This window comes from Polaromonas sp., assembly GCF_013817205.1.
Classification (GTDB): domain Bacteria; phylum Pseudomonadota; class Gammaproteobacteria; order Burkholderiales; family Burkholderiaceae_C; genus Polaromonas.
Map to the genome: position 1 here is coordinate 1 of NZ_JACDDD010000028.1, position 40,784 is coordinate 40,784.

Sequence of the window (40,784 nt, forward strand, 5' to 3'; positions counted from 1 at the left end):
CCATAAGGATTGTTGAAAACAATCAGGCGGGGCGGCGCAACAGGCATCAGCAGCCCAGCTGGTCGGCCAGCGTGAGAAAGTTCTTTGCATGCCAGGTGTTGTCCGGATCGGGCGCCACGTCCTTGGGTCGCGATGCACCAAATTCGGTCGGCCGCTCGATGTACGCCGTTTGCAGGCCGCAGGCGCGCGCAGCCGCCAGGTCGTCCTGGTGCGCCGCCACCAGCATCACTTGGTCCGGCGGCAGGTCGAACACCTTGGCCACACCCAGGTAGGTGGCCGGGTCGGGTTTGTAGGCGCGAAAGACCTCGGCCGACAACACGCAGTCCCAGGGCAGGCCGGCACGTTTGGCCATGTCGGTGAGCAGGCCGATGTTGCCGTTGGACAGCGTGCAGATCGTGTAGCGCGCTTCAGACGTGTCAGGCCCGCAACCACGTCGGGCCACGGGTCGAGTCGGTGCCAGGCACGGTTGAGGTGCTGGCGGTCGGCTTCATTCAAGTCCGCCAGACCGAATTGCGGCAGGATGCGGTCGAGCACCATGCGGTGCAACTCGTCAATGCGCGTCCAGCCGAGTTCACCTGACATCACCCGCGCCATCGCCGGGCGGTAGCCGGCGCGCCAGGCCAGCGCAAATTCACCGCCGTTCACGGCGGGGCGCAAAGCCTGCACTTCACGGTCGATGCTGCTGTGCCAGTCAACCACGGTACCGAAGACATCGAAAGCCAGCACTTTGGCATCGGCAGGTTTTGGAGCTTTATTCATCGTGGCATTATGCGCAGGCGCCCCAGTATCAACCCTGATGCGCGGGCCGCAGAAGCCGCGCCCGCAGGCGCTACACTGGTTTGGAATGTTCAAGGCTGGCGCCTGATACACGGCGACTCAGAAAGAGCCTCATGAAGCCTGTGGCCTGGAGACTGTTGTTGACTGGTTTGCGCACCCGGCTGGTTCTGGTGGCGCTGCTGGGCCTGCTGCCCTTGTTTGTGGCCGTGTTTTACCCCGCCTTGCTGCGATTCCATGGCAGGGAGGCCGGCACGGCGGTGCATGCCGGTCTGGTGTTTGCGCTGGCGGCCCTTGGCATGGTGCTGGCCGGCTGGGCCGCTGACAGGCTGGTGCTTGCGCCCTTGCGCCGCCTGCAGCAGCAGGCTGCCCGTTTGCATGGCCTGTCCTCGCCCGAGGGTGACGCGGACTGCGAGCTGACTGCGCTGTCTCTTACGCTGCAACATCTGTCCGATCTGGTGGTGGCCCGTGGCCAGGAACTGGCAAGCACCGAAGACGCGCTGCAACTGGCGCGCGGCCGGCTGCGCAACGCGCAGCGCATCGGCCGGATCGGTAACTGGGATTTCGACATCGCCAGCAACCGGGTCTGGTGGTCAGATGAAACCCACGACATTTACGGGGTGGCGCGCAACGAGGCGGCTGGCGGATTTGAAGGCGTGCTTGCGCATGTGTTTCCCGATGACCGCGAGGCCTACGAAGCCGCGCAGAAGCATTTTTTTGCCGGAGACGGCCCGTTGGATATAGAGCACCGCATCATCAGGGCGGATGGCGAGGTGCGCTGGGTGCGTGGGCTGGGCGAAGCGGTGCTCGATGCGCAGGGCAGGCCGGCCACGCTGTCAGGCACGGTGGAAGACATCACCGAGCGCAAGCTCGCCGAAGACGCCTTGCGCGCCAGCGAGGCCCAGTTTCGCATGTTGACTGACGCCGTGCCGCAGATTGTGTGCACCATGCGTGCCGACGGATGGCTCACCTATTTCAACCAGAAGTGGCTGAGCTACACCGGACTGCACATGGAAGAGAGCATGGGTCGGGGCTGGACGCAGTTGATTCACCCCGATGACAGGGCGCGTGTGGCACGTTGCTGGGAGGAAGTGCCGGCCGCCGGCGGAAGCTGGGAAACCGAATACCGGCTGCGCCGCGCCGACGGCAGCTACCGCTGGATGCTGGGCCGCGCACACCCGCTGCCCGAGGTTCCCGGCCAGGCCACGAAATGGCTGGGCACCTTCACCGACATCCACGCGCTGAAGGATGCGACCGATCTGCTCGAAAAGAACATGTTCATGAACCGCATTGCCGGCCGCATGGCGCGGCTGGGCAGCTGGACCATTGACTTGCCGGAACGCAAGCTCACCTGGTCGGACGAAAACTGCGCCATTCATGAGGTGCCGCCCGGCTACCTGCCGGCGCTGGACGAAGGCATAGGCTACTTTCTGCCGGAAGACCGGCCCACGGTGATCCGGCTGGTTGAGGCCTGTGCCCTACACGGTACGCCGTATGAATTCATTCTGCCCAAGATGACCGCAAAGGGGCGGCGCATCTGGGTGCGCTCATTGGGCGAGGCGGTGCGCGATGCCGACGGCAAGATCATCCGTCTGCAGGGCGCTTTCCAGGACATCACCGAGCAAAAGGCCGCCGAGGCGCGCACGCTGGCGCTGGAGGCACGCATGACCTCCACGCTGGAGAGCATCACCGATGGCTTCAGCCTGATGGACGCCGATTGGCGCTTCACCTTTCTCAACCGGCAGGCCGAGCACATGTTGCAGCGCCCGGCCGGCCAACTGCTGGGCAAGAACCTGTGGGAAGAGTTTCCTGATATCGTTGGCACGCCGGTCGAACGCGGCTACCGCGCGGCCGTGGCCGAGCAGCGCACCGCACGCTTCGAGGCTTTTTACCGGCCGCTGCGGACATGGTTTGTGTTTCACGTCTATCCCACGCAAGCAGGCACGGCGGTGTACTTCCAGGACGTTACCGCGCGGCGCGAAGAGCAGGCTCAGTTGCACCTGCTGGAGACCGCTGTTTCGCGCCTGAACGACATGGTGGTCATCACCGAAGTGCGCAGCGGCGACTCGGGTAACACCCACGTGGTGTTTGTCAACGACGCCTTCGAGCGCCTGACGGGTTACAGCCGCGCCGAAGCCATGGGCCAGAGCGTGATGCTGCTGTGGGGAACAACGCACCAGCAGGCCGAGCTGAAGCGCATACGCGACGCCATGGACCGCAAACACCCCGTGCGCACCGAGATTTCGGTCCGAAGCAAGGGCGGCGCCCCGCTCTGGCTGGAGCTCGATATTGCTCCGATCGCCGGTGAAACTGGCAAGTTCAACCACTGGGTGGCGGTGGGGCGTGACATCAGCGAGCGCAGGCAGCAGCAGCAGGAGATCCTCACGCTCAACAGCGAGCTGGAAGAGCGCGTGCTGCTGCGCACCGGCCAGCTTGCCGATGTCAACCGCGAGCTGGAGTCCTTTGCCTATTCGGTATCGCACGATCTGCGCTCGCCGCTGAACACGGTGGACGGTTTCAGCCAGCTGCTGCTCAAGAGCGATGGCGCCAACGTCAGCGACAAGGGCAAACATTATCTGGACCGTATCCGAGCCGGCGTGAAGCAGATGGGTGATTTGATTGAGGGCTTGCTGACCCTGGCGCACCTGTCACGTGACGAAATGCGCTCCGAGCAGGTGGATTTGTCGGTGCTGGCACGTACCATCGAGCAGGCGCAACGCGAGCGCGAGCCGCAGCGCTTGGTTCAACTCCATATCGACGACGGGCTGAGCGTCCATGGCGATCCACGCTTGCTGGCAGCCGTGTTGCAGAACCTGATTGGCAATGCCTGGAAGTTCAGCGCGCGCCAGCCGGTGGCGCACATCACGCTGGGGCGGCAGTCGGGAGGCGGCGGCGAAGAGGTGTTTTTTGTGCGCGACAACGGCGCCGGCTTCGACATGGCCTTCGCGCACAAGCTGTTTGGCATCTTCGAGCGCCTGCACTCACCCGGGGACTTTCCGGGCACCGGCATTGGCCTGGCCACCGTCAAGCGCGTGATCGAGCGCCACGGCGGCCGTATTTGGGCCGAAGGCAAGACCGGCGAGGGCGCGACCTTTTATTTCACTTTGGGGCGGCCGTTCAGGGGGTCGGCCTGAGGGTTTCATGCGTGGGATACAAATTCATGCAATAAAATGGTTGCATGATGCGTCCGGATGCTGCATCATTCATGCAACAAGGAGATTGCATATGACTTCGTCTACCGACCGTATTGAAAAAAGCATCACGATCCAGGCGCCGCGCTCGCGTGTCTGGCGTGCGCTGGCCGACGCCGGAGAGTTCGGCAAATGGTTTGGCGCCAACCTGCAGGGCCAGGTTTTGTGCCGGGGCAGACCACCCGCGGAAACATCACCATCGCCGGTTTTGAACATGTGATGTTCGAGGCGCAGGTCGAACGCGTGGAGCCCGAATCGCTGTTCTCGTTTCGCTGGCATCCCTACGCCGTGGACCCCGGCACGGATTATTCGAAGGAACCGGCCACCCTGGTGGTGTTTGAGCTGAAAGACGCCGGCAGCGCGACCCTGCTCAGCGTGGTCGAGTCCGGCTTTGACAACTTGCCGGTCTCGCGCCGCGACCTGGCTTTCCGCATGAACAGCGGCGGCTGGGAGGGGCAGATGCGCAACGTCGACAAACATGTCACAACGAACTGAGACGCCGCCACCCACCGGCATGGCCGCGGTGTTTGCTGCGCTGGGCGACGAGACGCGGCTGCGCCTGGTGGCGGTGCTGTGTGTGGGCGGGGCGGTGTCGATTGCGCAGCTCACGGCCACCGCCGACGTCACCCGCCAGGCCGTGACACGGCATCTGCAGGTGCTGGCCGACGCCGGCTTGGTGCGCGATGTGAAAGTCGGGCGCGAGCGCCTGTGGCAGTTCGAGCCGGGGCAACTCGACGAGGCACGGCGTTCGCTGGCGCTGATCGCCCAGCAGTGGGACGACGCCCTGGCCCGGCTCAAGCTGGCGGTCGAGAAAGGCTAGAGAAGGGCTTGAGGAAGGGGCTGGTCCGGTGAGGCGGCCGCTGTTAACGGCCGCCTCACCTTTCGGGATGCTATCGATTTAATAGCTGCTGACCCATGCACGCAAAGGGCTGGCGCCACTTTTGACTTTGAAAAAGGCGGTTCAGGTGGATCAGGCGGCTTTGGCGCGGCGCTGGCTGAAGGCCGAGGCACGCTTGGCGCTGACCGTGGTGACGTCGTCACCGGCGATCTTGCCGGCCAGGTCGGCGGTTTTCTGCTCGATTTGCGCGGCCAGCTTGCTCAGCGCCAGCGCGCCGGGTGCGGTGACCTGGGCAATGGTGGACAGGGTGTTGACGCCGGTTTTTTCTTCAAACAAGGCGGCATTGGCAGAAGCGCGTTCGACGCCGGCTTCTGCGACCTTGACGAGCTGGTTCACCACTTGCTGGGCACCGCTGCTGGTCAGGGTGAGGCCCTTGGTGTAATAAACGCTGAAAGCCAGTTGGGCGGCACGGGCGTTTTTGGCAGTTTCGGCCGTCAGTTCCGAGCGCGACTCACGCAGTGCCTTGTTCCAGCGCTGCTCCAGCAGGCTGACCACACGCTCGCCGCCGGCGCGGTAGGCGTCGATCACGTTTTTGGCGGTGTTGCCGTAGGCTTCGATCAGGTCATTGGCGACGGTGGAGAGGTTTTTTGCAGTCATGGGGTTTCCTTGGTTGATGGGGAAGAATTACGAAGATGAGCCATCATCAGGGTTTGTACTAGTGGCTGCAACCTAAGCGCTAGAGGTGCCTGCCCAGAACAAGGCATGTGGTGACAGACGCCAAAAAAAGGCGCAATGAGGTCGCTTCTTTTGCTATTGTTTTAATAGCTGCATGCGCTTTATGGACGGGGGCTGAGGCCCGATTTGACTTGTAACTCAGGCCAGAAACAGCGCCGGGTCCACCATGGTGCGGTTGAGCATCACGCCCCAGTGCAGGTGCGGGCCGGTGACGCGGCCGCTTGCGCCCACTGCGCCCAGCCGTGCGCCGGTGGCCAGCAGTTCGCCTGGCTGCGCGTCCATGGCGCTGAGGTGGCAGTACATGCTGAGCAGGCCGCCGCCGTGGTCCAGCCAGACCGTGCCGCCGTTGAAAAAGTAGTCGCCGGTGTCAATGACGCGCCCCGGCAACGGCGCCACCACTGGCGTGCCGGTAACGGCCGCGATGTCCATGCCGCTGTGGGGGGTGCGCGCCTGCCCGTTGAAGACGCGCCGCAGCCCGAAAGAGCTGGACTTGCGTCCCGGCACTGGCACGCTCATGCGCAGGGACGCGGGCAGCGGCTGGCTGAAGGTCGCCATCACGCCTTGCTGGTGCGCGCGCTCGCGCTCATAACGCGCCAGATCTTCGGGCGACAGGTCCACCGTGCGCGGTGAGACCTTGAGGTGTTGTTCACCGTAACGCTTGGGGACGATGCTGTAGCTGATCTGGCGCAGGCCGTCTTCAGGCGTTCGCACATCGATGCTGGCTTCGCCCGCCGCCGCTGCCAGCGGGATGCCGACCAGCGCCGTCCAGGCGATCATGTCGCCCACTACCAGCAGCGGCACGTCGCCCTGGTGCACCACCGGCCGCTGCGCCGAAGCGCTCAGGGGCAGCCGCGCCACGCCGCCCGGCACATGCAAGGCGCGTGGCCAGACGGTTGAATCGGACGATGTGGCCCCAAAGCCTGTCACGGGCGGGGCCATCAGGCCCAGTGCAGCCAGCAGCGCCTTGCGGCGCGAGATCTCAGGGCTGGCGGGGCCTCGGTGGCCAGATGAAGAAATCACGGTGCAGCGAATGCCTTACGCCTTTTCCCAGACGATCTTGCCGTCGCGCAAATAGTCGTCAAACTGGGATTTGGGAATGGCCGCCAGCCCGGCCACGCCGTCACCGGCATCCCAGCTCAGGGTGGCGCTGTCCGGCTCCAGGCCCACTTCCACACGACCGGGTGGAATGACGATGGGCGCGCCGTCACCAGGGGTAAATGTCACGTCACCGAAGATGGTTGCGAATTGGGGCATGGTTTTTCCTTGAAGGTTGGGCTATCAGTTCAGGCCATTAGGCACGAGCACTGGCCTGGTATGTGGCAGTCAAAAGCGCGTTCTCACCAGCTTGCAGCTCAGTCGCAGCTCGTGCCCGCCGCGCGGCGAAAGCTTGCGCCTTGTGCCAGCGCCATGTTGCCTTGCGCGGCGCTGATGCGCAATACATCGTCTGCGGCCTGCAGCACCAGCTCGCCGCTGCTTCCCGCAGGCGTGCGCAGCTCACTGCCGCTGATGGTGCCGGCCAGCTCGCGTGTGCGTTTGCCCCAGCCCAGCGTGCCGGTAAAGGTCTGGTAGGTCTGGGTGAGCCTGATACTCGCGCCGCGCAGCAGCCCGCTGGCGCACCACAGCCCGTCCACCCGGGCAGGCACGGTCCACAAATGAACCTTGCTCGACTTTTCGCGGCCCACCGCCTTGTCAGGCACAGCCACCACGGTGGTGCGGTCGGGCTTCCAGTCGCCCATGTCCCAGTCGTGCGAGACGATGCGTGTGCCCGGCTTGAGCGCCAGGAGTTTTGGACGAAGTTGCAGGTTGTACTCGGGCAGCAAATACATGGTGATCACGCTGGCCGGTGCCAGGTCGGTCTTGAACAGGTCCTGCAGCCGAAACTCGGTCCTGTCCGCTACGCCCGCGTTGCGCGCGTTGGCCTTGCTTTTCTCCACCAACGTCGGGTCAATTTCGACCCCGAGGCCGGTCGCTTCAAATTTCCTGGCTGCAAGAATCACGATGCGCCCGTCGCCGGATCCGAGGTCAATCACATGGTCGCCGCGCTGGACGCCGGCGATGCTCAGCATTTCCAGCGTGACCTTGTCGGGGGAGGTGATGAACGGGACTTCTTCGAGGGTTTGGGCTTGGGCATGGGTGGTCATTGATGCACACAGAGTTGCAGCGATGAGCAGCGGCGACAAGAATTTACCGGGTGGTGTGAATTTCAGCATCTGGATATTGTGATGCCGGTTCATGCAGCCGCTGTCAATTGGATCCGGTTCTTGCAACGCGGTTGGTTGCACCGTGTTTATTTGTTCCAACAAGCATGCAAGTTGCACTGGAGACGGCCCAGCGTATTTCGTCCTACAAAAAGATCAACGACGTCCCACACGACCGCCCCCGGGCCGCTACCTAGAGTCGTTTTGTGTCTGGCAGCCCCACGTGCAAAAAAGACCGCTGGCACCGTGAAACATACCCACCACCATACCAAGGAACCCACCATGAGCAAAGCACCCCCTAAGATGAATGACGCCGTCGATCTGCTCGATGCCGACCACATCGCCGTCAAGAAGCTGTTCACCCAGTTCAAGAAACTTAGCGAGGCTGGAGCACCGGCCGATGAGCGCAGGGCGCTTGCCGACAAGATATGCAAGGAGCTGACCGTGCATGCGGAGATTGAGGAGCAGATCTTCTACCCCGCCGCCCGTGAAGCCATCGATGACGACGCCTTGCTCAATGAGGCCGAAGTCGAGCATGCCAGCGCCAAGGACCTGATTGCGCAGATCTCCGGCACCGACGCCGGGGAAGAGCTGTTTGACGCCAAGGTCATCGTGCTGGGCGAGTACATCGACCACCACGTGGAAGAAGAGCGCGAGGAAATGTTCCCCAAGGCCCGCAAAAGTCAGATGGACCTCAAAGGCATGGTCGCCGACCTGAAGGCGCTCAAGGAAGAACTGCTGGCCGGCTACGAAATCCCGGCTTGAGGCAGCTTACCGGAGCCCTGGCGCATGCCCGCTTGGGTTCCGGGGTTGGCATGCCGCGCCTGACAAACGACTGCGAGTAGAAAGGGGATTAAACCGCAGCCCAGAACACAGCAAACCACCCCTTGGGGTCGGTCCAGTAATTGATCTGGGTGAATCCCGCCTGCCGCAGCAGTGCCGACATCGAGGCCAGCGTGTATTTGTAGGAGCTTTCGGTATGGATGCGTTCGCCGCCCCGGAAGCTGCGTTCGCCGCCTGGCCAGCGCACCGTCAGGTTCTTCTGGGCCTGCAGGTGCATCTCGATCCGGGATTCGGCCTCGTTAAAGAGTGCCAGATGCTGCCAATGGCGCGCGTCAAAGTCCGAGCCCAGCAGTCGGTTGACATGGCGCAGCAGGTTTTTATTGAAGGCTGCGGTCACGCCCAATGTGTCGTCGTAAGCCGCCTCCAGTGTGGCTTTGTCCTTGACGAGGTCGATACCCAGCAGCAGGCCGCGCGCCCCACCTTGTGCGGGGTCTGAGATGCGCCGCAAAAACGCCAGCGCCTCCTCGGACGAAAAGTTGCCGAGGCTGGAGCCGGGGTAGAAAAACACCCGGTCGCTGGTCTGGACTTCAGGGGGCAGCACCAGGCCCGCAGAAAAATCCATGCCGACTGCAACAACGTCTAGCGCCGGAAACATGCCTTGCACCTGTTCGGCAGCGTCACGCAGGAACTCGACAGAAATATCCACCGGCACGTATTGCTGCGGCTGAAGATGCGGAATCAGGCTGGCGGCCTTGGCGCAGTTTCCGGCACCGAGGTCGATCAGGCAGGGCCTGCGTACGCCCGCTGCGCCCAGGGCGCTGGCCATCTGCGCATGCTCGGTCCTGAAAATGCAGGCTTCCGTGCGTGTGGGGTAGTACTCATCCAGCTGCGTGATGGCTTCAAACAATTTGGAGCCCAGCGCGTCATAAAAATACTTGGGCGACACGCTGGCGGCCACCTCGTTCAGGCCGTCGGCGAGGTCCTGCAGGGCGCTGCGAGGCTGCCCGTCCAGGGTGTCGCTGTATCGGTTGATGAAGCGGGGTGCGGCGGGCGCCAGCGCCAGACCGGGGGGCTTGAGGGGTAAATTCAAAATGAATGCTTCAAAGGGAATGGGTGGACTTTATAAGAAACCGGCTTTCTGCGTGTGCAGAATAGTAGGTATTCAGTGGCTCGGTAGCACGAGACGGCATACAAGGCGCCGGAGACCTCGGGCTGTGTGGCCTTGGCCAGCGCCGCAGTCAATGAGACGCCGGGCAGGGTGACGCATCCGCAATCTTGCACGATATTGCGGCGGATGTGTAAGGCCGACATCAGCTCGTTCAGGTTGGGAAACGCCAATGCCACTGCCACTGGCGCCAGCAGCGGTGCCAAGCCTCGTTCAGGGCCAGTCGAGCCGCCGCTGGCTGCTGAACTGCCGGCGCTGACCCGTGAAGGGGTCGTCGAAGCTGATGGCCTGGGCCAGCAGTTGCAGCGGGAAGCGGTAGTCGTCATCGGGCGTTGGGTCCAGCGGCGGGTACACGCGGTCGTTGACGATGGGCAGGCCCAGCGCATACATGTGCACGCGCAACTGGTGTTTTTTGCCGGTGACCGGGCTCAGGGCGTAACGTGCCAGCGCTCCGCGCGTCTCCAGCAGTTTGATCAGGGTCTCGCTATTGGGCGGCCCGTCCACCTCGGCCTGGCGGAAGAAGGGCTGGCCCTCGACAATGCGGCTGCGGCTGACATGCGGGAAAGTAATATCTGCGCGCCAGGGCGCAATCGCTTCGTAGCGCTTGTCCACCGTGCGCTGGCGGAACAGATCCTGGTAGGCGGGGCGCTCCTGCGGCTGCACTGAAAACAGCACGATGCCTGCGGTCTCGCGGTCGATGCGGTGAATCGGGCTCAGGCCGTCCAGGCCCAGACGGTTTTTCAAGCGCACCAGCAAGGTCTCCTGCAGGTAGTGGCCTGAAGGCGTGACCGGCAAGAAGTGCGGCTTGTCCACGACGACCAGGTGCTCGTCTTGAAACAGCAGTTCTTCGTCGAAGGGAATGCGGGTTTCGGGCGGCAAGGTGCGGTAGTAATACAGCCGCATGTGGCCTCGGTAAGCACGCTGCTGCGTGACGGCCTCGCCGAACTCGTCGAAAACTTCACCGGCTGCCATGCGCTGCAGCCAGACATCGCGCGAAATATCAGGGAAGCGCTGGACCAGGAAATCGATGAAAGTCGGCCAGTCGCCGCCGGGCAGGCTCACACAGCTGGGGCTCACGCCGTCCCGGACGGGCAAACCGCCGAATTTCTTAGCCCCCACGCTTGTCGCTTCGCGTACTGCGCTGCCCCCCGAGGGGGCGCTGCGCCTGCGGACTGGCAAAGCCAGATCCGCGGCCCCGGCTGGTGAAGAGAGAGTCCCTGTGACCACACGGGACGGGACTTCTGCAGTTTTAGGGGGCTTGGACACGCGTGAACACCAAATCCCAGACGCCATGCCCGAGCTTGATGCCGCGGTTTTCAAACTTGGTGAGCGGGCGGTAATGCGGCTTGGGCGCGTAACCGCCGTCCGTGCTGCCGGCGGTGTTTTTCAGCAGCGGCTCAGCTGCCAGCACCTCGAGAATCTGTTCGGCATAAGGCTGCCAGTCGGTGGCGCAGTGCAGGTAGGCGCCGGCTTTGAGCCGGGTCATCAATTGCGCGATCAGCGGCGGCTGGATCAGCCGGCGTTTGTTGTGTTTTTTCTTGTGCCAGGGATCGGGAAAAAAGATGTGTACGCCGTCGAGGCTCCTCGGCGCCAGCATGTGCTGCAACACTTCCACCGCGTCGTGCTGGACGATGCGGATGTTGGTGAGGCCGCGCTCGCTGATGCGTTTGAGCAATGCACCCACTCCGGGGGTGTGAACCTCGCAGCAGAGAAAGTTCTTTTCCGGCATCAGCGCAGCGATGTGGGCCGTGGCTTCACCCATGCCGAAGCCGATTTCAAGAATCGTGGGCGCCTGGCGTCCAAATACTGCCGCAAGGTCCACGGCGGTGGCCGCGTAGGGCTGCAGGTAGGCCGGGCCGACGTCCTCGAAGGCCTTGGCCTGACCGACCGTGGTGCGGCCGGTGCGGCGCACAAAGCTGCGGATGCTGCGGTGGTGGGCGACATCGGTCGCAGGCGGGAGTTCGCCGGGGGGAGTTGTTTCAGTCACGGACTGATTTTACGGGCGCATACAGGCTCGCCCATTGTTGCACCGCCTGTCCCAGCCAGTCGGCGACGCCGTCAGCAGCGGCCGGCTGCAGGCCCAGCACCGTTGCGGCGGCATTCAGGCTGAGCAGCGGCACCCCGGTGTCCAGCGCTTGCGCGCCATTTTGCTTGGAGAGCTTTTCGCCGTCGGCGCCCAGCACCAGCGGCACATGCAGATGGCGTGGTGTGGGCAGCCTCAGCACGCGTTGCAGCAGGATTTGCCGCGCGGTGTTGTCGGCCAGGTCTTCACCGCGCACGATGTCAGTGATGCCCTGAGCGCCATCGTCCACCACCACGGCGAGCTGGTAGGCCCAGAGGCCGTCGGCGCGTCGCAGCACAAAGTCACCTACCGCCTGCTCGACGTCTTGTTGTTGCAAGCCCAGCCGTCGGTCAGACCAGTTCAGGTTTTTGTTTGCTATCAAATGTGTAGCGGCTCGCGCTTGCTGGACGGGGGCTGAAGGCCGATTTCGTTCACTTTTTTCAGTCAGGAGGCGCCAGGCGCGTGCAGGCTGACCTTGCAGCCCGCGGCGGCAGGTGCCGGGATAGACCAGCTCCCCATGGCGAGGCTTGGGTTGGCCGGCTGCAGCCAGCGCCTGCGCGATGTCTTGCCGCGTGCAGCCGCAGGGATAGGCGAGCTGCCTGCCGACCAGCGTATCCAATGCAGCCTGATACGCCGCGCCACGCTGCGACTGGTACAGCGGCGGCGCATCGGGAATCAGCCCGCAGGCTGCCAGCTGTTGCAGGATCAGCGCGTCGGCGCCCGGCACGCAGCGCGGCGTGTCGGTGTCCTCGATGCGCACCAGCCACTGGCCGCCATGGGCTCGCGCATCCAGCCAGCTGGCCAGTGCGGCGACCAGGGAGCCGGCGTGTAACGGCCCAGTAGGCGAGGGCGCAAAGCGGCCGGTATAGGTGGCCCCCACGCTCCCCACTTCGTGTGGTTCGCTGCCCCCCGAGGGGGCGCCGCGCCTGCGGTCCGGCAAAGCCGGTTCCGCGGCCCCGGCTGGTGAAGAAGGAGCCCCGCTCCCCGTCACATCCTTCACGTCACTCGGCTAGCAAATGTTCAGCGCAATTTCCAGTCCGGACAGAAAACCATCTTCGACCCGGTGGCCGGTGCACCAGTCGCCGCAGGCGCCGATGCGGGATTTGGCGTCCCACAAAAACGGTTTCCCGAGCACCTCGCTGGTCTGGGCGTAGCGCCAGCGGTGCACTGCAGCATGGGGCGGCGCTGCGCGTATGCCGGTCACTTCAGTAAACGCCTTGAGCAGCTTGGCCTTGACGCGTTCGTCGTCGTCTTCCAGGTGGCGCTCCGACCATTCGGGGCTGGCCTGAATGGTCCAGCGCTCAATCGCGCTGCGGCCCGGCTTGGACGACTCGCGCGCCAGCCAGGCAATGCGGTGGTGGGTGCTGCGCGCGGCGTTCCATTGCGGGCCCAGGTGGGGCAAGGTCGGCTGCAGCGCCTGGGGGAAGGCCAGCATCAACGTCCAGCAGGGGGCGATGCTGACGTCCGCCAGCGCCGGCATCAAGGCCTTGCCCTGTTGTGAGCTCAGCAGCAACGCATGCGCCTGCGGCGCAGGCAGGGCGAGGATCACGGCATCAAAGCCCGAATACACCAGGCTGCGCGCGCCCGGACCTTCGGTCTGCAACTGCCAGCGCTGGGGGTGCAGCTTGTCCGCTTCCATGCGGATCACTTGGGTTTCCAGCACCAGTGCATCGGCGGCCGCCAGAGGCTGGGCCCATTGTTTGACGAGGGCGTTCATGCCCGGGGCCGCTACCCAATGCGCCTCTTTGGGGGGCAGGGAGGAAGCCACGACGCGGCCTGCTTCATCGAGAATGCGCACGGTGTTGGCGCTCCAGGGGCGCACCAGGCTGGCGCTGGTGGCCAGGGCTTTTTCGAAACGTGCATCGCGCACCGTGAAGTACTGGGTGCCATGGTCGAAGTCGCCGAACTCGGTATGACGTGTTGCCATGCGGCCGCCGGGGCTGCGGCTTTTTTCAAACACCGTAACGCGGTGGCCCGCCTGCATCAGGGTGCGTGCACAACTGATGCCGGCAATGCCGGCGCCCACCACGGCGTAGTGCCGGGGGGCGGACGGGGCCGCGGGAGGTTTGGAGGGTTTTTTGCCGGGTTTTGTTTTTGCTGTCATGGCTGCACTCTACACGCTGTGGTGACGCGTCAGCAATGCCAGTTGCGTCAGCGGGCTGGCCAGTTGCTCCAGCCACCAGCTCAGGCCGCGGCCCGGTGCACCCGATGCGGACGGAGCAAGCGCTGGCCTGCCACCTTTTTTGACGGTAGCGGTCGTGCCGCCGCGCCAGGCGTAACTCATGGGCATCGGGCTGCGCCGCCGGTCCACGGTCTTCACTACCAGCCGCCCCGCCGCGATGTAGGGGCGGGCCAGGCACTCTGGCAAAAAGCCGCAACCCATGCCGCGCAACTGTGCCTCGAGCTTGTGCTGCATGGTCGGCACGGTCAACACGTCCTGGCCGCCCAACAGTCCGACGCTCAGGCCGCTACCGCGCAGGGTGGTGTCGGCCACAGCGACGGCGCGGTGCCGCTGCAGCAGTTCATCGCTGATGCTGCCCGTGACTCCGGCCAGCGGGTGGTGGGGTGCCACCGCATACACAAAAGCCAGCTGGCCCATGGGCCGGCTCAGGATGCCGCGCGACTGCGAAACTTCCACCACGCAGCCAATCGCCAGGTCGGCTTGGCCAGAAACCAGCGTTTCCCACGTGCCGGAAAGCGTCTCGGAGCGGATGCGCAGCCGCGTCGGCGGGTTCAGCGCGTAAAACGCCTCACAAAGTTCAAACAGCGTGGTGCTGGACACGACGCCATCTGCGGTGATGGTGAGCTGCGGCTCCCAGCCAGTAGCGACGCGCCGCACGCGGTGAGCCACGGCGTCGAGCTCGATCAGCAAACGGTTACCCTCGCGCAGCAGTTCGTGACCGGCGTCGGTCAGCCGGGCCTGGCGCGAGGAGCGGTCAAACAGCAACACGTCCAGCGCGTCCTCCATCTGCCGCACCCGGTAGGTGAGTGCGCTGGGCACCACGCCGAGTTCGCGCGCCGCAGCGGCCAGGCTGCCTGTGCGGTGCACGGCTTCCATCAGTCCCAGCGCTTCGGGGGTCAGGACGTCGCGAACACTATGCATGGGTGAAGTGGGGTAGTAATTCAAATAATTTGAATGATGCCATCAAACCGAAACAATTATCAAGCACTCAGCCGCACCTACATTGGAGCTACCGGGAACCACCAAACCGCTCCCTGAAAGGAACGCACCATGATCACCCTCAGAAAATCTGCCGAACGCGGTTATGCCGACCACGGCTGGCTCAAGTCATACCATTCGTTTTCCTTCGCCGGGTATTACGACCCGGCGCACATGGGCTTTGGCAATCTGCGCGTGATCAATGAAGACCGCATTGCCCCAGGCACCGGCTTCGGCACGCACGGCCACCGCGACATGGAAATCATCAGCTATGTCATGAGCGGCGCCATCGGGCACAAAGACAGCATGGGCAACGGTGCCTCCATCCCGCCCGGCGACGTGCAGCGCATGAGTGCCGGCCGCGGCATCCAGCACAGCGAGTTCAACCACGCGGCCGATGCCACCACGCATCTCCTGCAGATATGGATAGCACCGAACGTCACCGGTATCGCGCCGGGCTACGAGCAGAAGACTTTTGCGCCCGCCGATAAACGCGGCAAGCTGCGGCTTGTGGCGTCGCATGACGGGGCCCAGGGTTCCGTGACCATTCACGCCGATGCGAGCTTGTATGCGGGCTTGTTTGACGGTGATGAGCGCGCAGAATTGGCGCTTGATCCCGCCCGGAAGTCCTATGTGCAGCTGGTGCGCGGCGAGTTGCAGGTCAACGGCCAGACCCTGGCAGCGGGCGACGCTGCGAAGCTGGAGAGCGAAGACCGCCTGCAGCTTTCGCACGGCAAGGACGCGGAAGTCCTGGTGTTTGATCTGGCGCCATGATCAGACGGAACTTTCTGCACTGTGGTGCACACTGACTTGCGCGCCATGGCGCTTCAGTTCATTATTTTTCTTTCTTCATAACTTTTCAAAAAGGAGCTCACCATGCTTAACTCACTGCAAAACCCGTTTTCCCTGCTAGGCCGCGCACTCATCGCACTGCTATTCATTCCGGCAGGCTTCAGCAAGATCGCCGGGTTTGCCGGCACGGTTGGTTACATCGCGTCGAAGGGTGTACCCCTGCCAGAAGTTGCCGCTGCGATTGCGATTGCGGTTGAACTTGGCCTCGGTTTGCTGTTGCTGGTGGGCTTCCAGGCCCGCTGGGCGGCGCTGGGCATTGCCATCTTCACTGCGGTCATCACCTTCATCTTCCATGCCTATTGGAATGTTCCGGTGGATCAGGTCATGATGCAGAAGCAGGCCTTCTTCAAGAACATCGCTGTGGTCGGTGGTTTGCTGACCATCGTCGCTTGGGGCCCGGGTGCCTGGAGTGTGGACGCCAAGCTAAAGGGATGATCCCGTCCGACTGTTGATTCCGCAGGCCGCGCCGACGTGCTGGCCTGCTTTTTTTTATACCCAGGACAAGACAATGACAACAGTTGTGGTGCTTTACCACTCCGGCTACGGCCATACGCAGCGCATGGCCCAGGCAGTGGCCAGCGGTGCCGGCGCCGACCTGATCGCCATCGATGCCGATGGCAACCTGCCTGAAGGCGGATGGGACGCCCTGGCTGCGGCAGATGCCATCATCATGGGCTCCCCCACCTACATGGGCAGCGTGAGCTGGCAGTTCAAGAAATTTGCCGACGCCTCGTCCAAGGTCTGGTACACCCAGGGCTGGAAGGACAAGCTTTTCGCGGGCTTCACCCACAGTGCGGCGATGAATGGTGACAAGTCTTCGACCCTGAACTATCTGTTCACGCTGGCGATGCAGCACGGCGGCCTGTGGGTCAGCCAGGGTGTGATGCCCAGCAACAGCAAGGCGGCGCAGCGCAACGATCCGAACTACCTCGGCTCCTACAGCGGCGCCATCGGACAAGCCCCCGCAGACGCTGGCGCCGGCGACATGGCACCGGGCGACCTGGAGTCGGCGCGGGCTTTCGGCGAACGCGTCGCTGCCGTCAGCGCGCGTTTCAAATCCTGAGCCTATCCGGGCACCGACCCCTCTAAGAGCTTTATGCCAGTCGCGCGGCTGCACGAGTTGGAAGCCGTCACCAAAAAGTGAGTGCCTCCGGCTGGCTGTGCAGGCACCGGGCGCCACGGTTGCCTTGCGCGCCGGTCAGACCACGCGCCTGATGGTGATAGGCGGTGATGCGCTCGACGGTCACCGCTTCATGTGGTGGAATTTTGTGTCCAGCCGCAAGGAGCGCATTGTGCAGGCCTCGCGCGACTGGGAGGCGCAGAACATGGGTCGGGTGCCCCGCGACACTGAACTGATTCCGCTGCCGGCGCGCCGGTCTACTGCAGACTGAGTTAATGCCTCAGGCCGGGTCGCGGGCCAGACGAAGCCCGCTGAATTGCCACTGTGCATCCGGTGGGAAGAAATTGCGGTAACTCGCGCGGATGTGGCTCAGCGGCGTGGCGCAGGATCCGCCGCGCAGCACAAACTGGTTGCACATGAACTTGCCGTTGTACTCGCCGACCAGCCCCTCCCAGGGTTTGTAGCCGGGGTAGGGGTTGTAGTTGGACTGGGTCCATTCCCAGACATCGCCGAACATCTGCGCCGGGGTGCCGCTCAGATGCTGTTGCTGCGGAATCGGATGGTAGGCGGCACTTTCGACAAAGTTGCCCTGCACCGGTGCGCTGCGCGCGGCCAGCTCCCATTCGAACTCCGTCGGCAACCGGGCGCCAGTCCATCGCGCGTAGGCATCGGCTTCAAAATAACTGAGGTGGCACACCGGTGTATGGGCGTCCACCTGCACCAGGCCCTGCAGCGTGAAGTTCTGGTAGCCCCCGCCGTCAGCGCGCGCCTGCCAGTACAGTGGCATGGCCGCGCCTGTGGCTTGTACCCAGTCCCAGCCCATGGACAGCCACAACTCGGGCCGGCGGTAGCCCCCATCCTCAACAAATGCCATCATTTCACCGTTGCTGACCAGCCGGCTGCCGATCTCGAAGGGCGCGATATAGACCTTGTGACGAGGGGTTTCGTTGTCGAAGCAAAAGTCGCTGTCACAACTCGGGTCGAACCCATGTTCCAGCAGTCCGCCTTCAAAACCCATCCAGCGCAGCGGTTGCGGGCTGATGCCGGCCAGCGGCCACTGGCGTGCATAAGCCGGGCGAGAGGGGTTGAAAGACAGCGCGTGTTTGATGTCAGTCAGCAGCAACTCCTGGTGCTGTTGCTCGTGGTGCAGGCCCAGCGTGACCAGCTTTTGCAGCGCCGCGTGGTGCGGCCGCTGCGCCAGCAGGGCGAGGATGCGCGCATCAACGTTGGCGCGGTAGGCCAGCACCTCGTCAAGCCTGGGGCGGCTGATCAGTCCGCGTTTGGGACGCGGGTATTTGTCACCCACGCCGTTGTAATAACTGTTGAACAGCACCCGGAAGCCGGCGTCGAAGGGTGTGAAACCCGGCTCAAAACGCTCGAGGATGAAGGTCTCGAAAAACCAGGCCAAGTGCGCCAGATGCCATTTGGTTGGGCTGGCATCCGGCATGGATTGCAGCTGGCAATCTTCGGCGCTCAGCGGTGCTGTCAACGCCTCGGTTCGCGCACGCACTTGCATGAATCGGCTTGCCAATGTGCCTGCCGGGTCGTCTGCAGGCCGGGTGGAGTGAACGGGGCGGGTGGGGCGGCTAGAAGGAGAGAACATGGCGTCCATCGGTCAGATGCAATTTGACCTGTCAGCTTTTCATGGTTTGTAAGCGTTGGCTGTCGGACAAGGGGCCGACATCCACTTTGGGTGCCAGCGCAGCGTCCACAGCCCGGCGCTCGTCGAAAACAAAACACTCGCCATCAAAGTGTGCATGGCCCTCGGTCTCGAAATATTTCAGGATGCCGCCGTCGAGCTGGAACACATGATCCACGCCGGATTCGTGCATGAAAATGGCCGCCTTTTCACAGCGTATGCCGCCGGTACAAAAACTCACCACGGTTTTGCCCTGCAATTCATCGCGGTGTGTCAACAGGGCTTGCGGAAATTCGGTGAATTTGGTGATGCGCCAGTCGATCGCATTCCGAAAGGTGCCGACATCGGCTTCAAAGTCATTGCGTGTATCCAGCGTGACGACGGGCCGGCCCTTGTCGTCGTGGCCGGCATCGAGCCAGCGCTTGAGGGTTGCTGCGTCCACCGACGGCGCGCGGCCAGCTGCCGGGCAAATTGCCGGGTGGTCCATGCGAATGATCTCGGGCTTGATCTTGACCAGCAGCTTGCGAAAGGGCTGGGCCGTCGACCAGCTTTGCTTGACTTCCAGGTCAGCGAAGCGGGGATCACTGCGCAGCCATGCCAAAAAATCATGAATGTTGCTGCCGCCGCCGGCCAGAAACAGGTTGATGCCTTCTTCAGCCAGCAGCACGGTGCCGCGCAGGGCGCGGCTGTGCGCGGCATCGCGCAGAGCGGCCTGCAGCGCGGGCAACTCGTCCAGGGCGATGAACTTGTAGGCAGCAATGTTCAGCATCTGCATGATCAAGAATTGTAGGGGGATGTCTGTTCATTCAAGCCGGGGCCGCGAACCGGCGCTGCCGGCCCGCAGGCGCAGCGGCCCCCCCCCCCGGGGGGGCAGGAAGTTACACGCAGTGAACCACCGTGGGGGCAACCTCGCCCTCTAGAATGAAGCCATGTTTGTCCATTTACGTCTTCACACCGAGTTTTCCGTCGTTGACGGCACCAACCGCATCGATGAAATTGTGCAGGCCGCAGCGGCCGACGGGCAACCGGCGCTGGCGATTACCGATCTGGGTAACCTGTTTGGCACGGTGAAGTTTTACAAGGAAAGCCGCAGCGCCGGTGTCAAGCCGCTGATAGGCGCAGACGTCTGGGTGCAGGTGCCCGGCAAAGAGGCCACGGCACCGCCGGCGCGCCTGCTGCTGCTGGTGCAGAACCGCCAAGGTTATCTGAATTTGTCGGAGCTGCTGACCCGTGCCTGGACGCGCGGCGTGGTGCGCGACCAGGCCGTCATCAGCCTGGAATGGCTGCAGGAACTCGGCGAGGGCCTGATCGCGCTGTCGGGTGCGCAGGGCGGCGCGGTGGGCCAGGCGCTGGTGCAGGGTGATGGCGCGCGCGCACTGGAATGTGCGCTGTACTTCGCCGGACTGTTCCCGCACCGTTTTTACATCGAGCTGCAGCGCGCCCAGCGTGTGGACGACGAGCAGCATGTAGTGGCGGCGGTGCAACTTGCCGCACGGCTCAAGCTGCCGGTGGTGGCCACGCATCCGGTGCAGTTCCTGGGGTATGAGGATTACGAGGCCCACGAAGCACGCGTCTGTATCGCCGGCGGTGAAATCCTGGGCAATGCGCGACGTGTGCGCAAGTTCACGCGCGAGCAGTATTTCAAGTCCTCGGCGCAAATGGCCGGGTTGTTTGCCGACCTGCCTTCGGCGCTGGCGAATACGCTGGAAATCGCCAAACGATGCAACCTCAAACTGGAACTCGGCAAGGCCATGTTGCCGGAATACCCGACGCCTGAGGTCAATGGCGTGCGCATGCCGCCCGACGAATATTTCCGTTACGCCTCGTTTGAAGGGCTGGAAGAACGGCTGGCCCATCTGTATCCAAATGAGGCGATCCGCAACGAAAAACGACCCCAATACGTCGAGCGGCTGGAGTTCGAGATCAACACCATCCTGAAGATGGGTTTCCCGGGCTACTTTCTCATCGTGGGCGACTTCATCAACTGGGCCAAGAACAACGGCTGCCCGGTCGGGCCGGGCCGTGGCTCCGGCGCCGGCTCGCTGGTGGCTTATTCGCTGAAGATCACCGACCTGGACCCGCTGCAGTACAACCTGCTGTTCGAGCGTTTCCTCAACCCGGAACGGGTGTCCATGCCCGACTTCGACATCGACTTCTGCCAGACGAATCGTGACCGCGTGATCGACTATGTCAAGGACAAGTACGGTCATGCGGCGGTCAGCCAGATCGTCACCTTCGGCACCATGGCCGCACGTGCCGCAATTCGCGACGTGGGTCGGGTACTCGACTTTTCCTATGGCTTTTGCGACGGTATCTCCAAGCTGGTGCCCAACAAGCCCGGTCAGGCCGTTACCTTGCAGTTGGTTCCGGCCGAACGCAAAAAAAACGACAAGATGGTGTACGCGCTGGAGGCTGAGCCAGTGCTGGCCGAACGCGAGGCCAAGGAAGAAGATGTGCGTACCCTGCTCGAGCTGGCGCGCAAGCTCGAAGGCCTGACGCGAAACGTTGGCATGCATGCCGGTGGCGTGCTGATTGCGCCGGGCAAGCTCACCGATTTCTGCCCGCTTTACCTGCAGCCCGGCAGCACCTCGGCGGTCAGCCAGTTCGACAAGAACGACGTCGAGGCAATTGGCTTGGTCAAGTTCGACTTTCTGGGCCTGGCCACGCTGACCATTCTGGAGCTGGCGCGCGAGTTCATCGTGCAGCGGCATCCGGCGCAAAAGGACTTCAAGTTCGAGAACCTGCCGCTTGACGACCAGCGGGTGTATGCCTTGTTCGCCGAAGGCAAGACAGAAGCCGTGTTCCAGTTTGAAAGTATCGGCATGCAGCGCATGCTCAGGGACGCGCGGCCGAACCGGCTGGAAGACCTGATCGCGATGAATGCGCTGTACCGGCCGGGCCCGATGGACCTGATCCCGACTTACATCGCACGCAAGCAGGGCAAGGAAACACCCGAGTACCCGGACCCACGCGTCAAGCCCATCCTGGAAGAGACCTACGGCATCATGGTCTACCAGGAGCAGGTGATGCAGACCGCACAGATCCTGGGTGGCTACTCGCTGGGCGGCGCCGACATGTTGCGCCGTGCCATGGGCAAGAAGGACGAAAAAGAGATGGCGTCGCAGCGGGAAATTTTCCGCAAAGGCGCAGGTGTCAACGGTTTGAGCCAGGAAAAAGCCGACGAGGTTTTCGACCTGATGGAGAAGTTCGCCGGCTACGGCTTCAACAAGTCGCACTCGGCCGCCTACGCACTGCTGGCCTATCACACCGCCTGGCTCAAGCGCCATTACACCGCCGAGTTTTTCTGCGCCAACATGACCGTCGAGATGGGCGATACCGACAAGCTCAAAATCCTGTTCGGTGACGCACAGAAGATGGGCATCAGTTTCGAGTCGCCCGACGTCAACCGCGGCCACCACCGCTTCGAGCCGATCAGCAACACCAGCATTCGTTACGGCCTGGGAGCGGTCAAGGGCACCGGCCAGCAGGCGATTGCCGCCATCGTGGCGGCGCGCGAGGCGGGCGGGCCGTTCTCGTCGCTGTTCGACTTCTGTCTGCGGGTCGACAGGACCAAAATGAACAAGCGCACGGTCGAGGCGCTGATCAAGGCGGGCGCTTTCGACAATCTGCAGCTCAACCGCGCCTCGCTGCTGGCCTCGGTGGACCGGGCCTTTGAATTTTCGGCGCAGGCTGAAGCCAACGCCAACCAGGGCGGCCTGTTCGACATGGACTCACATGCGGCGAGCACACAGGAGCCGCCGCTGGTGGAAGCCGTGCCTTTTGGCGTGAAGGCGCGGCTGGTGCAGGAAAAAACCGCGATTGGTTTTTACCTGTCCGGCCACCTTTTTGATGAAGTTGAAACCGAGGTCAGGCAGTTCGTCAAACGCAAGATCGATGACCTGATTGATTCCCGCGACCAGACCCTGCTGGCAGCCATCGTCAGCGACCTGCGCGTGATCAACGGCAACCGCGGCAAGCTGATCATCTTCAAGCTCGACGACAAGACAGACACGCTGGAGGCTTCAGTGGACGAGGCCACCTTCAACGCCAACCGCAATCTGCTGAAAGACGACGAACTGGTGATTGTGCAGGGCACCTTGCAGCCGGCCTCAGAGCGTTTCGGCCGGCGCTTCAAGGTCACCCAAGTGTGGAGCCTGGAGTCGGCGCGTTGCCGCTTCGGCAAGTACCTGCGTGTGGCGGTCAATGGCGCGGCGCCGGATGTGCAGCGCATCGTGCGGGATTTTCCGCCGCGCAAGGAAATGTCCGAGCAAGGCGAAGTCAGCCGCGGCCTGCCGGTGCGCCTGAGCCTCAAGCGAGAGAGCGTGGTGGCCGAACTGCAGCTGGGTGAAGCCGCGAAGTTTTTCCCGACCAATGCCGCGCTGGCGAGCTGGATAGCGCAGGCCGACCAGGGGTTGGCGCAGATTGTTTATGAATGAAATCGGGCTTCAGCCCCCGTCGGGCGGGCGTAAGCAGCTACTTTATTGGTAGCATTTTTTATTCGTTCGTTCAATCTTTTGGGCCAAACTCAATCGGAAAACCGGAAACGATTTTGCCGGTTTCGTCTGCAGGTATCCTTCCAGTTTTTTCGACCGCGCGAAGGACAGCTTCGTCCCAAGCAGGCACGCCGCTCGACTTGCTCAACTTTGAACTCATGATCACTCCCGTCGGTGAAACTTCCACCTGAACGATGGCTTTAGGATTGCCTTGAATTCCTTCGGGGTTGGCAAAACTAATGTTCCTCTTGAACAGGGCCGCTAAGCGCCCTTTGTAGCTAGCCGAAGGGCCTCTTGCTTTTTGGGCAGAACCGGTGGCATCCGCTCCGCCGGTAGCGCCGGCTTGGGCCATCATTCGCTTCATCGCGTCGTCGCGTAGCTTCTTTGTCGCTGCGTCTGCGAGTTTCTGCTTTTCCGTTTCTTTCGCTTCTAGCTTTTTGTCTTCGACCTTCTTTGCTTCCGCCTTCTTCGCTTCCTCAGCCTTGCGCTTGGCGAGTTCGTCCTTCAGCTTCTGCTCTTTCTCCTTTTTGGCCTGAAGCTCCTTGAGCCTGTCCTGCTCGGCCTTGGCCTTTGCCAGTTCTTCTTCCTTCTTCTTCAGTTCCAGCTTGCGCTTTTTCTCGCGCTCGAGCGCAATGTCTACGTCAGGTGCGGGCGGTGGTGGCGGTGCCTTGACGACGGGCTCGGGCGGCGGGGGAGGCGGCGGCGGGGCAGGTGGAGGCTCCACCAGCTTGGGCGCCGCTTCCTGCGGGACGCTGGACCACAACTCGGCCTCGAAGGAAAGGTCCGGGTCGCTGTGTTTCCAGTTGATACCCCAGGTCAGTGCGCCTATCAGCAGGGCATGGACCAGCAGCGCCAGGCCGAAAGACCGCAGCGCACCGGGATCGCGTTGCGGTGCCAGGTCAAGTCGGTCGGCGGCGCTGGGCATCGACAGCAATACGGGCTTAGTTGCCGGTTTGCACCGACAGGCCGACACGGGCGACGCCGGCTTTTTGCAGCGCGTCCATGACCTTGACCACGGTTTCGTACTTGATGGACTTGTCGGCGCTGATCACCACCGGTGTGACCTGCTCGCCGGCCGGCACGGCGGGCTGCAGGCGCTTGACTGCGGAACCCACTTCGCCCAGCTGCGTCGGCACCGACTGCCCCTCGGACTTGATCTGGATGACTTCATCCTTGCTGATCTCGATCTGGATAGGCCGGGGTGGCTGTCCCGGCGCCTTGCCGACCTTGGGCAAGGCAATCATGCTGGGCGTGATCAGGGGCGCCGTCACCATGAAGATGATGAGCAACACCAGCATCACGTCGATGAAGGGCACCATGTTGATTTCACTGATGGTGCGGCGGCCACGGCCGCGGGAGCTGACTGCTGGCATTGCGTCTCTCCTGATCAGTGGCCGGACGGGGAGGTTGCGCCCAGGTTGCGCTGCAGGATGTTCGAGAACTCCTCGATGAAGGTCTCCAGCTTGTTGGCCACGCGGTCGATATCGTGGGCAAAGCGGTTGTAGGCAACCACGGCAGGGATGGCGGCAAACAGGCCAATGGCCGTGGCTACCAATGCCTCGGCGATGCCGGGTGCGACCGCAGACAGTGTCACCTGCTCCAGTGCGGCTAGGCCGGTGAAGGCATGCATGATGCCCCAGACCGTGCCGAACAGGCCCACATAGGGCGAGACCGAACCGACAGTGGCCAGGAAGGACAGGTTGGACTCAACCGCATCAACTTCGCGCTGGTAGCTGGCGCGCATGGCGCGGCGCGCGCCGTCGAGCAGGGTGCTGGGGTCCGCCATGCGGCGCTCACGCAGCTTCTGAAACTCACGCATGCCGCTGGCAAAAATGCGTTCCATCGGACCGCTGGTCTTGGCGTTCTGGGTGGCTGCCGCATACAGGTCATTCAGGCTGGTGCCCGACCAGAATTCGCGATCAAACTCGTCGTTGAGCGACTGCACGCGTTTGAGCGAGATGATCTTGCGGAAGATCGCCGCCCAGCTCGCAATCGACACACCCACCAGCAGGGCCACCACGCCCTGGACCACCCAGCTGGCGTTGAGGAGGAGGTTGACGATGGACAAATCCTGATTCATGTTGTGGTTTCCAGACGGTCAAGAAGTTCAGCGGGAATTCGAGCAGGTTTCAGGCCAGCGGCTTCGACCCAGCCGATGCGTATGGTGCCCTCGCACAGCAGTATCGGCCCATGCTCTGATTTTAATAGCGCCTGTTGCCCGATTATCAAGGACGCGCGGCCTTTTTCATTCAGACTGGCGGTAACAATCAGTTCATCGTCGAGTCGCGCGGGGCGGTGGTAACGCACGCTGGTTTCGCTGACCACAAACATGCCACCGGTTCGCTCGCGCAGGGCGTGCTGCTCAATGCCCAGTGATCTGAGCCACTCGGTGCGCGAACGTTCAAAAAATTTGAGGTAGTTGGCATAAAACACGATGCCACCGGCGTCGGTGTCTTCCCAGTACACGCGCAGTGGCCACTGGAATGCCGGCTTAGCCAAGCACGGCCTCCAGCCGCTCCAGGGCCTCTTTGAGTTGATCCATGGAGTTGGCCGTGGAAAAGCGGACGTAACGCTCGGGCGACATGGTTCCGAAATCGCGGCCTGGGGTCACTGCCAGGTGCGCACGTTTCATCAGTTCGAAAGAAAAGTCCCAGCTGCCTGAGACCCCCAGCCGCGCGGCGGCATCGGTGCAGTCGGCATAGGCGTAAAACGCGCCGTCAGGCATCACCGGCACTGTCAGGCCGAGGCGATTCAGTTCGGGAATGAAATAGTCGCGCCTGGCCCTGAACTCGGCACGGCGGCGTTCGTATTCAGCCAGGCTCTCAGGTTCAAAACAGGCCAGCGCCGCATGCTGGGCCACGGTGCTGGGGCAGATGAACAGGTTTTGCGCGATGCGCTCGATCACCGGCGCGAGATCTTCCGGCACCACCAGCCAGCCCAGGCGCCAGCCAGTCATGTTGAAGTACTTGCTGAAACTGTTGATGCTGATGATGCTGTCACCCAGGCCATCGCCCATGGCCAGCGCGGTGTGGCCAAAACGTTCATCGAAGCTCAAACCCAGGTAGATCTCGTCGATCAGCGTGATGCCGCCGCGACTGTGCACAAACTCGTGGATACGGCGCAGTTCGTCCGGCGCAATCGAGGTGCCGGTCGGGTTCGACGGCGAAGCCAGCAGCACGCCCCGTGTTTTCTCCGTCCAAGCCGCTTGAACCTTGGCACTGCTGAGCTGGAAGCGTTCTGCAGGCGTGGTCGGCACCAGCACCGCGTCACCTTCAGCGGCGCTGACAAAATGTCGGTTGCAGGGGTAACTCGGGTCCGGCATCAGGATCTCGTCACCAGCTTCAATCAGAGCCAGGCAGGCCAGTTGCAGCGCTGCCGATGCGCCGGCGGTGATGATGATGCGGCCAGGCGCCACATCGGCCTTGAAGCGGGTGGCATACCACCCGCTGATGCGCTCCCTCAGCTCCTGCAGGCCGGTGGCCTGGGTGTACTGCGTGTTGCCGTCGTGGATGGCGCGTACCGCCGCTTCCTGCACCGGCGGCGGCGCGGTGAAGTCCGGCTCACCGATGTTCAGGAAGATCATCGGGCGCGAGGTCTGCGCGACGTCCCGGGCCATGGCCGCTGCCGCCTTGGCAACTTCCATCACATAAAACGGCTCAATGCGCTGGGCGCGCCGGGCGATCCGCAAGGATGTCATGCTGCGAGTCAGGGTTTTTTGTCAGCGGCGACTTCGGCCGCCCGAAAGTCTGGTGCCAGCTTGTGCAACACGCCGTTGACGTATTTGTGGCCGTCTGTGCCGCCGAAGGCCTTGGCCAGCTCGATACATTCGTTGATGACCACGCGATACGGCACGTCCAGGCAGTGCTTGAACTCGTAGGCCCCAATCCACAGCACCGCGTGTTCGACCGGCGAGATCTCGGCCATCTTGCGGTCCAGCAGGGGGGTGAAGCTCTCATCGAGCGCAGTGGCTTCGCCGATGCAGCCGTGCAGCAGGGCGTCGTAGTGGGCCGAATCGGCTTTGTGAAAGCCGACAAGGTCCCGCGTGAAGGCGTCGATGGAGGCCGCCTCATTGCGCCCCACCAGGTGCTGGTACAGCGCCTGCAGGGCGAACTCGCGCGCGCGCGTACGGGCCGATTTGTCAGCGGCCTTTTTGACACCGGTGTCGGTCAGGCCGGTGCGGGTTTGCGGCGGGCGTTTGGGTTTGGTGGGGGTGGTGTCGGGCATGCGCGCTTGTGGGGTGTTGCAGGGGGTCAAGACAGTTCGTTCAGCAGGTTGGCCATTTCCACCGCCACCCGCGCCGCATCACGGCCCTTGTCCACCTGGCGGGCCTCGGCTTGGGCGACGTTTTCCACCGTCAGGATGGCATTGGCAATCGGCAGCTGGTAGTCCAGTGCCAGCCGGCTGACCGAGGCGCCGCTTTCATTGGCGACCAGTTCAAAGTGGTAGGTTTCGCCGCGGATGATGCAGCCCAGTGCGATCAGCGCGTCGTACTGGTCACGTTCAGCCAGGGCCTGCAGCGCTGAAGGGATTTCCAGCGCACCCGGTACCTTGACGTGGTGGATGTTTTTTTCTTCGACGCCCAGCACCAGCAACTCCTGCCAGCAAGCCTGGGCCAGGGCATTGGTGATGCTTTCGTTGAAGCGTGCCTGAACAATGCCTACCGAGAGTTTTTTGCCGCTCAGATGATCAGCGGATCCTTTTTCTGCACCAAACACGGTTTTATTCCTTTTTGTTGGCGATATAGCCGGTGATTTCGAGTCCGTAACCGGTCATGCTGGGCATGCGGCGCGGGTTGCCCATCAATTCCATTTTGTGAACGCCGCACTCCCGCAGGATTTGCGCACCCACGCCGTAGGTGCGCAGGTCCATGCGGCCCCGCTCGGGCGCCTGACTGGCGCGTGCCGTGCCCTCGAACTGCGCCAGCAACTGGGCCGCACTTTCGCCGCAATTGAGCAGCACGGCCACGCCTTTGCCAGCCTTGGCCAGATGCGCAAGGCTCTGGTCCAGGCTCCAGGAGTGCATGGAGCGGCCGGTTTCCAGCGCATCCAGCACCGACAGCGGCTCGTGCACACGCGCGGCGACGGTTTCATCTGCTGCCCATTGGCCTTTGACCAACGCCAGGTGCAGGCCTTGGCTGGGCTTGTCCTTGAAGGCGTGCACAGCGAATTCGCCAAAAGCGGTCTGGATGGTGCGTTCGCCGATTTTTTCAATCAGCGAATCGTGCCGGCTGCGGTGTTCGATCAGGTCGGCAATCGTGCCAATCTTGAGCCCGTGCTCGGCGGCAAATACCTGCAGGTCGGGCAGGCGCGCCATGGTGCCGTCGTCCTTCATGATTTCGCAGATAACGGCGGACGGTGAGCAACCCGCCATGCCGGCCAGGTCGCAACCGGCTTCGGTATGGCCGGCGCGCATCAACACACCGCCATCAACCGCCTGCAGGGGGAAGATGTGGCCGGGCTGGACCAGGTCGCTGACTTGGGCGTCCCTGGCTACCGCGGCCTGTACCGTGCGCGCCCGGTCTGCGGCAGAAATGCCGGTGGTGACGCCTTCGGCAGCTTCAATCGACACCGTGAACGCGGTGCTGTGCTTGGTGCCGTTGCGGGTCGCCATCGGGGGCAGTTGCAGGCGCTCGCAGCGCTCGCGGGTCAGCGTCAGGCAGATCAGGCCACGGCCGTAACGCGCCATGAAGTTGATGGCTTCGGCGCTGACGTGGTCGGCGGCCAGCACCAGATCGCCTTCGTTCTCGCGGTCTTCTTCGTCAACCAGAATCACCATGCGACCGGCCCGCATGTCGGCCACGATGTCTTCAACAGGGGAGATGGCAATCGTCATGGTGTCAGGGGGTCTTTCCGTTTTGGAGCATGCGTTCGACATAACGCGCAATGAGGTCGATTTCGAGGTTGACCAGCGACTGCACGCGCAGGTGGCCCAAGGCCGTGTTCTGAACCGTGTGGCTGATCAGGTTGATGCTGATTTCGCAGCCGGGTGTGTCGCCATCAAGATCGGTCACCCTGTTAACGGTCAGGCTGACCCCGTTGACGGTGATGGAACCCTTGTATGCCAGATATTTGGCCAGATCCCGAGGCGCCAGGATGCGTAATTCCCAACTTTCACCGACCTGCGCAAAATGGCTGACGGTGCCGACGCCGTCCACGTGGCCCGCAACGATATGACCGCCGAGGCGATCATGGGCACGCAGGGCTTTTTCGAGATTGATGGGGCCGGGTTCGGCCAGGCCGCTGGTCTTGCCCAGCGATTCGGCTGAAATTTCAATCGAGAACTGGTTGTTCTGGGGGGCGAGAGACGTCACCGTCATGCAGGCGCCGTTCAGGGCGATGCTGTCGCCCAGGCCCACGTCGTCGAGATAACCTGCCGGCGTCTCGATCTCGAGTTGCAGGCCGTGGTCCAAAGAGCTGCCCAGGCGGTGGGTAGCGACGATGCGCCCCACGCCGGTAATGATTCCGGTAAACATCGGCGTATTTTCGCAGAGATTGCCGCAGCGCATGGCGCACTGCAGCAATCAGGGGGCTAAAAGGCGTCGCGCCCGCGAACCCGCGCCACAATCCGCAGGTCCGGCCCCAACTGCTCGGTGGAGCGAAAGTCGAGTTCTACCGCCTGCGACAGCTCGGTGATGGGGCCAAAACTGGCCATGCCCGCGCCCTGGCCTATCCATTTGGGCGCCAGGTAGACCACAAACTCGTCGACCAGGCCTTCGCGAATCAGCGAGCCATTGAGCTTGTGCCCGGCTTCCACATGCACTTCATTGACCTCGCGGCGCGCCAGATCGCGCAGCATGGCCGCCAGATCAACCTTGCCGTTGGCCCCGGGCTGGTAGATGACGGTGGCGCCGCGCGCCTCGAGCGCCGCCTTTTTTTCGTCGTTTTTTACGGCCGCGTAGATGTAGATCGTGCGTTGGGGGGTGAAAAGAAGAGCATCAAGTGGCGTTTCCAGCCGGCTGTCCACCACCACCAGATGCGGTTGGCGCGGCATCTCGACCAGTCGGACATCAAGGCGAGGGTTGTCTTCCAGCACGGTGCCAATGCCGGTGAGAACAGCGCAGGAGCGGGCCCGCCAGGCATGGCCGTCCGCGCGCGCGGCGTCCGAGGTGATCCACTGGCTGGTGCCGTTGTCCAGCGCCGTCTTTCCGTCCAGCGAAGCGGCGACTTTCATGCGCACCCAAGGGGTTTTGCGGATCATGCGGCTGAAAAAGCCGATGTTCAGCTCACGTGACTCTTCTGCGCCCGGGCCCACCTCGACCTCAATGCCGGCAGCGCGCAGTCGCGCAAAGCCCTGTCCGCTCACCAGCGGGTTGGGGTCGGCAATGGAAGCCACCACTTTTTTGATGCCGGCCGCAATCAGCGCGTCGCAGCAGGGGCCGGTGCGCCCGTGGTGAGAGCAGGGCTCCAGTGTCACCCAGGCGGTGGCCCCGGCGACAGAATGGCCTTTGGCCGCCGCGTCACGCAAAGCCATGATTTCGGCGTGAGGGCCACCGGCGCGCTGTGTGTGGCCCTGGCCGAGCGTCCGGCCATCCGGGGAGGTCAACACGCAGCCCACGGCCGGGTTGGGCGCGGACCGCCCCAGCGCCTTGGCGGCGTATTCGACTGCGAGTTCGATCATCAGGCGTCCGACGTGGAGGTTTTGGGTAGGCGGGGAGAAGAAGTTTACCGTTTGGCGGGCATGGTCAGCCGGACGTCGGCAAAACGTGGGGCAGGGCGGCGTTCGCGAGTAGGCTTACCCTTATGAAGATACGTCAAGCAGGTTTTACGCTGATTGAACTGATGATCGTGGTTTCCCTGGTCGCGATACTGGCGTCTCTGGCGGTGCCCAGCTTCCGGGGTTTGCTTGTCAACCGCACGGTCCAGGCTGCGACTGACGCGCTGATGACCGATATGCGTTATGCGCGCTCGGAGGCGGTCAAGCGTTCGGCACGTGTGACATTGTGCCAGTCGGGCAATGGAACCAGCTGTGCTACTGGAAGCAATTTGTGGGTCAGCGGGTGGATAGTCTTTATTGACGACGATGGCGACGGCACGGTAGATGCGGAGGATGAAATCGTCAGGGTTCAGCAGGCGCTGAACTCGATTTCATCTATTGCCAGCACCACGCCGGCGATGGATCGTCGATTTTTTACATTCCAGCCTACCGGCTGGGCAAAAAGCGCGAACCAGACTTTCATTTTTACCCCCAGTGGCACGGTACCCGTGGGTTCCGTTCGGGTGGTATGCATTTCCAACCAGGGTCGGGCCGGCCTTAAGGCTGCGGGAGCTACAGCATGCACGTGATCGCCTCTCGACCTTTGGCTTCGACCCACCATCGACGGCATTTCCATCGAGGCGGCTCGCTGATTGAAGTTCTGGTTTCTATCGTTATTTCTTCGATTGCCTTGCTGGCCTTGGCTGGCGTCAACGCCTCGGCTTTGCGCTACACCAAGATGTCGCAGTACCGTGCCACTGCCACTCTGCTAGCCAGCGACCTTGGTGAAAGAATGAGGGCGAACAAAGGCTTGGCTGCGGCGGGGGGTGTTGCCGCAACCGGGTTTTTCGCTGGTGTGTATGACTACAGCAGTACTGATTTTGCCGGCCAGGCAACCGCAGCCACACTGCCCGCGCAACTGTGTAACACCGCAGCCAGCACCTGCTCGCCACAGCAGATCGCGGAGCTGGATCTTGCGCAGTGGCGCCTGCTCGTGCGCACCCAGCTGCCGGAGGGATCGATTTTTATTTCTCGCGAAGCGGGGCAGACCGCTGCGGATGTGTGGGTCGCCTGGCGCGACCCTGCGGTGGCAAACAATGATGAAGCGCCTGCGCTGGCGAAGGAGTGCCCGGACAGCTTGAATCTGGAAGATGACCGAAGCATACGCTGCAGCTTTTTCAGGATCAATCTATGAAGCGCCCTCCTTTACTTATTCGCTCACGTCAGCGCGGCCTGTCGATTGTCGAGGTCCTGGTTTCGCTCGTCATCGGGCTGGTCGTCGTGGGTGCTGTTTTGTTGAGCTACATCACGTCCGGGCAGACCAACAAATTGCAGGCAGCGTATGCCCAGATGAACGAGGATGCGCAGGTGGGTCTGCAGATCCTGTCGCGCGATCTGCAGCTCGCGGGTTATGCCCAGCCTACCAGCATGGACCCGGCTACCTTTCAGTTCGGGCGAACCTATTCCGGCCACGCGGTTTTCGGCTGCGACACGGGCTTTGTTGCGGCCAACACCACGGGGGCCGTTGCTTGCGCGGGGGCTGGTTCCCCGGCCATTGAGGTGGTTTACGAGGCAGACCTGAGCAATTCGGTGCCGCATTCTTCGGGGGTGCCCTCGGATTGCCTTGGTGCAGCTCTCACGCAGGACACCACAGCCACCCCATTTTTTTATCTTACTCATAACCGTTATTACGTGTCTGTCAGTACGTTGGGGCGCTCGGAGCTTCATTGCGCGAGCAAACTCGGGAACTCGGGTGGGGCTTTGGTGGACAACGTCGAAACCATGAAAATCTGGTACGGCGAGGCCAACCCTGCCGACAAGCGCCAGATTGTGAGGTACGTCAGCGCGGCCAATGTGTTGGACCCTACCTTCGCACATGTGGTGAGTGTGCGTGTGTGTCTGTTGATGCGCAGCGCCGAGCCGGTCTTGTCGGCCGAAGACCCGGCAAACTATTTTGATTGTGACTCGGTTGCACAAGTATCTGCCGACCGTTTTGCACGTCGCGCCTACTTCACGACGACGGCGTTGCGCAACAAGATGACGTTCTAGGATGGTCATGAACAATTTTTACCCTCGTTTTTGCATGTCACGCCGACGCCGGCAGGGCGGTGTTTCATTGATCATTGTGCTGATCATGGTGGTGATCATTGGTCTGACATCAGCGGCGGCCATTCGCAACGCCACGTCTGATGAGCGGGTCACCAACAATATGCGCATGCAAAGCCTGGCCCAGCAATATGCCGAGGCAGCCTTGCGTTATTGTGAAGCCGAGCTCGCCAAGGCCGACGCGGCGCGTGTTGCAACGCTGCAGGAGGCAAATATTGTTACAACTGCCTTTGAAGCCGACCCAGCCTGGAATCGCACCGATACCTGGTTAGGTGGTGGTGGGGCGTCGGCAACGCTGACGGTATTGCCCGAGTTACAAATCAAATCGTCAAACAGCGCATTCAAGCCTTCGACGCTTCCGCAATGTGTTGCAGAAAAGCAGGCGCTGAAAGATACCAACATTGTTTACGTCATCACAGCCCGGGGCTTCAGCCCCGACTACACCGCGAATGCAGGAACGGGTAAGACCACGGGCGGCTCGGTGGTCTGGCTGCAGTCCACTTTGGCTTTAAATTAAGGAGCGCATCCATGTATTGCTCACACTACTTCTCTTCAAATCGCCTGCTTCTCGCAGTCGGAATCGTGGCAATCCTGGGCGTCCCGCTGGTCGCGGCCCAGCCTGCACAGAAGCCTTTGCTCAGCCGGGACGGTGGTGGCGTCAAACCGAACATTCTGCTGACCATGGATGACTCTGGTTCCATGATGTTTCAGCACATGCCGGAGGAAACCGTGTATCTGGGGTCCCAAACAGTGCCCAGCCCGATTGGTAGCCGGTCCGTTCGCATGGACCCGGGTGACAACGCGATTCTGGCCAGCCACTTTGTGGGCACCATTGCTAGCGACCCCGCATCGACCAATTACCGGCAAGCGCTGATGCGGTCGCCAGACTCCAACACCATCTACTACAACCCCGAGGTGCTTTATCGGCCCTGGCCGTTGGCCGCCGGTGGTCGTATGGCGAATGCTTCAGTGAGTGCAGCGCCACGTGATCCCATGAATGCAGTGTCGGGTGGAACGATTGATTTGACTAACGTTCGGGTTATGACTGATAACTCGATTCGGTGGTGTTTTAGGCCGAGTGGCAATGCCAGTAGTTGTGATGGCAGCAATCAGAATTTCGATTATGACCCTGGTCTGTACTACCGCCTGCGGAAAAACGGGGCGGGTCAATATCTGGACGCTACCCTCGCGGAAAGTTACACCAAGTTCACCATCAACGCCAGCTTGGGCACCACTTACACCAAATACCCGAATCGCATCGATTGCACCGGCGGCACTTGCACACTCGATCAGGAGCGGCAGAACTTTGCCAACTGGTTCACGTATTACCGCACACGCAGCCTGCTGGCTCGTGGCTCCGTCGCCGAAGCGTTTTCAGAGGCCGCCGATACCTTTCGCGTTGGTTACGGTCGAATCAACAAGGGTTTGACCAGTATTGATAACGTGGACACCCGTGTGATTGAATCTGGTGTGCGTGACTTCACGGCCAGTCGAAAAAGCACAATGTTTGATTGGCTATACGCAGTTCCTGCGGACGGCGGGACGCCTTTGCGCCTGGCGATGCAGGAGGCGGGTAACTATTTTTCCCGAACCGGCAACCGCGGCCCATGGTCGGACACTCCCGGTTCTTCAACCCCCAATGCCCACAAAACCTGCCGTAGGGCCTACCACCTTTTGGTCACAGACGGCTATTGGAATGACAGCCTGCCCTCCCAGGCAACGGCTGACAATCCCGCTACTCCGGGCCTGATAGAAGTAGGCAACGATGACAACACCGCTGGGCTCAACATAAGTGGTCCAGGACCTTCTTATCAATACAATCCGATTCCGCCCTACAAGGACGGGTCTTCAAACAGGTTGGCCGACTATGCGATGAAATACTGGAAAAATGATTTACGGACCGATTTAGACAACAAAGTCGTCGCGTCGCTGGATAACCCGGCCTTTTGGCAGCATATGGTGAACTTCACCGTTGGATTGGGTGTAAGAGGAACGCTAAACCCGGATACGGATCTGCCCTTTTTGTTTAACGAGACCAAATCCTGGGGCTCCGACAAGATTGATGATCTCTGGCATGCGGCGGTCAACAGCCGTGGTGCATTTTTCAGTGCCAAAGACCCCAACGAACTGGCTGATGCAATACGGAGATCGATCGGACAGACCTTGCAACGAGAGCTGCGAGAGGCAGGTGTTGCAACTGCAGCCACCACCTTGCAGGATGGAAATCGCAAATATGTTCCACTGTACAAGACAGGGGCGTGGAGTGGTGACGTGCAGGCCTTCGCACTGGACGCGAACGGGCAGGCAGGCATACAGCTATGGACTGCTGAGGCCAAGGTGCCGGCGTGGGCCAGCCGCAGGATCTTTACTTGGGATGCTGGCTTGCCGACGCCTGCCGGCGTTGCCTTCACCTGGAGCGATATAAGCGCTGGCAACAGGGCCGCCATGGGCGGGGCTGGTAGCGTTGCCGCTGTTCAGCAGAGCACCTTTGTCAATTTTCTTCGCGGCGACAGGAGCCAGGAAGGAAGCGCGCTGCTTTTCCGCCAGCGTAGCGGCGTTTTGGGGGATTTCATCAATTCCAATCCGGTTCTGGTGAAGGGATCGGTCAATCTCGGCTACAGCACTTTGCCTACTGGTGGTAACAGCTATCGCGCATTCCTGACGCAGAAAGCGGCACGCACATCGGTTCTGTTTGCGGGAAGCAATGACGGTATGTTGCACGGCTTCAAGGACACAGGCGGCCTGATCCCTGCCGATGACGGCAAGGAAGTTTTTGCTTATGTGCCGCGAATTGTGTATCCCAACCTCGAAAAACTGGCAGACCAGACGTATGGCACAAACCTGCTCTACCACCAGTATTTTGTTGACGGGCCACTGCGTGAAACCGACGCCTATGTACGCGCTCCGGGGGCAAATTCTCCCAGCTGGCGCAATTACCTGCTTGGAGCGTTCGCGGCGGGCGGGCGCGGAATTTTTGCGCTGGATGTGACGGACACTGCCAATCTCGGGGCATCCAGCATCCGGTGGGAATTGTCCAGTACTAACGACAGCGACATGGGTTACATCTATTCTGGAGTTGAAGCAGGTGTCTTGCCGAACGGGGAATGGGTCGCGGTATTCGGCAATGGCCATCTGAGCGATGCGGGCAAGGCTGTCCTGTTTGTGGCGAATCTGGAGACAGGTGCTCTTCAAAAGTTAGTGGTGGATGCATCCGGTTCCAATGGCTTGAGTGGGGTATCCGTCCAGCGCAACAGTCTTGGTCAAATTACCAACCTGTTTGCTGGCGATCTGAAAGGCAAGCTGTGGAAGTTTGATTACAGCGCGGCAGCCGTCAGCAGGTTTGAAGTGTCTGGCGGCACAGCTTTCTTCTCGGCCACCAGTACCGGGGGTGTGGCGCAGCCCATCAGCCAGCCGCCCGGAATTTTTGACCATCCTAATGGTGGAAAGTTGTTGGTGTTTGGTACGGGCCTGCTGGTGACCGAAGCTGACGCCAATTCAACGGCTGTGCAGGCCATCTACGGTGTATGGGACAAACCGTCAGATATTGCTTTTGCCCGGCCCATGACTCGTGCGTCCCTGGCCACCCGGACGGTGACGTCAACGCCAGGAGTGGGAGGTGCGGTTCTTTATGACGTTGCTGGCGCTGATGTTGACTTCACGACGCAACGTGGATGGGTCATCGACCTGGGGATCATCACGGGTTTAAGAACAGTAACTCGGACCCTGACCGTCAGCAAAAGTCTGGCACTCGTCAGTACATTGGCACCTGCACAGAATGTGGCGTCCTGTGATGCTTCTACCGGCATAGGCATCACATTTGTATTGCCTATAGCCACGGGTGAAAATCCGGCGTACAAGCTTTTTGACACCAATGGAGACAATTTGGTAAATGCCTCGGACTCCAGCAGTGCGGGTTATTTCACGGGCTCCCCTGGCGGCGAGAGGGTGTTCTTGCCCGGCAGCGGTGCCGGCGCGGGGAGCGGTGGCTCCGGGTTTTGTGCGCCGGGCTTCACCATGGGGGCTGTTCTTGACCAGACCACCGGCAACCGCATCTGCGTGCCTAACGACCCGGTTCTCTCCCAAATGATCAAGGACAGGGTCTGGCGCAGAATCATCAATCCACCCATCCGCTAAGAAAGTACGTCCATGCAAGCCGTTTATGTCTCCGTAGAGCGCCGTCCCGCGCGGCGCCATTCAGGCTTCACCTTGATCGAAATCATGGTTGTGGTGGCCATCATCGGTATTCTTTCTGCAATTGCCTACCCCGCTTACACGGAGCACATCATGCGGGGTAACCGGTCGGAAGCGACCGCGGCCTTGCTTGAGGCCCAGCAGTTCATGGAACGTTACTACGGCGCCAGCAATCGTTACAGCACGGCTGCGAATGGCAATCCGGCACTACCTGCGCGTTTGCAAACGATTCCGGCTGGAGCCACCACGCGGTACACGCTGAGCGTTGCGGCTACGGTCAACTCGTATACCCTGACAGCAGTCCCTTCCGGCAGTATGGCGGCGGACAAGTGCGGGTCGCTCACCATCACCAATACAGGTGTCAAGGGTAGAAGTGCAACGGGTCCAACAGTCGCCGAGTGTTGGCGATAAGTCAGATCGGGAAGGAAAAGGTTACCGCCGCACCTCATCCACCAGCGTCTTGAACTCGTCAATGTCCTCAAAACTGCGGTAAACGCTGGCAAAACGAACGTAGGCGACTTTGTCTAGCTTTCTCAGCTCGCGCATGACCAGCTCGCCCAGCCGCGTGGAGGGCACTTCGCGCAGGCCGAGGTTCAGTAGCTTTTCCTCGATCCGCTCGATGGCCGAATCCACCTGTTCGGTGCTGACGGGGCGTTTGCGCAGTGCTAGGTTCATGGACCCCAGGATCTTGCTGCGCTTGTATTCGATGCGGCGCCCGTCCTTCTTGACAATGGCGGGGAAGTTGACGTCGGGCCGCTCGTAGGTGGTGAAGCGTTTTTCACACGCACCGCACTGACGGCGGCGGCGTATGAAGTCTGCGTCTTCCGCCACCCGGGTCTCGACGACCTGGGTTTCGAGGTTGCCGCAGAAGGGGCATTTCATGCGGCTTTGCCTTGGATTGTAAGCATTATTGGCCTCCAGCCCTCATGATACGGGCGCAAGCAGCTATCAAAAGCGTAGCAACCGGGCGCGGCATGGTCAGCGGTAAACCGGGAAACGGCTGGTCAGCGCATTGACCTTGGCGCGCACCGCGTCGATGTTAGCCGCGTCGCGCGGATTGTCGAGCACGTCGGCGATCAGGTTGGCGGTCAAACGGGCTTCCTCGTCCTTGAAACCGCGTGTGGTCATCGCCGGGGTGCCGATACGCACGCCGCTGGTGACCATCGGTTTTTCAGGGTCGTTGGGAATGGCGTTCTTGTTGATCGTCATGTGGGCGCTGCCCAGTACCGCCTCGGCTTCCTTGCCGGTGATGCCTTTGGCGCGCAGGTCCACCAGCATGAGGTGGCTTTCGGTGCGGCCACTGACGATGCGCAGGCCGCGCAGGGTCAGTGTTTCGGCCACGATTTGGGCGTTTTTCAACACCTGTTGCTGGTAGGTCTTGAACTCGGGGGCCAACGCCTCCTTAAAAGCCACGGCCTTGGCCGCAATCACATGCATCAGCGGGCCGCCTTGCAGGCCGGGGAAGATGGCGCTGTTGATGGCTTTTTCGTGCTCGGCTTTCATCAGGATGATGCCGCCGCGCGGGCCGCGCAGGCTTTTGTGGGTGGTGGAGGTCACCACGTCGGCGTGCGGTACCGGATTCGGGTACACGCCCGCAGCCACCAGGCCAGCGTAATGGGCGATGTCGACCATGAAGATCGCGCCGACGGCCTTGGCCACCTTGGCAAAGCGTTCAAAGTCAATGCGCAGGCTGTAGGCCGAAGCGCCCGCGATGATCAGTTTGGGCTTGGACTCGTGGGCCTTGCGCTCCATCGCGTCATAGTCGATTTCTTCCTTGTCGTTCAGGCCGTAACTGACGACGTTGAACCACTTGCCGCTCATGTTGAGCGCCATGCCGTGGGTCAGGTGGCCACCTTCGGCCAGGCTCATGCCCATGATGGTGTCGCCGGGCTTCAGGAAGGCCAGGAAGACGGCTTCATTGGCCGACGCGCCGCAATGCGGCTGCACGTTGGCGGCTTCAGCGCCAAAGATCTGCTTGATGCGGTCTATGGCCAGTTGCTCGGCCACGTCCACATGTTCGCAGCCACCGTAGTAGCGGCGGCCCGGGTAGCCTTCGGCGTATTTGTTGGTGAGCTGCGAGCCCTGCGCGGCCATGACGGCGGGCGAGGCGTAGTTTTCGCTGGCGATCAGCTCGATGTGGTGCTCCTGGCGCGCGTTTTCAGCGACGATGGCAGCCCACAGTTCGGGATCGGTTTGTTCGACGAGGATATTTCGGTGATACATGGCAGTCCTTCAAGACGTGGTCCCTGTCCTGGCACGGTTGTGCATGAAACAAGGGCTGCCCAGGCGAACGGCTGATCGCTGGTGTCGCCGATGACGGCCAGCGGTGCGCTTCCCAGTGGTATCCCACGTCAGCCTTGCCCCGTGATCAGGGCCAGCCTATCGCCAGTCGCGCACCTGCCTAGTGTAGCGGAGTCACTGTGCGGCGCAGGCCGCACCTGACCAAGACCTCAGGAGATCGACAGGCCGGCGACCTTGTCGCTATCCTTGGGGCCGGTCATGTCGGGGCTGTCGGTGCTCCGCGGCATGGATGCGGGAATGGCCAGCGGCGGCCGCACCGGGGCGTAGACCGGGGCCCGGCCATTGGCGACGGCCAGGAGGCGGGCGTGTTCGGCCATGACCTTGGCCGCGTAACCGCCGTCCGTCTCCAGGTTGGCTGCGCCTACATAGAACTTCAGACCGGCTTCGATCGAACCGGCGCGGGCAATACATTCCTGCAACACCTTGACACCGACCCGCAGATTGGTCACCGGGTCGAAGGCGGCCAACTTGCCGCCAAAGTTTTCATACTTGTCGTGGTGAATCTTGGTCATGACCTGCATCAGGCCCTGGGCGCCGACCGGGCTTTGCGCGAAGGGGTTGAAGCCCGATTCGATCGCCATGATGGCCAGGATGAGAGTAGGGTCCAGCTTGGCTTTTTGGCCGATCACAAACGCCTCGGCCACCAGAACGCTCAAGGGTTCGGGCGCGACGCCGTATTTACGGCTCAACCAGAAGGCCACAGCGGCCTGCTGCTTGGGCAGATCCTTGGGGTTGGCGGCGGTGGCGCGATCGATGGCAGCGGGCTCGGTAAAGCCTATCGCGGCTTCCTGGCGCTCCTGCAGCCAGCTCATCAGCTGCGATTCGCCTGCCTGGCGCAGGTCGGGCCGGGCGGTGAGGGTGATCACGGCGAACACCACAGCCAGGCCAACCAGGGCAAAGCTGTTGTGCGTGATCTCGAAGAAGCCTTGGGCGATGTCGTCCGCAATATTGGACAGACTGGCACCCACGTTTTTCTGAATTGCCCGCAAGGTGGATACGGGGCTTGATTGTCCTGGCGCTGTCATAGCACTCCTTTCTACGTGCGGCGGCTCTTTGAGCCGTCACACCTTGATTGGGTCGCCGTCAAACCAAGGCGCTTGCCTTGGGGTAGGGACCCCTTGTCTGACTTTGCCGGGTTCGGCAGCGTATTCGGGTTGTCCCTTGGTTTTGTCGGGACGGCGAATTCTATGAGTGGTCTAAATAACTTGTCAATAATATTAAAGTATTTTGATATATCAAATTGAGCAATAAAATGGGGTTTTCTGGCCAAAACCGCGGTGTTGGGGTCTTTCAGGCGGTTTTGACCAAGCTCCCTAAGACCGCCAGAACGGGCGCTCAACGGCAAGGGGGGCTGTATGTCTGGAAGAGGTATCCGCTTAGCTCCAGCGGATGCAGATATACTGGATAAATACCCAGTTATTATGCCAGTTCCCGCCCAAGACTACCCGCGCACCTGGAGCGAATTCCTTGATTGGTTTTCCTCC

39 protein-coding genes, 3 pseudogenes and 1 riboswitch are annotated in these 40,784 nt (G+C 61.9%); of the genes and pseudogenes, 15 read left to right on the forward strand and 27 right to left on the reverse strand.

Annotation, left to right across the window (positions count from 1 at the left end):
• Positions 1-46 precede the first annotated feature (46 nt).
• Positions 47-759, reverse strand: a pseudogene (locus tag H0W47_RS08500) (haloacid dehalogenase type II).
• Positions 760-890: 131 nt separating this feature from the next.
• Between H0W47_RS08500 and H0W47_RS08505 the strand changes: the two are divergent.
• From H0W47_RS08505 to H0W47_RS08515, 3 genes and pseudogenes are all read left to right on the forward strand, one after another.
• Entirely contained in the window at positions 891-3,908 is a 3,018-nt protein-coding gene (locus tag H0W47_RS08505; RefSeq protein WP_296923109.1) for a PAS domain S-box protein, read from the forward strand.
• 91 nt (positions 3,909-3,999) lie between these two features.
• Positions 4,000-4,460 (forward strand): annotated as a pseudogene (locus H0W47_RS08510) (SRPBCC family protein).
• A complete protein-coding gene (locus H0W47_RS08515; protein ID WP_296923111.1) occupies positions 4,444-4,785 on the forward strand; it encodes a helix-turn-helix transcriptional regulator in 342 nt (113 codons plus the stop codon). The pseudogene H0W47_RS08510 and the gene H0W47_RS08515 overlap by 17 nt, the downstream one beginning before the upstream one ends.
• Positions 4,786-4,935: 150 nt before the next feature.
• On the opposite strand, the gene H0W47_RS08520 is transcribed toward H0W47_RS08515, so the two are convergent.
• The 4 genes from H0W47_RS08520 to H0W47_RS08535 all read right to left on the reverse strand — a co-directional run bounded on the left by H0W47_RS08520 (position 4,936) and on the right by H0W47_RS08535 (position 7,679).
• On the reverse strand, positions 4,936-5,460 hold the full coding sequence (locus tag H0W47_RS08520; protein WP_296923113.1) for a hypothetical protein: 525 nt from the start codon (positions 5,458-5,460) through the stop codon (positions 4,936-4,938).
• Positions 5,461-5,676: 216 nt separating this feature from the next.
• Positions 5,677-6,477 carry a M23 family metallopeptidase gene (locus tag H0W47_RS08525; RefSeq protein WP_296923217.1) on the reverse strand — a complete coding sequence of 267 codons (801 nt, stop codon included), beginning with the start codon at positions 6,475-6,477 and terminating at the stop codon, positions 5,677-5,679.
• Positions 6,478-6,573: 96 nt separating this feature from the next.
• Positions 6,574-6,792: a hypothetical protein gene (locus H0W47_RS08530; protein WP_296923116.1), complete on the reverse strand. Its 219-nt coding sequence runs from the start codon at positions 6,790-6,792 to the stop codon at positions 6,574-6,576.
• Positions 6,793-6,890: 98 nt separating this feature from the next.
• Complete coding sequence (locus tag H0W47_RS08535; protein ID WP_296923119.1) at positions 6,891-7,679, reverse strand: methyltransferase domain-containing protein; 789 nt, start codon at positions 7,677-7,679, stop codon at positions 6,891-6,893.
• Between the two features lie 339 nt (positions 7,680-8,018).
• Between H0W47_RS08535 and H0W47_RS08540 the strand changes: the two genes are divergently transcribed.
• Positions 8,019-8,501 (forward strand): hemerythrin domain-containing protein, encoded by a 483-nt coding sequence (locus tag H0W47_RS08540; RefSeq protein ID WP_296923122.1) that lies wholly within the window; start codon positions 8,019-8,021, stop codon positions 8,499-8,501.
• A gap of 88 nt (positions 8,502-8,589) precedes the next feature.
• Here H0W47_RS08540 and egtD read toward each other — a convergent pair whose 3' ends face one another.
• From egtD to H0W47_RS08575, 7 genes are all read right to left on the reverse strand, one after another.
• Entirely contained in the window at positions 8,590-9,609 is a 1,020-nt protein-coding gene (gene egtD / locus H0W47_RS08545; protein ID WP_296923127.1) for an L-histidine N(alpha)-methyltransferase, read from the reverse strand.
• On the reverse strand, positions 9,606-9,890 hold the full coding sequence (locus H0W47_RS08550; protein WP_296923130.1) for a hypothetical protein: 285 nt from the start codon (positions 9,888-9,890) through the stop codon (positions 9,606-9,608). Before H0W47_RS08550 ends, egtD begins: the two co-directional genes overlap by 4 nt.
• Positions 9,891-9,897: 7 nt before the next feature.
• Positions 9,898-10,803, reverse strand: coding sequence for a pseudouridine synthase (locus H0W47_RS08555; protein WP_296923133.1), 906 nt, complete (start codon positions 10,801-10,803; stop codon positions 9,898-9,900).
• A 130-nt stretch (positions 10,804-10,933) separates the two neighbouring features.
• Positions 10,934-11,671 (reverse strand): tRNA (guanosine(46)-N7)-methyltransferase TrmB, encoded by a 738-nt coding sequence (trmB, locus tag H0W47_RS08560; RefSeq protein WP_296923136.1) that lies wholly within the window; start codon positions 11,669-11,671, stop codon positions 10,934-10,936.
• Positions 11,664-12,626, reverse strand: coding sequence for a tRNA glutamyl-Q(34) synthetase GluQRS (gluQRS, locus tag H0W47_RS08565; protein WP_296923139.1), 963 nt, complete (start codon positions 12,624-12,626; stop codon positions 11,664-11,666). The genes trmB and gluQRS overlap by 8 nt, the downstream gene beginning before the upstream one ends.
• A gap of 129 nt (positions 12,627-12,755) precedes the next feature.
• On the reverse strand, positions 12,756-13,850 hold the full coding sequence (locus H0W47_RS08570; protein ID WP_296923142.1) for an NAD(P)/FAD-dependent oxidoreductase: 1,095 nt from the start codon (positions 13,848-13,850) through the stop codon (positions 12,756-12,758).
• Positions 13,851-13,859: 9 nt separating this feature from the next.
• Complete coding sequence (locus tag H0W47_RS08575; RefSeq protein WP_296923145.1) at positions 13,860-14,849, reverse strand: LysR family transcriptional regulator; 990 nt, start codon at positions 14,847-14,849, stop codon at positions 13,860-13,862.
• Between the two features lie 129 nt (positions 14,850-14,978).
• Between H0W47_RS08575 and H0W47_RS08580 the strand changes: the two genes are divergently transcribed.
• From H0W47_RS08580 to H0W47_RS08595, 4 genes and pseudogenes are all read left to right on the forward strand, one after another.
• A complete protein-coding gene (locus H0W47_RS08580; protein WP_296923148.1) occupies positions 14,979-15,680 on the forward strand; it encodes a pirin family protein in 702 nt (233 codons plus the stop codon).
• Positions 15,681-15,782: 102 nt separating this feature from the next.
• The gene (locus tag H0W47_RS08585; protein WP_296923151.1) at positions 15,783-16,193 is read left to right on the forward strand and encodes a DoxX family protein; all 411 of its coding nucleotides are present in this window, start codon (positions 15,783-15,785) and stop codon (positions 16,191-16,193) included.
• Between the two features lie 73 nt (positions 16,194-16,266).
• A complete protein-coding gene (locus H0W47_RS08590; RefSeq protein ID WP_296923153.1) occupies positions 16,267-16,821 on the forward strand; it encodes a flavodoxin family protein in 555 nt (184 codons plus the stop codon).
• Positions 16,822-16,912: 91 nt separating this feature from the next.
• Positions 16,913-17,149, forward strand: a pseudogene (locus H0W47_RS08595) (pirin-like C-terminal cupin domain-containing protein); the annotation flags it as partial.
• A gap of 9 nt (positions 17,150-17,158) precedes the next feature.
• Here H0W47_RS08595 and egtB read toward each other — a convergent pair.
• Both egtB and H0W47_RS08605 read right to left on the reverse strand, forming a co-directional pair.
• The gene (egtB, locus tag H0W47_RS08600; protein WP_296923155.1) at positions 17,159-18,394 is read right to left on the reverse strand and encodes an ergothioneine biosynthesis protein EgtB; all 1,236 of its coding nucleotides are present in this window, start codon (positions 18,392-18,394) and stop codon (positions 17,159-17,161) included.
• A 118-nt stretch (positions 18,395-18,512) separates the two neighbouring features.
• Entirely contained in the window at positions 18,513-19,292 is a 780-nt protein-coding gene (locus tag H0W47_RS08605; RefSeq protein WP_296923157.1) for a sulfurtransferase, read from the reverse strand.
• Positions 19,293-19,446: 154 nt separating this feature from the next.
• On the opposite strand from H0W47_RS08605, the gene dnaE reads away from it, so the two are divergent.
• On the forward strand, positions 19,447-22,953 hold the full coding sequence (gene dnaE / locus H0W47_RS08610) for a DNA polymerase III subunit alpha (RefSeq protein WP_296923159.1): 3,507 nt from the start codon (positions 19,447-19,449) through the stop codon (positions 22,951-22,953).
• Positions 22,954-23,023: 70 nt separating this feature from the next.
• On the opposite strand, the gene tolA is transcribed toward dnaE, so the two are convergent.
• The 10 genes from tolA to ribD are packed head-to-tail and all read right to left on the reverse strand — an operon-like array spanning position 23,024 to position 30,627.
• On the reverse strand, positions 23,024-23,935 hold the full coding sequence (gene tolA, locus H0W47_RS08615) for a cell envelope integrity protein TolA (protein WP_296923162.1): 912 nt from the start codon (positions 23,933-23,935) through the stop codon (positions 23,024-23,026).
• Positions 23,936-23,951: 16 nt separating this feature from the next.
• Positions 23,952-24,383, reverse strand: coding sequence for a biopolymer transporter ExbD (locus tag H0W47_RS08620; protein ID WP_296923165.1), 432 nt, complete (start codon positions 24,381-24,383; stop codon positions 23,952-23,954).
• A 14-nt stretch (positions 24,384-24,397) separates the two neighbouring features.
• Positions 24,398-25,090 (reverse strand): protein TolQ, encoded by a 693-nt coding sequence (gene tolQ / locus H0W47_RS08625; protein WP_296923168.1) that lies wholly within the window; start codon positions 25,088-25,090, stop codon positions 24,398-24,400.
• Complete coding sequence (gene ybgC / locus H0W47_RS08630) at positions 25,087-25,509, reverse strand: tol-pal system-associated acyl-CoA thioesterase (protein WP_296923171.1); 423 nt, start codon at positions 25,507-25,509, stop codon at positions 25,087-25,089. The genes tolQ and ybgC overlap by 4 nt, the downstream gene beginning before the upstream one ends.
• On the reverse strand, positions 25,502-26,698 hold the full coding sequence (locus H0W47_RS08635; protein WP_296923220.1) for a pyridoxal phosphate-dependent aminotransferase: 1,197 nt from the start codon (positions 26,696-26,698) through the stop codon (positions 25,502-25,504). The genes ybgC and H0W47_RS08635 overlap by 8 nt, the downstream gene beginning before the upstream one ends.
• Before the next feature lie 17 nt (positions 26,699-26,715).
• Positions 26,716-27,234 carry a transcription antitermination factor NusB gene (gene nusB, locus H0W47_RS08640; protein ID WP_296923176.1) on the reverse strand — a complete coding sequence of 173 codons (519 nt, stop codon included), beginning with the start codon at positions 27,232-27,234 and terminating at the stop codon, positions 26,716-26,718.
• Between the two features lie 26 nt (positions 27,235-27,260).
• Positions 27,261-27,725 carry a 6,7-dimethyl-8-ribityllumazine synthase gene (gene ribH, locus H0W47_RS08645; protein WP_296923179.1) on the reverse strand — a complete coding sequence of 155 codons (465 nt, stop codon included), beginning with the start codon at positions 27,723-27,725 and terminating at the stop codon, positions 27,261-27,263.
• A 4-nt stretch (positions 27,726-27,729) separates the two neighbouring features.
• Positions 27,730-28,842, reverse strand: coding sequence for a bifunctional 3,4-dihydroxy-2-butanone-4-phosphate synthase/GTP cyclohydrolase II (gene ribBA / locus H0W47_RS08650; protein ID WP_296923184.1), 1,113 nt, complete (start codon positions 28,840-28,842; stop codon positions 27,730-27,732).
• A 4-nt stretch (positions 28,843-28,846) separates the two neighbouring features.
• Positions 28,847-29,482 (reverse strand): riboflavin synthase, encoded by a 636-nt coding sequence (locus H0W47_RS08655; RefSeq protein WP_296923186.1) that lies wholly within the window; start codon positions 29,480-29,482, stop codon positions 28,847-28,849.
• A gap of 56 nt (positions 29,483-29,538) precedes the next feature.
• Entirely contained in the window at positions 29,539-30,627 is a 1,089-nt protein-coding gene (ribD, locus tag H0W47_RS08660; RefSeq protein ID WP_296923189.1) for a bifunctional diaminohydroxyphosphoribosylaminopyrimidine deaminase/5-amino-6-(5-phosphoribosylamino)uracil reductase RibD, read from the reverse strand.
• A gap of 122 nt (positions 30,628-30,749) precedes the next feature.
• On the opposite strand from ribD, the gene H0W47_RS08665 reads away from it, so the two are divergent.
• From H0W47_RS08665 to H0W47_RS08690, 6 genes are read left to right on the forward strand one after another with little or no spacing between them, the layout of a single operon-like run.
• The gene (locus H0W47_RS08665) at positions 30,750-31,292 is read left to right on the forward strand and encodes a GspH/FimT family pseudopilin (RefSeq protein ID WP_296923192.1); all 543 of its coding nucleotides are present in this window, start codon (positions 30,750-30,752) and stop codon (positions 31,290-31,292) included.
• A complete protein-coding gene (pilV, locus tag H0W47_RS08670; RefSeq protein WP_296923195.1) occupies positions 31,283-31,897 on the forward strand; it encodes a type IV pilus modification protein PilV in 615 nt (204 codons plus the stop codon). The genes H0W47_RS08665 and pilV overlap by 10 nt, the downstream gene beginning before the upstream one ends.
• Complete coding sequence (locus tag H0W47_RS08675; RefSeq protein ID WP_296923198.1) at positions 31,894-32,751, forward strand: PilW family protein; 858 nt, start codon at positions 31,894-31,896, stop codon at positions 32,749-32,751. The genes pilV and H0W47_RS08675 overlap by 4 nt, the downstream gene beginning before the upstream one ends.
• 7 nt (positions 32,752-32,758) lie before the next feature.
• Positions 32,759-33,325, forward strand: coding sequence for a PilX N-terminal domain-containing pilus assembly protein (locus tag H0W47_RS08680; protein WP_296923200.1), 567 nt, complete (start codon positions 32,759-32,761; stop codon positions 33,323-33,325).
• An 11-nt stretch (positions 33,326-33,336) separates the two neighbouring features.
• Entirely contained in the window at positions 33,337-36,942 is a 3,606-nt protein-coding gene (locus tag H0W47_RS08685; RefSeq protein ID WP_296923203.1) for a PilC/PilY family type IV pilus protein, read from the forward strand.
• A gap of 12 nt (positions 36,943-36,954) precedes the next feature.
• Positions 36,955-37,410, forward strand: coding sequence for a type IV pilin protein (locus tag H0W47_RS08690; protein ID WP_296923206.1), 456 nt, complete (start codon positions 36,955-36,957; stop codon positions 37,408-37,410).
• A 21-nt stretch (positions 37,411-37,431) separates the two neighbouring features.
• Here the strand turns inward: H0W47_RS08690 and nrdR are convergent, their stop codons facing one another.
• The 3 genes from nrdR to H0W47_RS08705 all read right to left on the reverse strand — a co-directional run bounded on the left by nrdR (position 37,432) and on the right by H0W47_RS08705 (position 40,325).
• Positions 37,432-37,881 (reverse strand): transcriptional regulator NrdR, encoded by a 450-nt coding sequence (gene nrdR, locus H0W47_RS08695; protein ID WP_296923209.1) that lies wholly within the window; start codon positions 37,879-37,881, stop codon positions 37,432-37,434.
• A 96-nt stretch (positions 37,882-37,977) separates the two neighbouring features.
• Positions 37,978-39,222, reverse strand: a complete 1,245-nt coding sequence (gene glyA, locus H0W47_RS08700; RefSeq protein ID WP_296923212.1) for a serine hydroxymethyltransferase — start codon at positions 39,220-39,222, stop codon at positions 37,978-37,980.
• Positions 39,223-39,272: 50 nt separating this feature from the next.
• Positions 39,273-39,402: riboswitch (ZMP/ZTP riboswitch) on the reverse strand.
• Between the two features lie 47 nt (positions 39,403-39,449).
• On the reverse strand, positions 39,450-40,325 hold the full coding sequence (locus H0W47_RS08705; protein ID WP_296923215.1) for a lytic transglycosylase domain-containing protein: 876 nt from the start codon (positions 40,323-40,325) through the stop codon (positions 39,450-39,452).
• Positions 40,326-40,784 lie beyond the last annotated feature (459 nt).

Bases quoted from the DNA above. Each gene is read 5' to 3' on its own strand.
- H0W47_RS08570 (WP_296923142.1), bottom strand. From the start codon at position 13,850: ATGACAGCAAAAACAAAACCCGGCAAAAAACCCTCCAAACCTCCCGCG.
- ribBA (WP_296923184.1), bottom strand. From the start codon at position 28,842: ATGACGATTGCCATCTCCCCTGTTGAAGACATCGTGGCCGACATGCGG.
- tolA (WP_296923162.1), bottom strand. From the start codon at position 23,935: ATGCCCAGCGCCGCCGACCGACTTGACCTGGCACCGCAACGCGATCCC.
- H0W47_RS08620 (WP_296923165.1), bottom strand. From the start codon at position 24,383: ATGCCAGCAGTCAGCTCCCGCGGCCGTGGCCGCCGCACCATCAGTGAA.
- H0W47_RS08540 (WP_296923122.1), top strand. From the start codon at position 8,019: ATGAGCAAAGCACCCCCTAAGATGAATGACGCCGTCGATCTGCTCGAT.
- H0W47_RS08575 (WP_296923145.1), bottom strand. From the start codon at position 14,849: ATGCATAGTGTTCGCGACGTCCTGACCCCCGAAGCGCTGGGACTGATG.
- ribD (WP_296923189.1), bottom strand. From the start codon at position 30,627: ATGATCGAACTCGCAGTCGAATACGCCGCCAAGGCGCTGGGGCGGTCC.
- H0W47_RS08580 (WP_296923148.1), top strand. From the start codon at position 14,979: ATGATCACCCTCAGAAAATCTGCCGAACGCGGTTATGCCGACCACGGC.
- H0W47_RS08685 (WP_296923203.1), top strand. From the start codon at position 33,337: ATGTATTGCTCACACTACTTCTCTTCAAATCGCCTGCTTCTCGCAGTC.
- H0W47_RS08675 (WP_296923198.1), top strand. From the start codon at position 31,894: ATGAAGCGCCCTCCTTTACTTATTCGCTCACGTCAGCGCGGCCTGTCG.
- H0W47_RS08590 (WP_296923153.1), top strand. From the start codon at position 16,267: ATGACAACAGTTGTGGTGCTTTACCACTCCGGCTACGGCCATACGCAG.
- H0W47_RS08585 (WP_296923151.1), top strand. From the start codon at position 15,783: ATGCTTAACTCACTGCAAAACCCGTTTTCCCTGCTAGGCCGCGCACTC.
- H0W47_RS08705 (WP_296923215.1), bottom strand. From the start codon at position 40,325: ATGACAGCGCCAGGACAATCAAGCCCCGTATCCACCTTGCGGGCAATT.
- H0W47_RS08520 (WP_296923113.1), bottom strand. From the start codon at position 5,460: ATGACTGCAAAAAACCTCTCCACCGTCGCCAATGACCTGATCGAAGCC.
- H0W47_RS08530 (WP_296923116.1), bottom strand. From the start codon at position 6,792: ATGCCCCAATTCGCAACCATCTTCGGTGACGTGACATTTACCCCTGGT.
- H0W47_RS08655 (WP_296923186.1), bottom strand. From the start codon at position 29,482: ATGTTTACCGGAATCATTACCGGCGTGGGGCGCATCGTCGCTACCCAC.
- pilV (WP_296923195.1), top strand. From the start codon at position 31,283: ATGCACGTGATCGCCTCTCGACCTTTGGCTTCGACCCACCATCGACGG.
- H0W47_RS08605 (WP_296923157.1), bottom strand. From the start codon at position 19,292: ATGCAGATGCTGAACATTGCTGCCTACAAGTTCATCGCCCTGGACGAG.
- tolQ (WP_296923168.1), bottom strand. From the start codon at position 25,090: ATGAATCAGGATTTGTCCATCGTCAACCTCCTCCTCAACGCCAGCTGG.
- H0W47_RS08505 (WP_296923109.1), top strand. From the start codon at position 891: ATGAAGCCTGTGGCCTGGAGACTGTTGTTGACTGGTTTGCGCACCCGG.
- H0W47_RS08665 (WP_296923192.1), top strand. From the start codon at position 30,750: ATGAAGATACGTCAAGCAGGTTTTACGCTGATTGAACTGATGATCGTG.
- H0W47_RS08690 (WP_296923206.1), top strand. From the start codon at position 36,955: ATGCAAGCCGTTTATGTCTCCGTAGAGCGCCGTCCCGCGCGGCGCCAT.
- glyA (WP_296923212.1), bottom strand. From the start codon at position 39,222: ATGTATCACCGAAATATCCTCGTCGAACAAACCGATCCCGAACTGTGG.
- egtB (WP_296923155.1), bottom strand. From the start codon at position 18,394: ATGCAAGTGCGTGCGCGAACCGAGGCGTTGACAGCACCGCTGAGCGCC.
- H0W47_RS08680 (WP_296923200.1), top strand. From the start codon at position 32,759: ATGAACAATTTTTACCCTCGTTTTTGCATGTCACGCCGACGCCGGCAG.
- H0W47_RS08535 (WP_296923119.1), bottom strand. From the start codon at position 7,679: ATGACCACCCATGCCCAAGCCCAAACCCTCGAAGAAGTCCCGTTCATC.
- nrdR (WP_296923209.1), bottom strand. From the start codon at position 37,881: ATGAAATGCCCCTTCTGCGGCAACCTCGAAACCCAGGTCGTCGAGACC.
- H0W47_RS08525 (WP_296923217.1), bottom strand. From the start codon at position 6,477: ATGGCCCCGCCCGTGACAGGCTTTGGGGCCACATCGTCCGATTCAACC.
- dnaE (WP_296923159.1), top strand. From the start codon at position 19,447: ATGTTTGTCCATTTACGTCTTCACACCGAGTTTTCCGTCGTTGACGGC.
- H0W47_RS08515 (WP_296923111.1), top strand. From the start codon at position 4,444: ATGTCACAACGAACTGAGACGCCGCCACCCACCGGCATGGCCGCGGTG.
- nusB (WP_296923176.1), bottom strand. From the start codon at position 27,234: ATGCCCGACACCACCCCCACCAAACCCAAACGCCCGCCGCAAACCCGC.